The 57671-nt window shown below is 45.5% G+C and carries 54 protein-coding genes and 1 other RNA gene (2 of these 55 cut by a window edge); 43 read left to right on the plus strand and 12 right to left on the minus strand.

The annotated features are described in order from the left end of the window. Positions 1-65: the 3' end of an aerobic respiration two-component sensor histidine kinase ArcB gene (gene arcB, locus VNE01S_RS04765; RefSeq protein WP_053396660.1), read on the plus strand. 2278 nt of this gene lie to the left of the window's left edge; 65 of the gene's 2343 nt are visible here — the last part of the coding sequence; the start codon falls outside the window, past its left edge; its stop codon occupies positions 63-65. A gap of 4 nt (positions 66-69) precedes the next feature. Next, a complete protein-coding gene (locus tag VNE01S_RS04770; RefSeq protein WP_053396661.1) occupies positions 70-516 on the plus strand; it encodes a hypothetical protein in 447 nt (148 codons plus the stop codon). 76 nt (positions 517-592) lie between these two features. Here VNE01S_RS04770 and tolC read toward each other — a convergent pair whose 3' ends face one another. Further along, positions 593-1897, minus strand: a complete 1305-nt coding sequence (gene tolC, locus VNE01S_RS04775) for an outer membrane channel protein TolC (protein WP_053396662.1) — start codon at positions 1895-1897, stop codon at positions 593-595. Positions 1898-2129: 232 nt separating this feature from the next. Between tolC and nudF the strand changes: the two genes are divergently transcribed. The 6 genes from nudF (at position 2130) to parC (ending at position 8987) form a co-directional block, all read left to right on the plus strand. Beyond that, positions 2130-2759 carry an ADP-ribose diphosphatase gene (nudF, locus tag VNE01S_RS04780; RefSeq protein WP_053396663.1) on the plus strand — a complete coding sequence of 210 codons (630 nt, stop codon included), beginning with the start codon at positions 2130-2132 and terminating at the stop codon, positions 2757-2759. After that, a complete protein-coding gene (locus tag VNE01S_RS04785; protein ID WP_053396664.1) occupies positions 2747-3187 on the plus strand; it encodes a DUF1249 family protein in 441 nt (146 codons plus the stop codon). Before nudF ends, VNE01S_RS04785 begins: the two co-directional genes overlap by 13 nt. A gap of 10 nt (positions 3188-3197) precedes the next feature. After that, positions 3198-4016 (plus strand): 3',5'-cyclic-AMP phosphodiesterase, encoded by an 819-nt coding sequence (gene cpdA / locus VNE01S_RS04790; RefSeq protein WP_053396665.1) that lies wholly within the window; start codon positions 3198-3200, stop codon positions 4014-4016. 27 nt (positions 4017-4043) lie between these two features. Then, entirely contained in the window at positions 4044-4625 is a 582-nt protein-coding gene (gene yqiA / locus VNE01S_RS04795; protein WP_053396666.1) for an esterase YqiA, read from the plus strand. 207 nt (positions 4626-4832) lie between these two features. Beyond that, on the plus strand, positions 4833-6713 hold the full coding sequence (gene parE / locus VNE01S_RS04800) for a DNA topoisomerase IV subunit B (protein WP_053396667.1): 1881 nt from the start codon (positions 4833-4835) through the stop codon (positions 6711-6713). Between the two features lie 3 nt (positions 6714-6716). After that, positions 6717-8987: a DNA topoisomerase IV subunit A gene (gene parC / locus VNE01S_RS04805; protein WP_053396668.1), complete on the plus strand. Its 2271-nt coding sequence runs from the start codon at positions 6717-6719 to the stop codon at positions 8985-8987. Positions 8988-9063: 76 nt separating this feature from the next. Here parC and degS read toward each other — a convergent pair whose 3' ends face one another. The 3 genes from degS to zapG all read right to left on the minus strand — a co-directional run bounded on the left by degS (position 9064) and on the right by zapG (position 12201). Continuing rightward, positions 9064-10125, minus strand: a complete 1062-nt coding sequence (gene degS, locus VNE01S_RS04810) for an outer membrane-stress sensor serine endopeptidase DegS (protein ID WP_053396669.1) — start codon at positions 10123-10125, stop codon at positions 9064-9066. Between the two features lie 135 nt (positions 10126-10260). Further along, positions 10261-11628 carry a DegQ family serine endoprotease gene (locus VNE01S_RS04815; protein ID WP_053396670.1) on the minus strand — a complete coding sequence of 456 codons (1368 nt, stop codon included), beginning with the start codon at positions 11626-11628 and terminating at the stop codon, positions 10261-10263. Between the two features lie 126 nt (positions 11629-11754). Then, positions 11755-12201, minus strand: a complete 447-nt coding sequence (gene zapG / locus VNE01S_RS04820; RefSeq protein WP_053396671.1) for a Z-ring associated protein ZapG — start codon at positions 12199-12201, stop codon at positions 11755-11757. Positions 12202-12350: 149 nt separating this feature from the next. On the opposite strand from zapG, the gene zapE reads away from it, so the two are divergent. The 8 genes from zapE (at position 12351) to sspB (ending at position 18685) form a co-directional block, all read left to right on the plus strand. Further along, a complete protein-coding gene (gene zapE / locus VNE01S_RS04825) occupies positions 12351-13466 on the plus strand; it encodes a cell division protein ZapE (protein ID WP_053396672.1) in 1116 nt (371 codons plus the stop codon). Between the two features lie 242 nt (positions 13467-13708). After that, on the plus strand, positions 13709-14137 hold the full coding sequence (rplM, locus tag VNE01S_RS04830) for a 50S ribosomal protein L13 (RefSeq protein WP_005396465.1): 429 nt from the start codon (positions 13709-13711) through the stop codon (positions 14135-14137). 15 nt (positions 14138-14152) lie between these two features. Continuing rightward, on the plus strand, positions 14153-14545 hold the full coding sequence (rpsI, locus tag VNE01S_RS04835; protein WP_053396673.1) for a 30S ribosomal protein S9: 393 nt from the start codon (positions 14153-14155) through the stop codon (positions 14543-14545). A gap of 330 nt (positions 14546-14875) precedes the next feature. Further along, positions 14876-15469 (plus strand): ubiquinol-cytochrome c reductase iron-sulfur subunit, encoded by a 594-nt coding sequence (gene petA, locus VNE01S_RS04840; protein ID WP_053396674.1) that lies wholly within the window; start codon positions 14876-14878, stop codon positions 15467-15469. Further along, a complete protein-coding gene (locus VNE01S_RS04845; protein WP_053396675.1) occupies positions 15469-16734 on the plus strand; it encodes a cytochrome b in 1266 nt (421 codons plus the stop codon). The genes petA and VNE01S_RS04845 overlap by 1 nt, the downstream gene beginning before the upstream one ends. Next, on the plus strand, positions 16731-17468 hold the full coding sequence (locus tag VNE01S_RS04850) for a cytochrome c1 (RefSeq protein WP_053396676.1): 738 nt from the start codon (positions 16731-16733) through the stop codon (positions 17466-17468). The genes VNE01S_RS04845 and VNE01S_RS04850 overlap by 4 nt, the downstream gene beginning before the upstream one ends. A gap of 97 nt (positions 17469-17565) precedes the next feature. Further along, a complete protein-coding gene (gene sspA / locus VNE01S_RS04855; protein WP_053396677.1) occupies positions 17566-18201 on the plus strand; it encodes a stringent starvation protein SspA in 636 nt (211 codons plus the stop codon). Positions 18202-18211: 10 nt separating this feature from the next. After that, a complete protein-coding gene (gene sspB, locus VNE01S_RS04860) occupies positions 18212-18685 on the plus strand; it encodes a ClpXP protease specificity-enhancing factor (RefSeq protein WP_053396678.1) in 474 nt (157 codons plus the stop codon). A gap of 43 nt (positions 18686-18728) precedes the next feature. On the opposite strand, the gene VNE01S_RS04865 is transcribed toward sspB, so the two are convergent. From VNE01S_RS04865 to VNE01S_RS04880, 4 genes are read right to left on the minus strand one after another with little or no spacing between them, the layout of a single operon-like run. Further along, positions 18729-19298 (minus strand): BON domain-containing protein, encoded by a 570-nt coding sequence (locus tag VNE01S_RS04865; RefSeq protein ID WP_053396679.1) that lies wholly within the window; start codon positions 19296-19298, stop codon positions 18729-18731. A 3-nt stretch (positions 19299-19301) separates the two neighbouring features. Further along, positions 19302-19892 carry a phosphoheptose isomerase gene (locus VNE01S_RS04870; protein ID WP_053396680.1) on the minus strand — a complete coding sequence of 197 codons (591 nt, stop codon included), beginning with the start codon at positions 19890-19892 and terminating at the stop codon, positions 19302-19304. Between the two features lie 3 nt (positions 19893-19895). After that, positions 19896-20285: a YraN family protein gene (locus VNE01S_RS04875; protein ID WP_245649870.1), complete on the minus strand. Its 390-nt coding sequence runs from the start codon at positions 20283-20285 to the stop codon at positions 19896-19898. Then, the gene (locus tag VNE01S_RS04880; RefSeq protein ID WP_053396681.1) at positions 20248-22059 is read right to left on the minus strand and encodes a penicillin-binding protein activator; all 1812 of its coding nucleotides are present in this window, start codon (positions 22057-22059) and stop codon (positions 20248-20250) included. The genes VNE01S_RS04875 and VNE01S_RS04880 overlap by 38 nt, the downstream gene beginning before the upstream one ends. A gap of 63 nt (positions 22060-22122) precedes the next feature. On the opposite strand from VNE01S_RS04880, the gene rsmI reads away from it, so the two are divergent. The 16 genes from rsmI to lpxC all read left to right on the plus strand — a co-directional run bounded on the left by rsmI (position 22123) and on the right by lpxC (position 40170). Beyond that, positions 22123-22986, plus strand: coding sequence for a 16S rRNA (cytidine(1402)-2'-O)-methyltransferase (gene rsmI, locus VNE01S_RS04885; protein ID WP_053396682.1), 864 nt, complete (start codon positions 22123-22125; stop codon positions 22984-22986). Between the two features lie 116 nt (positions 22987-23102). Next, positions 23103-23483, plus strand: an RNA gene (gene rnpB / locus VNE01S_RS04890) — RNase P RNA component class A. A gap of 180 nt (positions 23484-23663) precedes the next feature. Further along, positions 23664-24614 (plus strand): 16S rRNA (cytosine(1402)-N(4))-methyltransferase RsmH, encoded by a 951-nt coding sequence (gene rsmH / locus VNE01S_RS04895; protein WP_053396683.1) that lies wholly within the window; start codon positions 23664-23666, stop codon positions 24612-24614. A 6-nt stretch (positions 24615-24620) separates the two neighbouring features. Then, the gene (gene ftsL / locus VNE01S_RS04900) at positions 24621-24938 is read left to right on the plus strand and encodes a cell division protein FtsL (protein ID WP_053396684.1); all 318 of its coding nucleotides are present in this window, start codon (positions 24621-24623) and stop codon (positions 24936-24938) included. After that, complete coding sequence (locus VNE01S_RS04905; protein ID WP_053396685.1) at positions 24935-26662, plus strand: penicillin-binding transpeptidase domain-containing protein; 1728 nt, start codon at positions 24935-24937, stop codon at positions 26660-26662. The genes ftsL and VNE01S_RS04905 overlap by 4 nt, the downstream gene beginning before the upstream one ends. Before the next feature lie 12 nt (positions 26663-26674). Continuing rightward, positions 26675-28159 (plus strand): UDP-N-acetylmuramoyl-L-alanyl-D-glutamate--2,6-diaminopimelate ligase, encoded by a 1485-nt coding sequence (murE, locus tag VNE01S_RS04910; protein WP_053396686.1) that lies wholly within the window; start codon positions 26675-26677, stop codon positions 28157-28159. Further along, entirely contained in the window at positions 28156-29514 is a 1359-nt protein-coding gene (gene murF, locus VNE01S_RS04915; RefSeq protein ID WP_053396687.1) for a UDP-N-acetylmuramoyl-tripeptide--D-alanyl-D-alanine ligase, read from the plus strand. The genes murE and murF overlap by 4 nt, the downstream gene beginning before the upstream one ends. Continuing rightward, positions 29511-30593: a phospho-N-acetylmuramoyl-pentapeptide-transferase gene (gene mraY, locus VNE01S_RS04920; RefSeq protein WP_053396688.1), complete on the plus strand. Its 1083-nt coding sequence runs from the start codon at positions 29511-29513 to the stop codon at positions 30591-30593. The genes murF and mraY overlap by 4 nt, the downstream gene beginning before the upstream one ends. Positions 30594-30614: 21 nt before the next feature. Next, positions 30615-31934, plus strand: coding sequence for a UDP-N-acetylmuramoyl-L-alanine--D-glutamate ligase (gene murD, locus VNE01S_RS04925; RefSeq protein WP_053396808.1), 1320 nt, complete (start codon positions 30615-30617; stop codon positions 31932-31934). 14 nt (positions 31935-31948) lie between these two features. Further along, a complete protein-coding gene (ftsW, locus tag VNE01S_RS04930) occupies positions 31949-33148 on the plus strand; it encodes a cell division protein FtsW (RefSeq protein WP_053396689.1) in 1200 nt (399 codons plus the stop codon). Next, positions 33135-34196 carry an undecaprenyldiphospho-muramoylpentapeptide beta-N-acetylglucosaminyltransferase gene (gene murG, locus VNE01S_RS04935; RefSeq protein ID WP_053396690.1) on the plus strand — a complete coding sequence of 354 codons (1062 nt, stop codon included), beginning with the start codon at positions 33135-33137 and terminating at the stop codon, positions 34194-34196. The genes ftsW and murG overlap by 14 nt, the downstream gene beginning before the upstream one ends. Positions 34197-34208: 12 nt before the next feature. Next, positions 34209-35669, plus strand: a complete 1461-nt coding sequence (gene murC, locus VNE01S_RS04940) for a UDP-N-acetylmuramate--L-alanine ligase (protein ID WP_053396691.1) — start codon at positions 34209-34211, stop codon at positions 35667-35669. A gap of 184 nt (positions 35670-35853) precedes the next feature. Beyond that, positions 35854-36636 (plus strand): cell division protein FtsQ/DivIB, encoded by a 783-nt coding sequence (locus VNE01S_RS04945; protein ID WP_053396692.1) that lies wholly within the window; start codon positions 35854-35856, stop codon positions 36634-36636. Next, positions 36629-37891, plus strand: coding sequence for a cell division protein FtsA (ftsA, locus tag VNE01S_RS04950; RefSeq protein WP_053396693.1), 1263 nt, complete (start codon positions 36629-36631; stop codon positions 37889-37891). The genes VNE01S_RS04945 and ftsA overlap by 8 nt, the downstream gene beginning before the upstream one ends. Before the next feature lie 29 nt (positions 37892-37920). After that, a complete protein-coding gene (gene ftsZ, locus VNE01S_RS04955; protein WP_053396694.1) occupies positions 37921-39153 on the plus strand; it encodes a cell division protein FtsZ in 1233 nt (410 codons plus the stop codon). Positions 39154-39252: 99 nt separating this feature from the next. After that, positions 39253-40170 (plus strand): UDP-3-O-acyl-N-acetylglucosamine deacetylase, encoded by a 918-nt coding sequence (gene lpxC, locus VNE01S_RS04960; RefSeq protein WP_053396695.1) that lies wholly within the window; start codon positions 39253-39255, stop codon positions 40168-40170. A 77-nt stretch (positions 40171-40247) separates the two neighbouring features. Here the strand turns inward: lpxC and VNE01S_RS04965 are convergent, their stop codons facing one another. Then, positions 40248-40700: a DUF721 domain-containing protein gene (locus tag VNE01S_RS04965; RefSeq protein ID WP_053396696.1), complete on the minus strand. Its 453-nt coding sequence runs from the start codon at positions 40698-40700 to the stop codon at positions 40248-40250. Between the two features lie 319 nt (positions 40701-41019). On the opposite strand from VNE01S_RS04965, the gene secA reads away from it, so the two are divergent. From secA to VNE01S_RS04995, 6 genes are all read left to right on the plus strand, one after another. Then, positions 41020-43746, plus strand: coding sequence for a preprotein translocase subunit SecA (gene secA / locus VNE01S_RS04970; protein WP_053396697.1), 2727 nt, complete (start codon positions 41020-41022; stop codon positions 43744-43746). Positions 43747-43834: 88 nt separating this feature from the next. Continuing rightward, positions 43835-44233 carry an 8-oxo-dGTP diphosphatase MutT gene (mutT, locus tag VNE01S_RS04975; RefSeq protein ID WP_053396698.1) on the plus strand — a complete coding sequence of 133 codons (399 nt, stop codon included), beginning with the start codon at positions 43835-43837 and terminating at the stop codon, positions 44231-44233. Positions 44234-44322: 89 nt separating this feature from the next. Next, the gene (gene dapB / locus VNE01S_RS04980; RefSeq protein ID WP_053396699.1) at positions 44323-45132 is read left to right on the plus strand and encodes a 4-hydroxy-tetrahydrodipicolinate reductase; all 810 of its coding nucleotides are present in this window, start codon (positions 44323-44325) and stop codon (positions 45130-45132) included. A gap of 491 nt (positions 45133-45623) precedes the next feature. Continuing rightward, positions 45624-46763 (plus strand): glutamine-hydrolyzing carbamoyl-phosphate synthase small subunit, encoded by a 1140-nt coding sequence (gene carA, locus VNE01S_RS04985; protein ID WP_053396700.1) that lies wholly within the window; start codon positions 45624-45626, stop codon positions 46761-46763. A 16-nt stretch (positions 46764-46779) separates the two neighbouring features. Beyond that, a complete protein-coding gene (carB, locus tag VNE01S_RS04990; protein ID WP_053396701.1) occupies positions 46780-50010 on the plus strand; it encodes a carbamoyl-phosphate synthase large subunit in 3231 nt (1076 codons plus the stop codon). Positions 50011-50226: 216 nt separating this feature from the next. Next, positions 50227-51006, plus strand: a complete 780-nt coding sequence (locus VNE01S_RS04995; RefSeq protein WP_053396702.1) for a TSUP family transporter — start codon at positions 50227-50229, stop codon at positions 51004-51006. Here VNE01S_RS04995 and VNE01S_RS05000 read toward each other — a convergent pair. Then, positions 50942-51802 (minus strand): LysR family transcriptional regulator, encoded by an 861-nt coding sequence (locus VNE01S_RS05000; RefSeq protein ID WP_053396703.1) that lies wholly within the window; start codon positions 51800-51802, stop codon positions 50942-50944. The genes VNE01S_RS04995 and VNE01S_RS05000 overlap by 65 nt on opposite strands. A 142-nt stretch (positions 51803-51944) precedes the next feature. Beyond that, complete coding sequence (gene grcA, locus VNE01S_RS05005; protein WP_053396704.1) at positions 51945-52322, minus strand: autonomous glycyl radical cofactor GrcA; 378 nt, start codon at positions 52320-52322, stop codon at positions 51945-51947. Between the two features lie 326 nt (positions 52323-52648). On the opposite strand from grcA, the gene nfo reads away from it, so the two are divergent. The 3 genes from nfo to VNE01S_RS05020 all read left to right on the plus strand — a co-directional run bounded on the left by nfo (position 52649) and on the right by VNE01S_RS05020 (position 55145). Then, positions 52649-53539: a deoxyribonuclease IV gene (gene nfo, locus VNE01S_RS05010; RefSeq protein WP_156309901.1), complete on the plus strand. Its 891-nt coding sequence runs from the start codon at positions 52649-52651 to the stop codon at positions 53537-53539. Positions 53540-53810: 271 nt separating this feature from the next. Then, complete coding sequence (gene ung / locus VNE01S_RS05015) at positions 53811-54500, plus strand: uracil-DNA glycosylase (protein WP_053396705.1); 690 nt, start codon at positions 53811-53813, stop codon at positions 54498-54500. Between the two features lie 93 nt (positions 54501-54593). Beyond that, entirely contained in the window at positions 54594-55145 is a 552-nt protein-coding gene (locus tag VNE01S_RS05020; RefSeq protein ID WP_053396706.1) for a hemerythrin domain-containing protein, read from the plus strand. A 44-nt stretch (positions 55146-55189) separates the two neighbouring features. Here the strand turns inward: VNE01S_RS05020 and VNE01S_RS05025 are convergent, their stop codons facing one another. After that, positions 55190-55372, minus strand: a complete 183-nt coding sequence (locus tag VNE01S_RS05025; protein WP_053396707.1) for a DUF3545 family protein — start codon at positions 55370-55372, stop codon at positions 55190-55192. 703 nt (positions 55373-56075) lie between these two features. Between VNE01S_RS05025 and VNE01S_RS05030 the strand changes: the two genes are divergently transcribed. Together VNE01S_RS05030 and yaaA are read left to right on the plus strand one after the other, a co-directional pair. Beyond that, entirely contained in the window at positions 56076-57509 is a 1434-nt protein-coding gene (locus VNE01S_RS05030; RefSeq protein WP_053396708.1) for an alanine/glycine:cation symporter family protein, read from the plus strand. A 98-nt stretch (positions 57510-57607) separates the two neighbouring features. Further along, positions 57608-57671 carry the beginning of a peroxide stress protein YaaA gene (yaaA, locus tag VNE01S_RS05035; protein ID WP_053396709.1) on the plus strand. Its footprint extends 710 nt past the window's final position, so 64 of the gene's 774 nt are visible here — the first part of the coding sequence; its start codon is at positions 57608-57610; its stop codon lies beyond the right edge, outside the window.

Below are 57671 nucleotides of genomic sequence, written 5' to 3' on the forward strand. Positions count from 1 at the left end.
AAGAGATGAGAAACGAATATCAGCATGATATTAAAGTATTGAAAGAGTGGTTAGCTCAAAGGTAGCGCGATGAATAAATGTGTGTTGTTAGGGTTAGCGGTCTTTGGCCTCAGTGCTTGTTCTAGTGATATGGTCACTGAAAAAGCTTCCCATCGAATGGTGATAGAGCAGGCGCAAGTCGCACTCAATAGCCACCTTTGGATCAATATGATGCCCACAATCGGTGAAGTGCAAGACCGAGCCTTACATGGGTCATTGTATTTGGAATCGGAACAAATATTACCAGTGGATATGGACGTCAAGCGTGTAATGATTCGACAAGGAGAGATGGATTGGACTATAGACGGTGAGCTACTTGAACTGCGTAACCATAACCAGAATAAGTGGGAAGTGGCATTTATATGGCAGTTTGAAATCAATCCAGACTACCCGGTTGATGTTTTCCTTGAGATAGAATCCAGTACACAAACTGCCACGCTCGCTGAGCGGGACGTGAAAGTACAGTTTGTCTATTAAGCCGCTGATCCATTGAAATAAAAAGGCTTGCCAATCGGCAAGCCTTTCTTTTATCTATTTTACTTAACCTATAAGGTTATTTCGCAGCTTTTAAACCAGCGTTGATATCTAGAATATCTTGCTCGCTTAACGTACCCACGGCTTGACGCAGTTGTAGAACGCTTAGGATGTAGTCATAGCGTGCGTTTGAGAGATTCTTATTGGCATCGTATAGACGACGAGTTGAGTCTAATACATCCACAATTGTACGAGTACCAACATCAAAGCCTGCTTCGGTTGCTTCCAATGCTGAGCGCGCAGAGACTACTGTTTGCTCATAAGCACGCAGAGCGCCAATCGATGCGCTGATGTTGTTATTGAAGGCACGAACATCTTTAACCACATTACGATAAGCCGCTTCTAGGTTCTGGCTTGCTGCTACGTAACTGTACTCGGCTTGTTTGGTTTGTGACGTAATGTTGCCGCCAGTGTACAAAGGTACCGCTAGGTTTAGGCCAACGCTAAAGTCAGACGCATCATATGGGCTGCTGTTGTCATTGCTTTCGTCTGTATAGTTGTAACCGCCATCCAAAGTCAGTGATGGCAGGTGGCCTGAACTTGCTAGGGAAATTTGATCTTTTGCTACGTCTTGCGCAATGCGTGCAGACAGTAGGTTAAGGTTTTTTTCCTGAGCATCTCCAATTAGTTGCTCTACCGGTGTTTTCGGTTTGCTAGCAGCGAAGCGTCGAGTATCTAACACATCAAGATTAGAGTGCTGTTGACCCGTAATCTCACGCAGGCCTTCGTAACTATTATTTAGTTCGTTACGCGCTAGGACTTCGTCTGCCAATACTGAATCGTATTGCGCTTGTGCGTCATGTACGTCAGTGATTGCGGATAACCCAACTTCAAAACGTTGTTTGGTTTGTTCCAGTTGGCGAGCAACCGCGGCTTTTTCCGCACGAACAAACACTAGGTTGTCTTTCGCGCGAAGGACTTCAAAGTAAGCTTGAGATACGCGTAAGATCAATGATTGTTGAGCAGCGGCATAAGCGGCATCTTGCTGACGAGCACTCTTTTCTGAAATATCAAGTGTGACCCAGCTTGAACGTTTGTACAGTTCTTGTGAGAAGTTAACCCCAGCGGTGAACTTGTCGCTGTCTCTTGGATCAATATCGCTACGGTTTAGGCTGTAACCTGCGTTTAATGAAATTTGAGGCAGCAAAGTAGCTCGGCTCGAGTTGACTGCTTCGAAGGCTGCATCACGTTGCGCGGCAGCACTTAAAAGCGTCGGGTCATTTTCTTTCGCTTGATTGTAAATGTCTGCCAGAGTATCCGCATAAGCTGCGCTGCTCATGCTACCTAGTGCAGCACTAATAAATAGTGGAAGCAGTTTCTTCATGGGTTCTTTTCCTGCCAATATATGAAAACGGTGACTGTTCACGAGTTTAACTCAAAGTGATGTTAATTCATGCAAAACTTTGCAAATTTTTACACTTAACTGACCGGTTGTGCAATAAAATAATCTGTTTATTTAACTCAGAATATAAAAATTATATAAAAAGTTGAGCCATGTCCTTGGAAGTAAAGGTTCTGTCTGAGTAAACTATATGATTCATTCAGTGAGGTGCCAAATGCAACTATCTGACAAAAGAGACAGCGAGTTTACCCCTCAGGATGTAGAAATTGTCTCGAAAGAAACATTATTTAAGGGTTTTTTCCGCATGGTGAAATACCGTTTCAAACACAGGTTGTTTGAAGGCGGTTGGAGCCAACCCATTGATCGAGAGATGTTTGACCGTGGCCATGCAGCGGCTCTACTGCCTTATGACCCGGTGACAGACCAGGTTGTGATTGTTGAGCAAATCCGTGTCGGGGCGCTTGAACATGCCCACCCTTGGCAGCTGGAAATTGTGGCCGGTATTATCGATGAAGGGGAGTCAGCAGAAGACGTCGTACGTCGTGAAGCCGTCGAAGAAGCGGGAATAAATGTAGCCGATCTTGAAAAAGTGACATCCTACTATCCGTCTTCGGGTGGTTGCTCGGAAAAACTCGATGTTTTTGTTGGTAAGGTAGATGCTTCCACCGCACATGGTGTTCATGGTTTAGACTATGAAGGTGAAGATATCCGGGTTCATGTCGTGAGCCGCGAACAAGCTTACCAATGGGTTGTCGACGGTACATTTGAAAACGGTGCTTCGATCATTGCTCTACAATGGTTGGAGTTAAACCACCAACGTTTAAGAAGCGAATGGCAAAAGTAGCAGAAAAAAAGCCGTATCATGTTGATTTAGCAGACTTGATGCGCACGTATGAAACGAACTATGCAAAACTGAACGCTCTCATTCCAGGTAATGCGAGCGTCGGTGATGTTCGCTGCTACCAAGCCGCTAGTATGACGTATCAAATTCAAGTGGGCGAAGTCACAAAGTACACAACTTTGGTCGATATCTGTCAAAGTGATGATATTCCGGTGTTTCCATTGCCCAGAATGTCTGTCAGGCTCTACCACGATGCTCGCGTTGCAGAAGTTTGTGCATGTGATCATTTAAAACGCGTCGATGCACGCTACGATTACCCAAATGACAAAATGGTTCAACAAGACGAAAAAGTACAACTGAACCGTTTTTTGGGCGATTGGTTAACTTTTTGTCTACGGCACGGTATTAGCCGGACACCGATCAATATTTAGGTTTGTAATTTTGAAAGTAACTTCCAGCTCATCAGATGGCAGTATAAAGCTGCTCCAAATTACAGATACTCATCTGTTTGAAGCAACAGATGGCAGCTTGTTGAGTGTAAATACATGCGATAGCTTTCAAGCTGTTGTTGATGCGATCATAAAACAAGCATGCTCATATGATGCTGTCTTAGCAACTGGTGACATTTCACAAGATCATAGTGAAGTGTCTTATCAGCGCTTTGAGAAAGGTATCATTCCACTGCAAAAGCCTTGCTTTTGGCTTCCTGGTAACCATGATTATAAGCCGAATATGTCGTCGGTAATGCCTTCACAGCAAATCCAACAAGTAGAACACGCTTTGTTGGGTGAACACTGGCAGATGATCATGCTAGACTCCCAAGTTGTGGGTGTCCCTCACGGACGATTAAGTGATCAGCAACTCGCTTTGTTGGAAGAAAAGTTAGCTGAGAATGCTGAGCGTCACACGCTAATACTGTTGCACCACCATCCTATTTTGGTCGGCAGCGCATGGTTGGATCAGCATACTCTGAAAGACTCGCATGACTTTTGGCAAGTGGTTGATAAATACGACAACGTTAATGCTGTGTTATGCGGGCATGTTCACCAAGATATGAACGTGACTCGTCACAAAGTGCGTGTAATGGCAACGCCGTCCACGTGCATTCAGTTCAAACCGGACTCAGATGATTTTGCTCTGGATACACTTGCTCCAGGCTGGCGTGAGTTAGAGCTCAAAGCAGATGGCAGTTTGAATACGACCGTTAAGCGTTTACCTCAGGGAAGTTTTCAGCCAGACTTCAATTCCGCGGGCTACTAAACGGCAACTGGTATTACTAGGATTACTATGAAACCATCACTACTTCTTTATATTCATGGCTTTAACAGTTCACCACTGTCACATAAAGCAAATGTGATGAGGGAGTATTGTGAACAGTATAGACCTGACATTAAAGTCGTGGTGCCAAAGCTTCCTTGTTTTCCTCAACTCGCTGCCCAGCATTTGGCTGAGATAGTTGAACAATATAAGCAAGATTACAAAATCGGCTTAGTGGGTAGCTCTTTAGGCGGTTACATGTCACTGTGGTTAAATCATCAATTTGGTTTTAAAGCCGTAGTGGTTAACCCAGCAGTGAAACCTTATGAACTACTCGTTGATTATCTTGGCGAGCAGGTGAACCCATACACAGATGAAACTTATCTTCTAGAGCATAAGCATATCGATGAGCTTATTGCGCTAGATACTTCTGAAATAAAGCAACCAATCGACTTTTGGTTATTGCAACAAGAAGACGACGAAGTACTCGATTATCGTCAAGCGGTAGAAAAATTCTCAGGCTCAAAGCAGACTGTTGAGAAAGGCGGTGACCACAGCTTTATTGAATTTGAACGATATCCATCGCAAATTATCGAATTCCTCGAACTCTAATCTTCGTTGAGGGAAAAGTCATAAATTTGCGGGTTACTTGCGTAACTCGCTTGACATCATTATGTCTCTTCCAGACTATGTTCCACTTAAACTTGAGCGGCTTTATCCGGTCATAAATTGATCGTTTCTGGCACTTGTAAATTATTAGTGAGCTTCATTAATAGCTGGTCAAGTACTCTTTTTATTCTTTATAACGATATCCGTATTATGACTGAACAATATAATGCGAAAGACCTCTCGGTTCTTGAAGGTCTCGACCCAGTACGACATCGTCCTGGCATGTATACCGAAACAGAGCGACCAAACCACTTAGCGCAAGAAGTTATTGATAACTCGGTGGATGAGGCTCTCGCAGGGCATGCTAAGAAGATCAAAGTCATTCTCCATGCCGACCAATCTCTAGAAGTTATCGATGATGGTCGAGGCATGCCAGTTGATATTCACCCTGAAAAAGGTATTTCAGGTGTCGAACTTATCATGACCAAGCTGCACGCTGGTGGTAAGTTCTCTAACGACAACTATAAGTTCTCAGGTGGTTTACACGGTGTTGGTATATCGGTAGTAAACGCGCTATCGAAACGTGTTGAAGTGACGGTCAAACGTGAAGGTCAGGTGCATGAAATTGCATTTGAAAATGGCGTTACCGTTACTGATCTAAAAGTGACAGGTACTTGTGGCCACCGCAATACAGGTACAGCAGTACATTTCTGGCCTGACAGTAAATACTTCGACAGCTTTAAATTTTCGTCCATTCGCTTAGTGAATAACTTACGTGCGAAAGCGGTGCTTTGTCCGGGGCTGGAAATTGTCTTCAGTGACAAAGTAAATAACGAAGAGCACAAGTGGTACTACGAAGACGGCCTAAAAGACTACCTCGCAGAAGGGGTGAAAGGTTACCCAGTATTGCCGGAGCAGCCATACATTGGTGAATTTGTTGCCGATATTGAAATGGCGAATTGGGCAGTGATCTGGCAGCCAGAAGGCGGCGAAATGATCACCGAAAGTTACGTTAACCTCGTACCAACTAAGCAAGGTGGTACGCACGTGAACGGACTACGGCAAGGCTTGCTGGATGCCATGCGAGAGTTTTGTGAATTCCGTAACCTGCTTCCTCGTGGTGTTAAGCTGACCGGGGACGATATTTTCGACCGTTGTTCTTATGTGCTATCGGTGAAAATGCAAGATCCGCAGTTTGCAGGGCAAACCAAAGAACGCCTTTCTTCGCGTCAAACGGCAGCGTTTGTGTCAGGTGTAGTGAAAGACGCATTCAGTTTATGGCTCAACGAGAAACCTCAGTTGGCCGAGCAACTAGCGGAAGTGTGCATTGCGAACGCTCATCGCCGTATGCGTGCGAGCAAAAAGGTCGTGCGTAAGAAGGTTGCCTCAGGTCCTGCATTGCCCGGTAAGCTGACAGATTGCTCGGTACAAGATTTAAACCGTACTGAAATTTTCTTCGTCGAGGGTGACTCGGCTGGCGGTTCTGCCAAGCAAGCACGTGACCGCGAATTCCAAGCAGTGATGCCACTGCGCGGTAAAATCCTGAACACGTGGGAAGTCTCGGCAGACCAAGTGCTGGCGTCACAAGAAGTGCATGATATTTCGGTTGCTCTGGGGATTGACCCAGACAGCGATAACTTAGACGGGCTCCGTTACGGCAAAATTTGTATCCTAGCCGATGCGGACTCGGATGGTCTGCACATCGCGACTCTATTGTGTGCACTGTTCACTCGTCATTTTAAAACCTTAGTTGAAGCAGGGCATATCTATGTTGCTATGCCTCCTTTGTATCGTATCGACTGTGGTAAAGAAGTGTTCTACGCACTGGACGATGATGAAAAAGAAGGCATTTTAGAGCGTCTTTCGAAGAAAAAAGCCAAAATCAACGTGCAGCGATTCAAAGGTCTGGGTGAGATGAACCCACTTCAGCTGCGTGAAACCACCATGGATCCGAATACTCGTCGCTTAGTTCAGCTGACTATTGATGATACTGAATCGACGATGGAAATGATGGATATGCTGCTAGGTAAGAAACGTGCGGATGACCGCCGAGCCTGGCTACAGAACAACGGTGATTTGGCAGAGGTTTAACGGATGTCCACAGAAATTACATACGATGGCGTTGAACAATTGCCGATGCGCAAGTTCACTGAAGACGCTTATCTAAATTACTCAATGTACGTCATCATGGACCGAGCATTGCCGTACATCGGCGACGGTTTAAAACCGGTTCAGCGACGTATCATTTACGCGATGTCGGAGCTTGGTCTGTCGGCAGCCGCGAAATATAAGAAATCAGCCCGTACGGTTGGTGACGTGTTAGGTAAATATCACCCCCACGGTGACTCGGCGTGTTACGAAGCCATGGTACTGATGGCTCAGCCGTTTTCTTACCGTTATCCGCTGGTGGATGGTCAGGGTAACTGGGGTGCTCCCGATGACCCGAAATCATTTGCGGCGATGCGTTATACCGAAGCAAAATTGTCTAAGTTTGCCGAAGTACTTCTCGGCGAGCTAGGTCAGGGCACAGTTGAATGGCAGCCTAATTTTGATGGCACGATGAAAGAGCCACAAATGTTGCCAGCACGTTTGCCACATATTCTGCTGAATGGTGTGACGGGTATTGCTGTTGGTATGGCGACCGATATTCCGCCGCACAACGTTCGTGAAGTGGCTGAGGCCGCGATTCATCTTATCGATAGCCCGAAAGCGGAACTGGCGGATGTAATGAACTTTGTTAAAGGTCCGGATTACCCGACCGAAGCTGAGATCATTTCGCCAAAAGCGGATTTGGAAAAAATCTACCGTACCGGCAGAGGCAGCATTAAAATGCGCGCGGTATGGCATAAAGAGGGCTCAGACCTAGTCATTACAGCTCTGCCACACCAAGTGTCTGGCGCGAAATTGCTTGAGCAGATCGCAAATCAAATGCGCGCGAAGAAACTGCCAATGGTCGATGATCTTCGCGATGAATCGGATCATGAAAACCCAACGCGCATTGTGATCGTACCGCGTTCAAACCGTGTCGATTGTGACCAGTTGATGAATCACTTGTTCGCATCCACGGATCTAGAAAAGAACTACCGCGTAAACTTGAACATGATTGGCCTTGATAACCGCCCTCAGGTTAAAGGCTTGGTACAGATCCTGTCTGAATGGATTGAGTTCCGCCGCGCTACTGTTCGTCGTCGTTTGCAGCACCGCTTAGACAAAGTTCTGGCGCGTCTGCATATCTTAGAAGGTTTATTAGTTGCTTACTTAAACCTAGACGAAGTGATTGAAATTATCCGTACTGAAGATGATCCTAAAGCGGTGCTGATGGCGCGTTTTGGCATCACGGATATTCAAGCTGATGCGATTCTGGATACCAAACTTCGTCACCTAGCGAAACTGGAAGAGATGAAGCTGCGCGGTGAGCAGGATGAGCTTGAAAAAGAACGTGAGAAACTTGAGCAATTGCTTGGATCTGAGCGCCGTCTTAACACACTACTGAAGAAAGAAATCAAAGCAGACGCAGAGAAGTATGGTGATGATCGCCGTTCACCACTTGTTGAACGTGCGGAAGCAAAAGCGCTCACCGAGCGAGATCTTATTCCTAGTGAGCCAATCACGGTTGTGCTGTCAGAGAAAGGTTGGATTCGTCACGCCAAAGGGCATGATGTTGATGCTCAAGGGCTTAACTACAAGTCTGGTGATGAATACCTTGCCCATGCTCGTGGTAAGAGTAACCAGCAGGCGGTGTTCCTCGGCAGTGATGGGCGTAGTTATTCGTTAGAATCACACTCATTGCCATCGGCACGAAGTCAAGGTGAGCCTATCACTGGTCGTCTCAATATTACGGCTGGTAGCAGCGTTCGCCAGGTCATTATGGGTGAAGATGAACAACTTTGGCTAGTTGGTTCTGACGCAGGTTACGGTTTCGTGTGTAAAGGTAGCGATTTGCTGTCTAAAAACCGCAGTGGTAAAGCTTTGGTCACCTTGCCTGCAAATGCGGAAGTGATGACGCCAGATGCGATTTCGGACATAGACTCCGATGAAATTGTGGCGATCACTAATCAAGGTAGAATGTTACTGTTCCCGATTAAAGATCTACCGCAGTTAGCGAAAGGGAAAGGGAATAAGATCATTAATATCCCTGCTGCCAAAGCCAAAGAGCGTGAAGAAGTGCTTTCACACCTTATTGCTGTTCCTAATGGTGCAACGTTGACACTTTACGCCGGTAAGAGGAAGCTCGGGTTGAAACCAAGTGACCTTGATAATTATCGCGGAGAGCGTGGACGCCGTGGTGGGTTACTGCCTCGTGGCTTGCAGAGAGTGACGAAAATTGAAATAGAAAGTGCGATGAACACTAGCACTGAAGAGTAAATGAAAAATCCCATGCACAGCATGGGATTTTTTTATGATGTGACGATCAAAACATATGCTTGTCTCGTTCGGTAAACTAGCGGGTATCCTCTGATACAGTGACATTCAGCGTTTTCTCTTGCCCTTGGCGTAGAATATCAATATCTACTGTAGTACCTGGGCGAAGGTCAGTAACGAGATCCATCACGCTCTGACGGCCGTTAATCTTCTTACCATCTATGGTTAGAATAATATCTTGGACTTGAAAGCCAGCGTCAGCAGCAGGGCCATTGGGATCAATACCGAGCACGATGATGCCGCCTGCATGCTCGCTGCCGAGTAGGCGAGAAGTCACAGACTTGATATCTTTACCATCAATGCCGATATAGCCACGTATGACACGCCCATCAGCAATAATTTTCCCCATGATCTTATTGGCTAACTGGTAGGGAATTGCAAATGAAATACCGTAGGTTTCCAGCTCAGTCGCTTGTTGGAATGAAGCGGTATTGATACCCACAAGCTCGCCGCGGGTGTTGACCAATGCGCCGCCAGAGTTGCCTTCATTGATGGCGGCATCGGTTTGGATAAACGCCTGGCGACCATCTAAGCTGATAGAAGAGCGACCAGTAGCTGAAATAATGCCAAATGTGGTGGTTTGGCCCAAGTTATATGGGTTACCAATCGCCAAAACAACGTCGCCAACGTTTGGTGTATAGTTTGGATTGAGCGGGATAACGGGCAGGTTAGAACCTTCTACACGTAAAACCGCAATATCCGTACGACGATCTTTGCCTACCAATTGTGCGGCAGCAACCCGACCATCTTGTAACGCGACAACAATCTGATCCGCTTGCGCGACAACGTGGTAGTTAGTAATGATGTAGCCTCTTTCACTGACAATCACTCCAGAACCTAGCCCTTGAACCTGCAGTTTTGAGCGATCATTCTCGGTGTATTTTCGGCTGTAAATATTCACGACAGCGGGCGCGGCATTACGCACCGCATAATTAAAAGAAATTTGTTGCGGGCCTCGGTTTTCCGTTTCCGAAGATGTGGAGGGAGGAAGAATATTGGTGCGTAGCGATGGGATAGCGAGCAGTAAAATGACAGCACTGATCAGCCCCAAAACTACAGAGCGCAACATGAATTGCAGCATACTTTCCTCATAAAAATAATAGATGTAAGTGACTGAAGAATATCACTAGATGGGATAATAATAAAAGGACAGCTGGTTCACCAGCTGTCCTTTAGGAAGGATATTGTGTTTTTTCACTAATGAATCACTAGCGGATTAGCGTATCACCAGGTAGAGCGTGCGCTCGCCACGTTGGATGTTTAACGCCAGCACTCTAGTCTGCTTTTCCACGACTTTACGGAATTGCGCCAAGTTTTTAATCCTTTTGCGGTTAACGCCAATAATGATGTCACCTTCTTCCAGTTGGTAGGCTTCTGCGTTAGAACCTTTTTCTACAGAGGCAACTTTGACCCCTTGAACCGCGTCTTTTGAGGTCGTATTGGTCAAAGTGGCACCAGATAAACCTTCATGCAGTTTCTCTGCCGGTGCCTTGACACTTTGTTGCTCTCCTAGGGTGACATCGAAAGTTTTGGACTTGCCGTCACGTACAATGCCGAGCGTAATTTCTTTGCCCGCTCCAAGAGTTGCTACTTTCGCACGTAATTCGCTGAATGAGTGAATGTCTTTGCCGTTGACAGAGACAATGACATCGCCAGCTTCAAGGCCAGCTTTATCGGCTGCGCTGTCTGGCACGACTTGGCTGACGAATGCGCCTTTACTTGACTCATAGCCTAATGCTTCTGCCAGTTCAGAGGTAATCTCGCCACCTTGAACACCCAGCATACCGCGTTTTACTTCACCAAATTCTAAGATCTGGTGAGTGAGGTTTGTCATCATGTTGGATGGGATAGCGAATCCAATACCGACGTTACCCCCATTAGGCCCTAAGATTGCGGTGTTGATACCGATAAGTTCGCCGTTGAGGTTGACTAGTGCACCACCAGAGTTACCGCTGTTAATCGCCGCATCAGTTTGGATAAAGTTTTCGAAATTTTCTATGTTCAGTCCACTACGTCCAAGGGCAGAAACGATTCCTGAGGTAACCGTTTGTCCAAGCCCGAAAGGATTGCCAATCGCGACAGCAAAGTCACCGACACGTAATTTGTCTGAGTCGGCGATTTTTATCTCAGTCAGATTTCTCGCTTTATCTAACTTAAGTAATGCCACATCCGACATTTGGTCACCACCAACCAGTTCTGCATCATGCTCGCGGCCATCATGAAGTTTGACGCGAATTTTTTCTGCGCCATTAATCACATGGTAGTTTGTCACGATGTAGCCTTTTTTGGCATCGACAATAACGCCGGAACCAAGACCTCTGAAGGGGCGTTCCTGTAATTGCTCGGTTGGGAAATCAGGACCGAAGAAAAAACGAAATTGATCGGGGATTTGGTGTCTAGAGACCTGAGTGCCTTCAACAGAAATGCTGACGACGGCTGGGGTTACTTTCTCAAGCATTGGAGCAAGGCTTGGAAGCTGCTCTCCACCAACAGATAAAGGTAAGGCTGCCGTTGCCGGCAATGGGGTGATGATTGAACTTAAGCTTAGTGATAGGACAGTTAATGCAAGCAAAGGTTTTTTCATCTGATAACTCCTATTCGGTTAAGATCTTGGATTTAATATTTGTACAAAAAATAAGAAATCAAGAGATGCCAATGAGAGTTATGACTCAAAAACCTTTGTAAAGTTCATCTAAACACGGGAAGAGATTTAAGAGGCCTTCGCTGTGACCACTTGGTCAGACTCAAGAATTTCTTTTTTCTCTTCTTTCAAAAGGCCAGTTGCGCCCGAAGCATAATCTTTGGGTGCTTCGTCCAAAGATTGATCCAATTCGCTTTGCTCTGAGTGTGTTTGCTCGACGACTTTTTTATTAAATGGGTTATCTTGCGCAGGGATATTTGGTAATAGATCTGACGACGTTTTCGTCATGTGTTGGTACAGCTTGGTATATTCTTTACCAAGAGAGTCCAGCATCTCTGCTGTCTGCGCAAAGTGATCGGCTAAATCTTGTTTTTGTTGTTCTAACTCAAACTTAGCAGTATCCAGTTCTTTCTGGATGTTCTTTTGCTTTTTATATTCAGGCGTCGTTAGGCGAGAAATGATGACACCCAAAACGGCACCAACAACTAAACCAACGAGGGCATAAATCCACGGCATAATCGCTCCTTATTGTTGTTCTTTAACATGTTTTTTACTGCTTGGTTACACATGTTCAAATGACATGGTACTATGAGAACTTCAGCCAATAAAGCGAAATGCATGTGCTCTACATAGCAGTTTCAACTCTTCTTTAGGTACGTGAAACGATGACGCCGTTAGAAATCTATCAGAAAGACATCAAAGAGCATGGATTCCAGCAAGATGAAGCCCAACTTCACGCGGTAAAAGCTCTTGATAATTTATACCACCAATTCATTCAGTATGTACAAACGCCCAGAGTGGAAGAACCAACCAAAGGGTGGAAAAGTTGGTTCGGCAAAAAAACGCAAGCACCGCTGCCTGCAGCGCCCAAAGGGCTTTATTTCTGGGGAGGAGTAGGGCGAGGCAAAACTTATCTGATGGATACATTTTTTGACGCTTTGCCATCTGATAAGAAGATGCGTGTTCACTTTCACCGTTTCATGTACCGCGTTCACGACGAGCTAAATGCGCTAGGTGATGTCAATGATCCTTTAGAACTGGTGGCAGACAAGTTTAAATCTGAGGCGGAGATCATCTGTTTTGATGAGTTCTTCGTTTCAGATATCACAGATGCGATGATTCTGGGGACACTTTTCCAAGCGTTGTTTAAACGCGGTGTAGTACTGGTTGCTACTTCGAATATCCCCCCGGAAGACTTGTACCGCAATGGTTTACAACGAGTGCGTTTTTTACCTGCGATAGAATTAATCCAGAGTAACTGCCTTATTCTCAACGTGGATAGTGGTATTGACTACCGCTTAAGAACCTTAGAGCAGGCCGAGATTTATCATTACCCACTCGACGAGCAAGCCCACAGCAATCTTCATCACTATTTCGAACAATTGATCGGAGAAGGTAAACGCGGTGAAAGAGTCATCGAGATTAACCATCGTCAGATAGACGTTATCGAAACTTCAGAGGGCGTGTTGCATGCCAGCTTTGCCCAGTTGTGCCAGTCTGCGCGGAGCCAGAATGACTATATTGAATTGTCGAGAATTTATCACACCGTGTTACTAGCCGATGTTAAACAAATGGGCAAAACAATTGATGATGCGGCTCGCCGATTTATTGCATTAGTCGATGAATTCTACGAGCGTAATGTTAAGTTGATTATCTCTGCAGAGGTGGCCTTAGAAGCGCTTTATACGACAGGACAATTAGAATTTGAGTTTAAACGCTGTCAATCTCGTTTAATCGAAATGCAAAGCCATGATTACCTCGCTAAAGAACATTTAGCTTAAAGGTTTTGCATTAAAATAGAGCATTGAAAAAAAATTGAATTTTTTACCGGAAAAAAGGTGATTTTTTCAACTGACTTCTCTATAATCCTGCGACCCACCGTTACTGCAGACCTTGATTATCGAAGGTATTTCGACATAACGGGTCGAGAGTGCCAACCACTCGAAGGGGTGATGACTGGACTCTTAGTCAGTGGGAGCAATGCTCCTTAAGTGTAAATTTAAATAAACGGGTTATTATTAGCATGAAAACTTTCGTTGCTAAACCAGAAACTGTAAAACGCGACTGGTACGTTGTAGACGCTGAAGGTAAAACTCTTGGCCGTCTAGCAAGTGAAATTGCATCTCGCCTACGTGGCAAACATAAAGCTGAATACACTCCTCACGTTGACGCTGGTGACTACATCATCGTTATCAATGCTGAGAAAGTTGCTGTAACTGGTAACAAAGCTAAAGACAAAGTGTACTACCGTCACTCTGAATTCCCAGGTGGTCTAAAATCTATCACTTTTGAAAAGCTGATCGATCGTAAACCTGAGATGGTTCTTGAGCTTGCAGTTAAAGGCATGCTTCCACGTGGTCCTCTAGGCCGTGCTATGTACCGTAAGCTTAAAGTTTACGCAGGCGCTGAGCACAACCATGTTGCTCAACAACCACAAGTACTAGACATCTAATTGGGGATTTCGGAAATGGCAGAGAATCAATACTACGGCACTGGCCGTCGCAAAAGCTCAGCTGCACGTGTTTTTATTAAACCAGGCAGCGGCAACATTGTAGTAAACAAGCGTAACCTTGACGAATACTTCGGTCGTCCAACAGCTTGCATGGTTGTACAACAACCTCTAGAGCTAGTTGAACTAACTGAGAAGCTAGACCTTTACGTAACAGTAAAAGGCGGCGGTATTTCTGGTCAAGCTGGTGCTATCCGTCACGGTATCACTCGCGCGCTTATGGAATACGATGAATCTCTACGTCCTGCGCTACGTGCAGCTGGCTACGTTACTCGTGACGCTCGTTGCGTTGAACGTAAGAAAGTTGGTCTACGTAAAGCACGTCGTCGTCCACAGTTCTCTAAGCGTTAATTTCCAGTTTTTGGAAATTCCGCTCTTCCAGTTTTTACTGGAAATTGTGGTTCAAAGCTCGGCTTCATGCCGGGCTTTTTGTTTTTCTACGCAAAATAAATCCTTCCCATCTCTCGTTTTCTCGAACTTTTCCCTTACTTATGCCCCTTTTGTGACCTCATAGGCGATTTACCTCACAAATGTTACAAAAAGGTAGCTTTATCTTGTCAAAAAGTAGGGTTTTATTTATCATTTGCCATCAAATAAATACAACTAAATTCGTATTTTGTTAGCCATGCTCTTTAAGCGGAATAACAAAAATCCAAAAGGAGCAAATGGGAGAATGTTTGGATGAGCAATGCGCCTTTAAATAACGGTCGCAGACGTTTCTTAACTGCTACAACAGCTGTTGTAGGTGGTCTTGGAGCTGCTGCTGTCGCCGTGCCTTTTATTAAATCTTGGAACCCAAGTGAGAAAGCAAAAGCTGCAGGTGCCCCTGTTGAAGTTGATATCAGTAAACTTGAAGAAGGGCAGATGGTTCGTGTCGAGTGGCGTGGTAAGCCTGTATGGGTTGTCCGTCGTGCACAATCAGTTGTGGAGACACTAAAAGAAATTGACGGTCAGCTACGTGACCCAGCTTCTGGTGAAGCCCAACAGCCAGCCTACGCTACGAATGCCTACCGTTCAATTAAGCCAGAGTACTTTGTTGCGGTTGGTATCTGTACTCACCTTGGTTGTTCACCGACCTATTTACCTGACAGTTTTAGTGAGCAAGTTCAGGGTGTTAAATCAGGTTTCTTCTGCCCTTGTCACGGCTCTAAGTTCGATATGGCTGGCCGTGTATTCCAGGGTGTACCAGCTCCATTAAACTTAGTCGTTCCAAAGCACATGTATCTGAGTGATACCAAGATCATCGTTGGTATTGACGAAGAAGGGGAGGCATAATGCAAGGTCTACTAGATTGGGTAGAAAAGCGCATACCCGCAATGAATGCGTACAAAAAGCACCTTTCTGAGTACCCGATGCCAAAGAACTTTAACTTCTGGTATCTGTTTGGCTCTCTAGCGATGCTTGTGTTGGTTAACCAAATCCTAACGGGTATTTGGCTAACCATGAACTACGTGCCGTCTGGCGATGGCGCATTCGCTTCAGTTGAATACATCATGCGTGATGTTGAGTATGGTTGGCTACTTCGCTATATGCACTCAACTGGGGCATCGGCGTTCTTCGTTGTGGTTTATCTGCACATGTTCCGTGGCCTTATCTACGGCTCGTACCAAAAGCCTCGTGAATTGCTGTGGCTGTTCGGTATGTTGATCTTCTTGGTGCTAATGGCTGAAGCCTTCATGGGCTACCTACTACCATGGGGACAGATGTCATACTGGGGGGCGCAGGTAATCATTTCTCTATTTGGTGCTATTCCAGTTATCGGTGATGACCTGACACTGTGGATTCGTGGTGACTACGTAATCTCTGGCGCGACTCTGAACCGCTTCTTCGCACTACACGTAATTGCATTGCCGATCGTTCTACTGCTTCTTATTGTGCTACACGTTTTAGCACTGCACGAAGTGGGCTCAAACAACCCAGACGGTATCGAAACCAAACTGCCAAAAGGCAAAATGGGCGATGATTACAAGTCTCAGTTTAAGTTCCATGACTACTACACGAAGAAATACGACATTATTGACTCTATTCCTTTCCACCCATACGGTACTGTAAAGGATATGGTCGGTGTAGCAGGGTTCTTGTTCCTGTTCTGTTACGTGTTGTTCTTTAACCCTGAGATGGGCGGTTACTTCCTTGAGCCACCTAACTTTGAAGCGGCGAACCCTCTGAAAACACCTGAGCATATCGCTCCTGTATGGTATTTCACTCCGTTCTACGCGATTCTACGTGCAGTCCCAGATAAGCTGCTAGGTGTTATTGCTATGGGCGCGTCGATTGTGGTTCTGTTTGTACTGCCTTGGCTAGACCGCTGTAAGGTGCGTTCTTACCGTTACCGCAGTAAGTTCCATTTGTTTAATATCATCCAATTTACGATCAGTTTTATTGCGCTAGGTATCTTAGGTGCGCTTCCAGCGACGCCAACTTACACGCTATTAGCTCAGATCTTTAGCTTAGCCTACTTCATGTTCTTCGTACTGCTGTTCTTCTACAGTAAGAACGAAGCGACTAAGCCACTACCAGAAAGGGTGACATTCAAATGAAAAAATGGATTGTAATTTTATTTGCAATGCTGCCTTCTCTGGCGATGGCAGCAGGTGCTAACGTACCACTTGATAAGGCAAACAATGACTTATCGGATCAGGCGTCTCTTCAGAACGGTGCAAAACTGTTCATGAACTACTGTTTCGGTTGTCACTCTGCTCAATACCAGCGTTACGAGCGTGTAGCTCGTGACATTGGTATCCCAACTGAGCTGATGAAAGAAAACCTGATATTCGACCCAGAAGCAAAAGTGGGTGATTTGATGGAAAATGCGATTCCTGAGAACTCAGCAGCGAAATGGTTTGGTGCTCCACCTCCAGATCTAACGTTGGTTGCTCGTGTTCGTGGTGCAGATTGGCTATACACTTACCTTCGTTCGTTTTATGAAGACCCGTCTCGTCCATTTGGCGTAAACAACATTGTATTCCCAAGTGTTGGTATGCCTCATGTACTTGAAGAGTTGCAAGGTATTCCTAAGCCGGTTTACGAAACGAAAATGGTTAATGGTGAAGAGCATCGTGTTGTCGTGGGCGTTAAGTCAGACGGCACAGGTGAGCTAAATGGCGAAGAGTACGATGATGCTGTTCGTGATTTGGTTAACTTCCTAGAATACTCTGGTGACCCAGTTAAGCTTGAGCGTCACGCTCTAGGCTGGTGGGTAATGGGCTTCTTAGTTATCTTTACTATCGTCGTAGTATTGCTGAAGAAAGAGTATTGGCGTGATGTGCATTAATTGTGCTATAATGCCGTGCTAATTCCCAATTATTAATCTAAACAATGGAGGCTAAGCCTCCATTGTTTTTATCGTTGTAAGTGTGCTGGAGGGCTCCATGGCTGTAGCTGCCAATAAACGTTCTGTGATGACTCTATTTTCAAGTGCATCTGATATGTATAGCCATCAGGTACGTATTGTTCTAGCTGAGAAAGGTGTAAGCGTTGAAGTTGAACTTGTGGATGACGCGAATCTACCTGCTGAGCTGATTGAACTAAACCCATATAAAACAGTACCAACTCTAGTTGATCGTGAGCTAGCGCTTTATGACTCTAAGATCATCATGGAGTACCTAGATGAGCGATTCCCTCATCCGCCGTTGATGCCTGTTTACCCTGTTGCTCGTGGTAATAGTCGTCTAATGATCTACCGTATCGAGAAAAACTGGTACACACTGGCTGAGAAAGTTGTAAAAGGCAGTGCAGAAGAAGCAGAGTCAGCGCGTAATAAGCTGCGTAATGACTTGCTGACGTTGGCGCCAGTTTTTGCTGAATACGAATACTTCATGAGTGAAGAGTTTAGCTTGATTGACTGCTACCTAGCTCCTCTACTTTGGCGTTTGCCTCAGTTAGGTATTGAGCTAGTTGGCCCTGGTTCTAAAGAGCTAAAAGTGTACATGAACCGCGTATTTGAGCGTGATTCATTCCTAGCTTCTTTAACTGAAGCTGAACGTGAAATGCGTTTAACTCGCTAATCGTTCTAAGATGGATATTTCTAAAATGACACCACGCCGACCATACATGCTACGCGCATTTTATGATTGGCTGGTGGACAATGACCTTACTCCTCACCTAGTTGTTTCGGCTACGTTGCCAGGTGTTAGGGTGCCGGAAGAGTTTATTCAGGATGGTCAAATAATTCTGAATGTAGCGCCTAGAGCGGTGGGTAATTTAGAGTTAGGCAACGAAGCGGTTACGTTTAATGCTCGTTTCGGTGGCCGCCCGCACTCAGTGATTGTCCCTTTATATGCTGTAGAGGCTATTTATGCTCGCGAAAACGGTGCTGGTACAATGTTTGAACCTGAAGAGGCGTATTTCAGTGAATCAGAAGAAGAGCTGATTGAGGAAGAGGAATTTTCTCTATCCGTTGCCACTGCTGAGGAGTTGGATGAGGCTCCAGAAGAAGCAGAGGAAGCGCCAAGGCCGAAAGGTAGGCCGAGTCTTCGAGTGGTTAAATAATAAAAAAGCAGCGGCAATGTCGCTGCTTTTTTGTATCACACCGCTATTCACCATATTGAAATGCGCGAATCACTTGTTTTACGCCAGAGATATTTCGGGTAATGTCCGTTGCAATATCGGCATGATGGCGTGATACATAGCCAAGCAAGTAGACTTCTTTATCTTCTGTAATGACTTTGACTTTTATGTCACTGAGCTCGGAGTTGGCAAGTAACGCAGACTTTACCTTGGTCGTTATCCAGCTATCGTGGCTTATCTCACTCATCGAAAGGGGCTGTTTGACTTTGAGCTGATTGTGAACCGTATGAACCCCTTTTACTTGTCGGGCTTGAACTTCAAAGTCATGTCGTAATTGCTCTGTCGTCATTTGACCAATCAGAACGACGGTCCCGTTGTAAGAGCTAGCCGTCACACGTGAGCTACCTCGGAATGGAGGTTTATTCGCTAACCCCGTCATCTCGAATTCGATATTGTTATCGTGCCAGATCTCTTTGGCTGTTCGCGGGTCGGTAACCATATTCACGGTTGTTGCCGCACCCGCCACAAACAAACCTGCACAACCAGTAGTAGATAACGCGAAAATAGCCAGAACTAAAGCGCTAAATAGTCTCATAAGTTAATCTTCGTGTGTTGGGAAAAGTACCTGGTCAATAAGATCGCACAAGCAATGGAGTGTCACCATATGTACTTCGTGAATTCTTGCCGTTCTGTGAGATGGGATGCGAATTTCGACATCATTTTCACCAAGAAGCCCCGCCATTTCGCCGCCGTCTTTACCTGTTAAAGCTATGATAGTCATGTCACGAGTCACCGCCGCTTCCATTGCTTTAATGACGTTTTTGCTGTTACCGCTGGTAGATATCGCTAGCAAAATGTCGCCAGCTTGACCAAATGCTCTGACTTGCTTGGAAAAGATTTCTTCATAGTGATAGTCGTTAGCAACAGCGGTTAGCGTAGTATTGTCTGCAGTTAATGCCATCGCAGGTAAGCTAGGGCGTTCCGTTTCGAATCGGTTGAGTAAGCACGAAACAAACTGTTGGGCGTTGGACGAGGATCCACCATTACCACAACAAAGAATTTTATTGCCATTGAGTAAGCTTGCGACCATCGCCTGCGCTGCATGAGTAATGGCATCAGGCAAAGCCTCCGCTGCGGCAATTTGAATCTGAATACTTTCTGTAAAGCTATCTTTAATGCTGTCTAGCATTGATTATCCTTGAGTTATTGCATTTTTTATCCACTCTATTTGTTGCCCTTGCTGATGGATCGCAACGACATCAAAGCGGAAATCAGTTGAATAGATGGACATGCCTTGCTTCATCAACCAAACATTGGCTGCTTTTTGCAATTTTTGCATTTTACGGTAAGTGACGGTTTCGGCCGCATGACCAAAAGCTTGGCTACTGCGATAGCGAACTTCGACAAATACGATCGCTGTACCGTCGCGCATAACTAGATCAATCTCACCGCTTTTGGTCAGGAAGTTTCTCTCAATTAGCTCTAAGCCGCAAGCAGAGAGATGCCTCTCTGCTGCAGCTTCGTAATACTGACCTTTGCTACGCTTATTGCGCAGCTTCGAACTCAGTCCAGCTAAGTTCACGTTGTACAACGCAGTTTTGGTCGATACTTAAAATGCCAGTGTGGCCTTGGACGGTATATCCTTGGATAACTTTCATTTGTGGCAGTTCATCAATCAGACGATAAGCGTCCATTCCTAGCGCTTGCAGTCTCTTTTCTGCGAAAGAGCCTTTTGGCCATAACTGATCCATCTGGGCTTTTAGTTGTTCATCAGGATTAACCAATAAAGGGATATCACCATAAGTCACATCAGACAGGTCTTCATATAGGCGACGCCCATTATTACTATAAGAGTTGGCAAACAACTTTGGTGGGACGGTGTCTGGGTTTATTGCCACTTCAATAAACGGTTTAATCAAGGTCAGTTCACCGCTACTCGCTACAATGTAGACAGCATCAATATCGCGTCGGCTGCGAGGTTGTGTTTCCAGTGAACGTCTTAGTACGGATCGCATTTGAGAAATATTTTGCTGGCTTTCCTGCAAACCGAACACTTGGTTGATATGGCGTTGAAGTTGGCGTTTTTCACCGAATAATTCCACCGCGACTTTATTAGGGCTGTGTTTTTGCCACTCTTCTTTGAACGCTTTAACGGCACGATTGCCGACCCTGCCTTCGGGCGCGAGAATAAGCGGGAACTGATAGCCTTCTTGTGCCAAATATCTCGCACCTTCTGCAAATTCTTGGTCTGGAGACAGTGCAAGGTAGCAGGTATGAGTGCTTGGTTTAATATCTTCAGGAATATTTAACGCAAGCATTGGTACTGGCGTTTCAAACTTCGCTTCCGCTTGCTGAAGTTTTTCGATGTTCTCTTTGATCAGCGGTCCAACGATAAAGTCAATGTTGTTTTGGATAAGTTCCGCTTCTAGTTGAGCCACAGAAATATTATCGGTATCAATAACCGTCAATGTCTCGTTTTTACCGCGTGCTTTATCGTTCATCATTTCCAGCATGAAGCCATCACGGACCAGCTGAGATTGTTTAGAGAATTTCCCGGTAAGAGGGAGCAAAAGCGCAGTATTGACTGGCTGTTTAATTTCCAGCTTCAGCAGCTCCGATATGGCTTTTGGCGTGTATATGGCGGCTGGGTGACGAGCGTTCGCCGCAAACCATTTTTCAAAAGCAGACTGTAGATTGCCAAGAGACTTCGCCATTGATTTGTTGAAGCTAGCCAGTTCAACCCAACCCGCTAGGGTAGGACTTAGCGGTTTGGAGGTTAAAGACTGTAATTGCTCTGCCGAGTATTGGTTGAGGTTGTTCCAAATGCCGTCAGAGATAAATTGCTGATCTGAGCGTTCAGAAAATTGTCTTTCGTGGATCAGCTCTTGAGCGGCACTGACAAAATCACCTTTCTTCGTAAACAGTGATGCGCGTACCTGGTGATATTCTTTCCACTGCTGATATTGCAGTTGCCACTCTGGTCGGAAGTTAAGTGATGCTAATGCTTTCTCATGCATGTTTTGTTTGATGAGAAGATCTGCTCTGGCCAGGTACCATTCTGCTTGTTGCATGTCTGACAGGGACTGTCGTGCTAGACGTTTGATCAGCAGTTCTGCTTGAGTAAAATCCCCGTCTTCGACTGACGCTTTCAGAGCCATAACCAACCAGTCGTTCTGTTGAGAGCCTGAACTGCTATCAGCACGCATCAAATAATTCTGCGCCGGCTGATTTGGGTCTAGGGAAATATCAACGCGAGTGGATGAAGGTGAGGTTGTACACGCAGACAACGCAACGGCGAGGGCTACAGGAGTGAGTAAGCGTGTTACACTGAGTCGCTTATGGTTTTTCATGGCCATGAGTTCTTAATTAATTCCGTATAAAATTATGTCTATATTAATCGTTGAAGTGATGGTAAACAAATGACAGATAACAAAACCTTACCAGCAGAGGTCCCAACTCTCTACATTGTGCCTACTCCAATTGGCAATTTAGGCGATATCACTCAACGTGCGCTAGACGTACTTTCTAATGTTGACATGATCGCTGCAGAAGATACACGCCACACAGGAAAGTTATTGTCTCATTTTGGGGTTCATACTAAAACATTTGCATTACATGATCATAATGAGCAGCAAAAAGCGCAAGTATTGGTTGAAAAACTTTTAGCTGGTCACTCAATTGCGTTGGTTTCGGATGCCGGAACACCATTAATTAGTGACCCAGGGTACCATCTAGTGACTCAATGTCGTCAGGCAGGCGTTAAAGTTGTCCCTCTGCCGGGTGCGTGTGCTGTTGTGACTGCATTAAGTGCCTCTGGTTTGCCGTCAGATCGCTTTAGCTTTGAAGGTTTTTTACCAGCGAAAAGTAAAGGTCGAAAAGATAAGTTTCTTGAGATCGCGAAAGTGGAGCGCACGTGTGTTTTCTATGAATCTCCGCATCGTATCGTGGATTCACTGGAGGATATGCTCGAAATTCTTGGTCCAGACCGTGAAGTGGTACTGGCGCGTGAATTGACGAAAACATTTGAGACAATTCAAGGGATGCCATTAGGTGAGCTTGTTGAATGGGTCAAGTCAGATGAAAACCAGAGAAAAGGTGAAATGGCACTTCTCATCCACGGTTTCCGTTCTTCAGCTGAAGAAACGTTGCCTGAAGAAGCGACCAGAACGGTAGCCATTTTGACGAAAGAGTTACCACTAAAGAAGGCCGCAGCTTTAGCCGCAGAAATCTACAATTTGAAGAAAAATGCTCTGTATAAGTGGGGGCTTGAGAATTTAGATTAACCAAACCGTGGTGGTTGTCTTAGTTTTGGTGGAAATGTAAGCGAACAGACGACCCCGTTCATTGAATTTGTGATCTAGCTAGACAGTCACCATCAATCTCTATACAATTCGCCCTCGGAGCTGACTGGGTAGTCGCTGCTTTGTTGATGTCCTTCGGGAGACTGACAAAGGGGAGGAAAGTCCGGGCTTCATAGAGCAAGGTGCCAGGTAACGCCTGGGGGGCGCAAGCCCACGACAAGTGCAGCAGAGAGAAGACCGCCGATGGCCCCTAGGGTACAGGTAAGGGTGAAAGGGTGCGGTAAGAGCGCACCGGACGACTAGCAATAGTTCGTAGCAGGGTAAACTCCACCTGAAGCAAGACCAAATAGGCCTCCACATTGCGTTGCTCGCGTAAGGAGGCGGGTAGGTTGCTCGAGCCAGTGAGCGATTGCTGGCCTAGACGAATGGCTACCGCCGCGCAAGCGGAACAGAACCCGGCTTATGTGTCGGCTCCACCTATTCGAAACCCATCGTAACTTCACTGTTATGATGGGTTTTTTGCTTTATATTGACCTAATTTATTTTGTAAGCATTAAACTTAGCGCAAAATCACGTGTTCGTACTGCATTGAGGTGGCGATAGCCTCTTAAATCAGTACACTGAAGACCCCAGCACCGTGAAGCTGAAACGAGAGTACTATGACCGAAGCCTTTAAACACATTTCTGTATTACTTCATGAATCAATCGATGGGTTAGCGATTAAGCCGAATGGCACGTACATCGATGGTACTTTCGGCCGAGGTGGCCACAGCCGCCAGATCTTGTCGAAGTTGGGTGAGAATGGCCGCTTGTTCAGTATTGATCGCGACCCTCAAGCTATTGCAGAAGCAAAAACCATTGATGACCCACGCTTTACCATTATTCATGGACCTTTTTCAGGGATGGCTCAGTATGCTCAAGAATACGATTTGGTAGGCCAAGTCGATGGCGTGCTACTTGACCTTGGTGTGTCTTCGCCCCAGCTAGATGATGCCGAACGTGGTTTTAGCTTTATGAAAGATGGTCCGTTGGATATGCGTATGGATCCAACATCCGGTATCCCTGTTTCTCAGTGGCTCATGGAAGCCGATCTTGACGACATCACTTGGGTTATTCGTGAATTTGGTGAAGACAAACATGCTCGTCGTATTGCCAAGGCCATTATTGCGTACCGTGAGAACGAAGAAAATGAGCCGTTAACCCGTACAGGTCAGTTGGCAAAGTTAATTTCAGATGCTGCACCTAAGAGCTTCAAAGAGAAAAAACATCCTGCAACTCGCGCTTTCCAAGCTTTCAGAATTTATATCAACAGCGAGCTTGAAGAAATTGATATCGCCTTGAAAGGTGCGGCAAGCATTCTCGCTCCTGAAGGACGATTGTCTGTCATCAGCTTCCACTCACTTGAAGACCGTATGGTTAAGCGTTTTATTCGTAAAGAGAGTAAAGGACCAGAAGTACCGCATGGAATTCCTCTAACGGAAGATCAGATTAAGGCACTTGGTAGCGCAAACCTCAAACCTGTTGGTAAAGCGATTAAGCCTTCGAAAGAAGAGATCGACGTTAATACTCGATCGCGTAGCTCCGTATTACGTATTGCCGAAAAACTTTAATTGCGAATGAGTAAGCCGAACCATAATCTAGCGAAAGTTATAGCACTTGACCTCTTGACTGTTGGTCGAGTGCCTCTGGTTTTACTTGTACTGATCTTTTCTAGCGCAATGGGTGTGGTATTTACTACTCATCACACCCGACAAGCTGTAACAGAAAAAGATCAAGCATTAGTAGAGCGTGAAAGGTTAGATAATGAATGGCGTAATTTACTTCTCGAAGAAACCGCGCTGGCTGAACATAGCCGAGTGCAGGCGGTAGCTAAACAGGACCTTGAAATGAAACGTCCTGAGTCCGACAAAGAAGTCATAATTCATCTCCCATGAGCTCAAAAAAAGTTACTCCGGTTAAAAAAACAGAGAGCGAACAGCCTCAAACATTGATTCGTTGGCGCTTTTACTTGGTGCTATTTTTCGTCTTTGTGGCATTTGCGGCACTGGTCGGTCGTATTGCTTATATCCAAATTGTTGAGCCAGATAACCTGATCAAACAAGGCGATTTGCGTTCAGTCCGAGCAAAAACGCTGCACTCTGCCCGAGGGATCATTTCAGATCGCAATGGTGAGCCTCTCGCTGTCAGTGTGCCAGTGGAAGCTGTGTGGGCCGATCCTGTCACTATCTTCAAGCAAGGTGGACTGAAAGATATCGATCGTTGGCATGCATTAGCTGACGTCTTAGGGTTAAAACGCGATGAGTTGATCGACAAAATTAACTCCAATAAGTTGCGTCGCTTTATTTATCTTCAGCGCCAAGTAAGTCCCGCGATGGCACATTACATCCGTGAGCTAAAGCTTGCGGGGGTGGGGCTAAAAGCCGAATCTCGTCGCTACTACCCAGCGGGTGAAGTTAGTGCCCACTTAGTAGGTGTGACAGGTATTGATGGCCATGGCCTTGAAGGTGTTGAGAGAAGCTATGACAAGTGGCTAACTGGTGAAGCGGGTAAACGTATTATCCGTAAAGATCGATATGGTCGCGTGGTCGAGAATATTTCTCTGGAAGAAAGAGAAGAAGGTAAGCCACTGGAATTGACGGTAGACCAACGAATCCAAGCCATTGCCTACAGAGCCATTAAGCAAGCGGTCGCCGACTACCGCGCGACATCTGGGTCTGCGGTCGTTCTGGATGTGAAAACCGGGGCAGTACTCGCGATGGTCAACGCGCCTTCTTACAACCCAAACAATCGTTCTGATTTACAGTCGGCCAAAATGCGTAACCGAGTAATAACGGATGCCTTTGAACCCGGCTCGACTATCAAGCCTTTTGTGGTGTTGGCTGCGTTAGAAAACGGTGTCGCCGACGATCATACTATCATCGATACGGGGCGCGGCATCATGCGAATTGGTGGTAGCCGAGTACGAGATACGTCTAAGGTGGGCAAAGCCGATTTAACAACCATTCTTAAAAAGTCGAGTAACATTGGTGTGGCTAAACTCGCGCTAGACATGCCTCTAGAGGCTTTACTAGGCATGTACAGCTCAGTTGGCTTTGGTGAGGTTTCAGGACTTAACCTAGTCGGTGAAACGCAGGGTATTTTCCCCAACCGACGTCGTTGGTCAAAATTTGAAATTGCGACGTTATCTTTCGGTTATGGTCTGACTATCACTCCGCTTCAATTAGCTCACGCTTACGCAACACTGGGTAACTTAGGTAAATACCAGCCTATTCATATCATTGAAAATAACGATCAAGACTTCTCAAAACAGGTGTTAGGTCGTGAAAACGCTCGTAAAGTATTGGCAATGTTAGAAACCGTGACACAGCCAGGCGGTACTGCCACCAGAGCGGCTGTTCCTGGTTATCGAATAGCAGCCAAAACAGGTACATCACGTAAAGCGATCGCTGGTGGTTATGGAGACGAGTACTTTGCGTATACCGCTGGGGTCGCGCCTGCAAGTGACCCGCGTGTGGCGCTGGTTGTGGTTGTCAATGAGCCGCAGGGCGATAACTATTACGGCGGCTCTGTCGCAGCCCCTGTGTTTGCTGAAATTTTAAAAGGGACGCTACAAATTATGAATGTCGCCCCTGATGAGAACCGTTTTAAAGATAAATAATTGAGACACTCTATGTCTAAACATATCACACTGTCGACATTACTCGCGCCATGGGCAGACTTAACCGCTAGTGACTCTGCTGACCTTGCTATCTCTCATTTGGAGCTGGATAGCCGAAAAGTCACTAAAGGTGTTACGTTTGTAGCAATTAAAGGTCACGCTGTTGATGGCCGTAATTACATTGCTTCTGCGATTGAGCTTGGAGCAAACGCTGTTATTGCTCAAGCTGACGAGACACATCCTCACGCTTCTATCGATATTATCAATGGCGCTCCGGTTGTCTATATTGAACATTTGAATCTAGAACTTTCTGCGTTAGCCAGTCAGCTATACCCACTGAATGATATGCAGTTGATTGGTGTCACTGGCACGAATGGGAAAACGACTATTACCCAATTGATAGCCCAGTGGCTTGGGCTTGTGGAACAACGAGCTGCTGTGATGGGTACGACAGGTAATGGTTTCCTCGACGGGTTAAAACCCGCTGTGAACACCACTGGTAGTGCGATTGAAATCCAGCATACACTTTCTGACTTGGAATGCTTGGGTGCTAAATACACCGCAATGGAAATCTCATCTCATGGTTTGGTCCAAGGAAGAGTCAAAACTCTGCCATTCCACGTGGGGGTTTTCACTAATTTGAGTCGTGATCACCTCGATTATCATGGCTCCATGGAAGAGTACGAGCGCGCCAAATTCTCTTTGTTTACGGAACACGAATGTCAAACTGCGGTGATTAATGTTGATGATAGTGTGGGCGCTAAATGGGCTGCTCAGCTTAACAACGCAATATCGGTCTCACTGAAGCCGCTCAACAGTGAACCGGCAGTTTTCGCTACACAGGTAGAGTACTCGGAACAAGGAATCTCCCTTTCGTTCTCTGGTCACTTCGGTGACGGAACGCTGACAGTACCGTTGATTGGTGAGTTTAACGCCAATAATGTTCTAGTGGCCTTTACCACGCTCCTCGCTTTAGGGTTAGATAAAGAGAGCCTGGTAAACAGTGCTCATCTGTTAAAGCCTGTATTAGGCCGAATGGAACTGTTTCAATCTGAAGGGAAAGCGAAAGTGGTGGTTGACTATGCCCATACTCCTGACGCGTTGGAAAAGGCGTTAAAGGCCCTGCGTGTTCACTGTAAAGGCAAGCTTTGGGCAATTTTCGGTTGTGGCGGTGACCGCGATGCAGGGAAACGCCCAATGATGGCAGAAATTGGTGAGAGGCTAGCTGATAAGGTCATTCTTACGGATGACAATCCGCGTAGTGAATCTCCACAAGCGATAGTAAAAGATATGCTAGCAGGTATGAACTACCCGAATCTGGCTGTGGTTGAACACGAGCGATACAAAGCACTGCAATATGCTTTATCACAGGGTGACGAAAGCGACATAATCCTTCTTGCTGGCAAAGGTCACGAAGATTATCAAGTACTTGCAACAGAAACGGTTCATTACTCTGATCGAGAATCCGCGCAGCAGTTACTGGAGGCCAACCTATGATCACTCTAATGCTTTCTCAGCTTGCTGAGGTATTGGACGCACAACTCGTTGGTAGTGACGTTGCGATCGACAAAGTTTCAACTGACACTCGAACGATTGATTCTGGCTCATTATTTGTGGCATTGGTTGGAGAGCGGTTTGACGCTCACGACTTTGCAGATAAGGCAATTGAAGCGGGTGCTAGTGCGTTATTGGTTAGTAAATCCATCAATACTGATACGCCTCAATTGCTTGTTAAAGATACCAAGGCTGCGCTTGGACAATTAGGGCAATTTGTTCATCAACTATGCCAAACTCCAACCGTCGCGATCACTGGCAGCTGTGGTAAAACCACCGTGAAAGAGATGGTCGCGAGCATTATGGCGCAAAAAGGTCAGGTGCTGTTTACTGCGGGTAATTTCAACAATGATATTGGCGTGCCGCTGACGCTGTTACGCTCAACACCGGAAGACGATTTCGCTGTGATAGAGCTCGGTGCGAACCATCTCGGTGAGATAGCTTACACAACACAGCTCGTTCAGCCAGATGTGGCGCTTGTTAACAATGTGGCCGCTGCGCATTTAGAAGGTTTTGGCTCTATTGAGGGCGTTAAGCAAGCCAAAGGTGAGATTTACCAAGGGTTACAGCCAGGCTCAGTCGCAATTGTTAACCTAGATAGTAATGGTGGTCATTATTGGGATGAGGTGTTGGCAGACAAAACCATCAAGACATTCTCTGTACACAATGATCAAGCCGACTTCTTTGCTCGCAACGTCGAGGTTAATGGCAATGGTGAGGCTTCTTTCATTCTCGTGACACCTCAGACAGAGTGTCAGGTTACGCTGAATATTATGGGCCAGCATAATGTTGCCAATGCGTTGGCAGCGACAGCGTTATCACTAGAATTAGGTGCAACGATAGAGATGGTTCAGCTGGGCCTTGCAAGGTTAGGCAAAGTGAAGGGTCGAGTGGAAGCGGTAAGCCTTTCAGAAAATATTAAATTGATTGATGACAGCTACAACGCCAGTGTGCCTGCGATGAAAGCAGCAGCCGATCTGTTAACTGGCTTTGCTGGCGTTCGTTGGTTAATTTTGGGCAATATGGCGGAGTTAGGCGACGAAAGTCTTGCACTTCACCGTCAAGTCGGGGAATATGCTGCCCCATTCAAATTTGAACACGTGCTGACTTATGGCACTGATGCAAAAGTAATCAGTGATGTTTGCCAAGGTACGCACTTTGATACTCATGAAAGTATGATTGAGTTTATTAAGCATCAGCTAGCTCTGCACCAAGAGCCTCAGACATTATTAGTCAAAGGGGCGAATAGTGCGGGAATGAGTAAGATAGCTGGCGCTTTAAAGGAGATGTATTCATGATCATTTGGCTTGCCGAGCTGCTACAGCCATATTTTTCATTCTTCCGCTTATTCGAATATCTGTCATTTCGAGCTATTGTCAGTGTACTTACTGCGTTAGGTATCTCCCTGTGGATGGGGCCTCGCATGATTCGTCGCTTACAAATGCTTCAGATTGGCCAGGTTGTTCGTAACGAAGGTCCAGAATCGCACTTTAGTAAACGTGGTACCCCAACAATGGGCGGTATCATGATCTTAACGGCGATCGTGACCACGGTATTATTGTGGACTGATTTGTCTAATCCATACGTTTGGGCAGTGCTCGCAGTGCTTGTGGGTTATGGAATTGTCGGCTTTGTGGATGACTACCGTAAGGTGGTGCGTAAAAATACCGATGGCCTTATTGCACGCTGGAAGTACTTTTGGCAGTCAGCGATTGCACTAGTGGTTGCTTTTGCGCTTTACGCGCATGGTAAAGATACGGCAGCAACACAGCTGGTGGTGCCTTTCTTTAAAGACATCATGCCGCAACTGGGTTTGATGTACATTGTGCTGACTTATTTCGTGATTGTGGGTACCAGTAACGCAGTTAACTTGACCGATGGCTTAGACGGATTGGCAATTATGCCAACTGTGTTGGTATCGGCGGGCTTTGCTGCGATTGCATGGGCAACGGGTAACGTGAATTTTGCCAACTACCTACATATTCCCTACGTTCCTGAAGCGTCAGAACTGGTGGTAGTGTGTACTGCCATTGTCGGGGCAGGGTTGGGCTTCTTGTGGTTTAACACCTACCCAGCACAAGTGTTTATGGGTGATGTAGGCTCACTTGCTTTAGGCGGTGCGCTGGGTACGATCGCCGTACTAGTCCGTCAAGAGTTCGTTCTTGTCATCATGGGTGGTGTTTTTGTTATGGAAACATTGTCGGTTATTTTACAGGTAGGATCGTACAAACTGCGGGGCCAACGCATCTTCCGTATGGCACCAATTCACCATCACTACGAACTGAAAGGTTGGCCGGAACCACGAGTTATCGTCCGTTTTTGGATAATTTCTATCGTTCTTGTTTTGGTCGGTTTGGCGACACTCAAAGTACGTTAAAGGTAAAAGTAATCTATGACCATGGATCGTTGGCAAAATATTCATAGTGTCGTTGTTGTAGGGCTCGGTATTACCGGGCTCTCTGTCGTTAAATACCTGGCAAAATTGCCTAGTGAATTAACGATTAAAGTTATCGATACGCGAAAGAACCCACCTGGTAAGGAATCGTTGCCTGAAGGTGTAGAGCTGCATTCTGGTGGTTGGCATCAAGAGTGGTTACTCGCCGCTGATTTAGTGGTGATAAACCCCGGCATAGCCTTAGCAACGCCTGAAATTCAGAAAGTCTTGGCAGCAGGTATTCCTGTCGTGGGAGATATCGAGCTGTTTGCTTGGAACGTAGATAAACCTGTCATCGCTATTACTGGCTCTAATGGGAAAAGCACGGTTACCGACCTTACAGGCGTTGTAGCGAAAGCTAGCGGCCTTAAAGTGGGAGTGGGTGGCAACATCGGTGTTCCCGCGTTAGAGCTGTTGAATGAAGAGGCTGATCTCTACGTTCTTGAGTTATCCAGTTTTCAGCTAGAGACGACTTCGTCTCTGAAACTTAAAGCGGCAGCCTTCCTTAACCTTTCAGAAGACCACATGGATCGTTATGAAGGAATGGCGGACTATCGCCAAGCCAAACTGCGTATTTTTGATCATGCCGAGTCTTGCATTGTTAATGGCGATGATTGTGCGACCTATCCTGATGCGTCCAACAAGAATCTGGTTGAATTTAGCCTAACAAAATCCACTCAGTTTGGTGTGGCATTTATCGGCGGTCGAGAGTACATCTGTCGCCAAGGTAAAGCGCTATTGGCCACAGACGAACTGACTTTGGTCGGTCGACACAATGTAGCTAATGTATTGGTGGTTTTGGCTCTTCTTAGCGAAGCAGGGGTCAATCTAGAGCTTGGGATGAATGCACTTAAGTCTTACAACGGTCTGACACACCGATGCCAGGTTGTTGCGGATAATCAAGGCGTTAAGTGGGTCAATGACTCTAAAGCGACCAATGTTGCCAGCACTCTGGCGGCGCTGTCTGGGTTGGCTCTAAAAGGCAGGCTGTACCTGCTTGTTGGCGGTGTAGGCAAGGGCGCTGATTTCTCAGAGCTGTCACCTATTTTTGCTAACCTTAATTTGCAATTGTGTTGTTTTGGCGAGGATGGTGAGCAATTTATGCCACTTCATTCAAGTGCAAAGTGTTTTGACACTATGGCACAAGTCGTCGAGTGGTTGTCACCGAAGTTAGTTGAAGGTGATATGGTATTACTTTCCCCTGCTTGCGCCAGCTTTGATCAGTTCAACAATTTTATGGCTCGTGGTGATGCGTTCACCAAACTTGCGCAGACTTACGCCTAAGCTTATCGGAAACTATGCATATAAAGAACCTTATTGGTCGCGTGAAAAGCTGGATAACAACCGCCTCTCCGGAAGCGCTGTTTGACAGACAGCTTGTTTGGATCTCTCTCGGGCTTATGTTAACAGGCCTAGTGATGGTGACGTCTGCATCGTTCCCGATCAGCTCTCGTCTCACAGACCAGCCGTTTCACTTTATGTTCCGCCATGCGATATTTCTGCTGTTGGCTCTAGGTGTGTCGGCTGTTGTGGTACAGGTGCCGTTGAAAAAGTGGTTCCAGTACAGTATGTGGCTGCTGCTGATTTCTGTTGCTCTGCTGTTTATTGTTCTGGTTGCTGGTAAATCCGTGAATGGTGCATCGCGTTGGATACCGTTAGGACTTTTTAACTTGCAGCCAGCAGAGGTGGCAAAGCTCTCACTGTTTATCTTTATGTCTGGTTATTTGGTGAGAAAGAGTGAAGAGGTGAGGTCGAGTTTTTTTGGCGGCTTCATCAAACCGATCATAGTATTCGCGACGTTAGCGGTGCTGCTGCTTCTCCAGCCTGACTTGGGTACGGTCGTGGTAATGCTGGTGACGTTATTCGGTATGCTGTTTATTGCCGGGGCAAAGTTAACTCAGTTTCTGGCATTAATGGTTGTTGGCCTTATGTCAGTTGCAGCATTGATCTATTTTGAACCATACCGCTGGCGCCGGGTAACATCGTTTTTAGACCCATGGGAAGATCCATTTGGTAGCGGTTATCAGTTAACCCAGTCGCTCATGGCTTTTGGTCGAGGAGAGTGGTTTGGTCAAGGGCTTGGTAACTCAATACAAAAATTAGAATACTTACCAGAAGCTCATACCGACTTCGTTTTTGCTGTTCTAGCAGAAGAGCTCGGATTTGTTGGCGTTGTTCTTGCCTTGGTTCTCATATTCAGTTTGGTTATCAAAGCGATTCTTATTGGTCGCAAAGCATTTGAAAGCGGAGAGCTTTTTGGTGGCTACTTATCTTTTGGGATTGGAATTTGGTTCGCGTTTCAGACGTTGATCAATGTCGGTGCAGCCGCAGGTATGGTGCCAACCAAAGGTTTAACACTACCGCTGATTAGTTACGGTGGTTCAAGTTTAATTATTATGTCTGTCGCGGTGTCGATTTTATTGCGAATAGATCATGAATGCCGACTTCTGTCTGAAGAGGTCGAGCTAGAAAAGAAAGATACAGATGAAAAAAAATAAAAGACTGATGGTAATGGCTGGTGGTACCGGAGGACACGTTTTTCCTGGTTTGGCTGTTGCAAAAAAACTGCAAGAACAAGGCTGGGAAATTCGTTGGCTAGGCACCGCAGACAGAATGGAAGCTGATCTAGTTCCCAAACACGGTATCGACATCGATTTTATTCAAGTCAAAGGTCTTCGAGGTCAAGGTCTGGGACGTCTGATTAAGGCACCATTTCAGATCATCAACGCTATCTTGCAAGCAAAAGCGCACATGAAACGTTGGAAACCAGATGCTGTACTTGGCATGGGCGGTTACGTTAGTGGCCCTGGCGGGATTGCTGCCTGGCTGTTAGGGATCCCTGTTGTTTTACATGAACAAAATGCGGTAGCAGGATTGACCAATCAGTGGCTATCAAAAATTGCTAAAAGAGTCTTTCAGGCCTTTCCAGGAGCATTTCCTAATGCGCCTGTAGTCGGGAATCCAGTGCGTGAGGATGTTGTTGCCCTCCCAGCACCCGAAGCAAGATTATCCAAACGAGATGGAAAAATTCGTATTTTGGTCATGGGAGGAAGCCAAGGGGCACAGATCTTGAATAGAACTTTGCCTGCGGCAATGGCAAAACTGGGTGACGGCTATGAGATTCGTCACCAAGCTGGCAAAAATAACCAGCAAGAAGTAGAAAAATCCTATTTGGAAAAGAACGTCGATCAGGCAGACACGGTAGAATTTATTGATGATGTTTCAGAAGCATATCAATGGGCGGATCTGTTAGTTTGTCGCTCTGGGGCCTTGACTGTTTCTGAAGTGTCAGCAGCAGGTGTGGGCGCCGTTTTTATTCCTTTTATGCACAAAGACAGACAGCAAGCGTTAAATGCTGATCACCTTGTAGAGTGTGGTGCAGCGAAAATGATAGAGCAACCAGAGCTGACAGTAGACAAGCTCGTCGATGAAATTCGAGCTTTGGATCGTCCAGCGCTTGTTGCTATGGCAAGTAAAGCAAGAGCTGTGGCTAAACTCGACGCCGACCAAGTGGTTGCGGACGCTATCATTGCGCTAACAAAATAACGAGAAACACGAATGACGGTTCAACATACACAAAATTTGGCTCAAATTAGAGCAATGGTGCCAGAAATGCGCCGCGTTAAATGCATTCACTTTATTGGTATCGGTGGAGCGGGAATGAGTGGCATTGCCGAAGTCCTGCTCAATGAAGGTTATCAAATCTCTGGTTCGGATATTGCTGAAAATGCAGTAACTCAGCGTTTGGCAGAAAAAGGGGCGACTATTTTTATAGGTCACGCTGAGCAGAACGTTGCGAAAGCAAGCGTAGTAGTCGTGTCTACGGCGATTAATGAAAATAACCCAGAAATTAAAGCGGCACGCGCGGCTCGTATTCCAGTGGTTCGTCGTGCAGAAATGCTGGCGGAGCTGATGCGTTTTCGTCATGGCATAGCAGTTGCCGGTACGCATGGCAAAACCACCACCACGGCATTGGTGACACAGATTTATTCAGAAGAAGGGTTAGACCCTACTTTTGTTAATGGTGGTCTGGTTAAAAGCGCGGGAACTAATGCACGCCTTGGCTCAAGCCGCATTCTTATTGCCGAAGCAGATGAAAGCGATGCCTCGTTCCTACATCTACAGCCAATGGTCAGTATTGTTACGAACATCGAAGCGGACCACATGGATACATACGGTGGTGACTTCGAAACTCTCAAGCAGACCTTCATCGACTTTTTGCACAACCTACCGTTTTATGGTCAGGCTATCATGTGTATTGATGATGAAGTCGTACGAGAGTTAGTGCCAAAGATTAGCCGTCAGGTTATCACTTATGGTTTCTCTGAAGATGCTGACGTGAGAATTGCTAACTACCATCAAGAAGGTCAGCAAGGTAAGTTTACTGTGATTCGTAAAGGTAAAGCTGATCTTGATATTACCTTGAATATTCCAGGTCGACACAACGCTTTGAATGCGTCTGCTGCGATTGCGGTTGCCACTGAAGACGATATTTCAGATGAAGCGATTTTACGAGCAATGGCTGGAACTCAAGGTACAGGGCGTAGATTCGACCACCTGGGCGAATTTGAAACTGGCAACGGTCAAGTTATGCTGGTGGATGATTATGGTCATCATCCAACCGAAGTGGATGTAACCATCCAAGCGGCGCGAAATGGCTGGGCTGAGAAACGACTTGTTATGATTTTTCAGCCGCACCGTTATAGCCGAACGCGAGATCTCTACGACGATTTTGCGAACGTATTAGATCAGGTTGATGTGCTGGTCATGCTTGATGTGTATCCTGCCGGTGAGAAGCCGATTCCAGGCGCTGACGGACGAGCTCTATGCAGAACCATTCGTGGGCGTGGCAAGCTAGATCCGATTTTTGTCCCTGATAGCAAGGGGTTACCGTCGGTTCTTGCCAACGTTTTACAGGATGGCGATCTGGTGCTAACACAAGGTGCTGGTGATGTTGGTAAAGTGGCGAAGCAATTAGCGGCTTTGGAACTAAACATCGACCAGATGAGAAATGCCTAATCGCAAAGTTGCGATTTTGGTAAATTCGCACACTTATTGTATTTAAAGTGGATATTTCTCAATTTCAATGTTTGATACTTTTGGTCTCACCAGTATAATCCGGAGGTTAAAGTAAGTGCTTTTGCCTCTATTACCAATTGAGATTAGGAATAGAATAACGAGCTAACGGCAAGGACTATGGACTTTGATTAAAAGTGCTTTTAATGAAGGCCCTCGTTTAACTTTTAACCTAAAAGTAAGAGAACATGCGTATGGTGGTGTTTTTTTATTAGCGGTTTTAGTGTTAATTGGCTCACTCCTATACTCTACAGTCTCTTGGATGTGGGATGACCAACGTCTTCCCCTGTCTAAAATAGCGCTCCAAGGGGAGTTGCGTTACGTCTCGGCAAATGATGTACAAAAAGCATTTGCGCGCTTAGACCACGTCGGTACTTTTATGTCTCAGGATGTAAGTGTCTTGCAAGAGGTAGCTGAATCTATCCCTTGGGTGTCACATGCCTCAATACGTAAGCAGTGGCCAGACACTGTCAAAGTATTTTTAACTGAGCATGAAGCGCAAGCAATTTGGAATGGTAACGCTTTATTGAACAGTTCGGGTGAATTGTTTGATGGCGATATCGGTGAGCTCGAAGTTGAACGAGTCAAACTTTATGGCCCTCAGGGTAGTAACCATGAGGTGTTATCGGTCTGGCGTGATCTCGAGCCCAATTTTGAAGGGTTAGACTTATCGATTACCTCCTTAGTGCTCAATGATAGACGTGCCTGGCAGATCATTCTGGATAATGGGATTCGCCTTGAATTAGGCAAAGAGTCTTTAGAAGAGCGAATCGAGCGCTTTTTTACATTGTATAAGAATTTAGGTAGCTCAACTGAAAGGGTGAGTTATATAGACCTCAGGTATGATACGGGAGCCTCTATCGGATGGTTCCCTGAACAAGAGTTAGAACAAGAGAACACAGATGACTAAGACCGCTGATGACAACATTATTGTTGGTCTTGATATAGGCACTGCGACCGTATCGGCTCTAGTAGGCGAGGTATTGCCTGATGGTCAAATCAATATTATTGGTGCCGGTAGTAGCCCATCCCGCGGGATGGATAAAGGTGGTGTAAATGACCTAGAATCGGTTGTAAAGTCGGTTCAAAGAGCGGTAGACCAAGCAGAGCTAATGGCTGAATGCCAGATTAGCAATGTCTATATTTCAATTTCTGGACGCCATATTGCGAGTAGAATTGAAAAAGGCATGGGAACTATTTCTGACGAAGAAGTTTCTCAAGAAGATATGGATCGAGCAATCCATACTGCCAAGTCGATAAAAATTGGTGACGAGCAACGCATTTTGCACGTTATCCCGCAGGAATTTACCATTGATTACCAAGAAGGTATCAAAAATCCACTAGGTTTATCAGGTGTGCGCATGGAAGTTAGTGTTCACCTGATTTCTTGCCACAATGATATGGCAAGAAACATTATTAAAGCGGTTGAGCGCTGTGGGCTTAAGGTGGAACACTTAGTTTATTCAGGCTTGGCGGCGAGTAATGCCGTAATCACTGAAGATGAACGTGAGCTAGGCGTATGCGTTGTTGATATTGGTGCGGGCACAATGGACGTATCAATTTGGACAGGCGGTGCGCTGCGCCACACTGAAGTTTTTTCTTATGCGGGTAATGCTGTAACGAGTGATATCGCATTTGCATTCGGTACCCCCGTTAGTGATGCAGAAGAGATAAAAGTTAAATATGGCTGTGCTCTTAGTGAGTTAGTCAGCAAGGACGATACGGTTAACGTTCCTAGCGTAGGTGGGCGACCTTCAAGAAGCTTACAAAGGCAGACTCTGTCTGAGGTCATTGAGCCTCGTTACACTGAGCTTATGGGACTGGTTAATCAAACTATCGATACTGTTCAAGATAAACTGCGTGCAGAAGGGATCAAGCATCACCTAGCTGCAGGAGTCGTACTCACAGGCGGTGCGGCTCAAATTGAAGGTGTGATAGAGTGTGCGGAGCGTGTGTTCCGCAACCAAGTTAGAGTCGGCAAACCATTAGAGGTGAGCGGCCTAACGGATTATGTAAAAGAGCCGTATCATTCTACGGCAGTTGGTTTACTTCATTATGCAAAAGACAGCCAAGTTAATGACGATACTGAATACAACGAGCCTGCTCGCTCTTCAGTGACGGGGTTGATTGGTCGGTTGCGTAATTGGATACAAAAAGAATTTTAACCTGAGCAGCAGGAAAACGGAGATAACACATGTTTGAACCGATGATGGAAATGTCTGACGACGCGGTAATCAAAGTCGTTGGTGTTGGTGGCGGCGGTGGTAACGCTGTTGAACACATGGTGCGTGAATCCATCGAAGGCGTGGAATTCATCAGCATCAACACGGATGCGCAAGCGCTGCGTAAAACTAGCGTAAACAGCGTTATTCAGATTGGTGGTGACATCACAAAAGGCCTAGGTGCTGGTGCAAATCCTCAAGTAGGACGTGACGCTGCTCTCGAAAACCGCGATCAAATTAAAGATGAGCTAACTGGCGCCGATATGGTATTTATCGCAGCTGGTATGGGCGGTGGTACAGGTACAGGTGCGGCTCCTGTGATTGCAGAAGTGGCAAAAGAGCTAGGTATTCTAACCGTTGCTGTAGTAACTAAGCCATTTAGCTTCGAAGGTAAAAAGCGTTTAGCCTTTGCTGAGCAGGGTATTGAAGAGCTATCTAAGCAAGTTGACTCTTTAATTACGATTCCTAACGAGAAGTTGCTAAAAGTACTTGGTCGCGGCATCACTTTGTTAGAAGCTTTTGCAAGCGCGAATGATGTACTTAAGAATGCGGTACAAGGTATTGCTGAACTTATTACTCGCCCAGGCATGATCAACGTCGACTTTGCAGACGTAAGAACTGTGATGTCTGAAATGGGTCACGCAATGATGGGTAGCGGTGTAGCAAAAGGCGAAGACCGCGCAGAAGAAGCAGCAGAAATGGCAATTTCTAGCCCACTTCTGGAAGATATCGATCTCGCTGGTGCTCGTGGTGTGCTTGTCAACATCACTGCTGGTTTAGATATGCGTTTGGATGAGTTTGAGACCGTAGGTAATACTGTTAAAGCATTTGCATCAGATAACGCAACTGTAGTTATCGGTACATCTCTAGACCCAGATATGGCTGACGAAATTCGTGTGACAGTTGTTGCAACGGGTATTGGTAACGAGAAAAAGCCTGACATTACTTTGGTAGCAGGTGGCAAAGCGAAAGTAGCGCCAGTTGCACAGCCTCAAACTCAACCACAGACGGCGCCAGCACCTCAAGCGAGCGCGAGTAAAGTGGAAGAAAAACCGGCACCAAACTTGCAGGAAAAACCACAAGTAACGCAACAGCCTACGACTACACCGACAAGCTCGGGTGCAAGTCAAAGTGCAGCACCTAAAGCGGATAAAGAAAGTGGTTATCTAGATATTCCTGCATTCTTACGTCGTCAGGCTGATTAAGACATTTATCGTAATTTGACACTGTTCAAAATTATGGTAGGATACGCGGTCGGTATAGTATACTGGCCGTGATTTGTAGCATTTTATGAGGCTTAGCAGATGATCAGACAACGTACTCTGAAAGAAATCGTGACAACAATCGGTGTGGGTCTCCACTCTGGTCGTAAAGTCACACTTACTCTTCGCCCAGCTGCTGCAAATACTGGTATTGTTTACCGTCGTACCGATGTTAACCCACCAGTAGACTTTCCTGCAGATGCTTCTTCAGTCCGTGACACTATGCTGTGTACAGCATTAGTGAACGACGAAGGTATTCGTATTTCAACGGTTGAACACCTAAACGCGGCACTAGCTGGTATGGGTATCGACAACATTATTGTTGAAGTTGATGCGCCAGAAATTCCTATTATGGACGGCAGTGCTAGCCCGTTTGTTTTCTTGCTACAACAAGCTGGTATCGAAGAGCAGAATGCACTTAAACGCTTTATCCGCATTAAAAAGCCAGTGCGTTTTGAAGATGGTGATAAGTGGGCTGAACTACTGCCATACAACGGTTTCCGTATGGATTTCGAGATAGAGTTTAACCACCCAGCAATTGAGTCTGACGAGCAGCACCTCGTATTTGATTTTTCATCACAAGGTTTTGTGAAAGAAATCTCTCGTGCTCGTACCTTTGGCTTCATGCGTGATATTGAATACTTGCAATCACAAAACCTAGTTTTAGGTGGCAGCTTCGATAATGCAATCGTGCTGGATGATTACCGTATCTTAAACGAAGAAGGTCTCCGCTTTGATAATGAGTTTGTAACTCACAAGGTACTCGATGCGATTGGCGATCTTTACATGTGTGGTCATCCAATTGTTGGTGAGTTCCGAGCATTCAAGTCAGGGCATGGCCTAAACAACCAGCTTCTTCGCTCAGTATTAGCAGATCAAGAAGCGTGGGAATGGGTAACATTCGAAGAAGACGCAGCTTCACCAGTTGCATTCGCAGAGCCAAATATGGTTATTGCCTAAAATTGAATATGTGAAAAAGCCAGACGAAAGTCTGGCTTTTTTGTATCTATTTCAGCCGTAGTACCAATAGATAAATTCTACTTTTTGGACAACTTGGCAAGGCTTTCTAACCTTGCTTTGACTTTAGGTGACGCTCCGTCAGCAACCATTTGAAGATATTGCGCGGCATTTTCTGATATAGGCTCACGAGCTTTACTTTCCTTTTCTTCCTTGAGAGCTTTAGTTTTGTAAAGTTCAGGGTTAATTTGCACGCTCACGGCCATAAGTCGAGCGAATCCTCTTGACCTTAGTTGATTGAGGATGGAAAGACGCTCATAGTCAATTTTCATTTTTATCCCAGCACTCGCGACTTCAATGATGAGTTGTCCATCGCGAATATTTGCCACACGGCAATGATCTTCCGCCCCTCGTGGCAAGATCGTTTTGAGTTCTTTATTGATCATCATGATCTCTTGAGCATGCTTTTGTAATTGTGACAACCTTGAGTCAGCGATTATCTCGTCTCCGAGGGTAGGGCGGTGGTCTCTCATGGCGATTCTCAAATGGATTAGACTTCTCTATTTTAGACAATGGAATGAAACGAAGATAGAGCGCGACGCGAATAAACTTACAGCACATTAGGCTTAAAAATAAAGAGTGCTTCAAACAAATGACCTTGTCATTGGTTGTTAGTGGTAAAATTTCATAAACTAGCCCCATCAAAATTGGTATAAGCCTTGAAATCTATAGTTATCATCACAATATCTGAGGAAAGTGATTTATCTCAGTATTCTTAGTTAAAAACTGTTAGAGACTGATGGCATTTAAAGTAGATCGGGCCCGATCTGAGTAAAGAGAGATTCATAGCAAATGATAGCTAAGCTACTGACAAAAGTAATTGGCAGTCGCAATGACAGAACACTGCGCCGCCTAAGAAAAATTGTAAAAGAGATTAATAATTACGAACCCGCCTTCGAAGCACTCTCAGACGAAGAGTTAAAAGCGAAAACCGTTGAATTCCGAGAACGCCTAGAACAAGGCGAGAGTCTTGATAAACTACTTCCAGAAGCTTTTGCTACGGTTCGTGAAGCATCGAAACGAGTTTACGGTATGCGTCACTTCGACGTTCAGCTTATTGGTGGTATGGTTCTAAACGCAGGTCAAATAGCAGAAATGCGTACGGGTGAAGGTAAAACCCTGACAGCGACACTGCCAGCATATTTAAATGCCCTGCCAGGAAAAGGCGTTCATATCGTAACGGTGAACGACTACTTGGCAAAACGTGATGCGGAAACTAACCGCCCACTATTCGAATTCTTAGGGATGACCGTTGGTGTTAACGTACCAAACATGCCCCCACAAGAGAAAAAAGAAGCGTACCAAGCCGATATTCTATACGGAACAAACAACGAGTTTGGTTTCGATTATCTGCGTGACAATATGGCGTTCCGTGCGGAAGACCGCGTACAGCGCGCACGCTTCTTTGCTGTAGTCGATGAAGTGGACTCAATTCTTATCGATGAGGCTCGTACGCCACTTATTATTTCTGGCCCAGCAGAAGATAGTTCAGACCTTTATACCCGCATCAACACTCTAATTCCTCATTTGAAGCAGCAAGATAAGGAAGATTCAGAAGAGTATCGCGGTGATGGCCACTACACCATTGATGAGAAGTCGAAACAAGTATACATGACGGAAACTGGTCAGGAATTTGTTGAAGAGTTAATGGTGAAAAATGGTTTGATGGAAGAAGGGGATACCCTTTACTCTCCAACGAACATAAGTCTCCTTCACCATGTCAATGCAGCACTTCGAGCTCACGTCCTATTTGAGAAAAACGTTGATTACATTGTGACGGAAGACGGTGAAGTCGTCATCGTTGATGAGCACACTGGTCGTACTATGCCAGGTCGTCGTTGGTCTGAAGGTTTACACCAAGCTGTAGAAGCGAAAGAGGGTGTGAAGATTCAGAATGAAAACCAAACGTTGGCATCGATTACGTTCCAAAACTACTTCCGTCTGTATGACAAACTGTCTGGTATGACGGGTACAGCGGATACCGAAGCGTTTGAATTCCAGTCTATTTATGGGTTAGAAACAGTTGTTGTTCCAACCAATAAACCGATGATTCGTGACGATATGCCTGATGTTGTTTATCGTACTGAAGTTGAAAAATTCAATGCAATTATCGAAGACATCAAAGAGCGCGTGGCCAAAGGTCAGCCGACGTTGGTTGGTACGGTATCTATCGAGAAGTCAGAGTTGCTTTCGAATGCGCTTAAACAAGCGAAGATCAAGCACAACGTATTGAATGCCAAATTCCACGAAAAAGAAGCAGAAATTGTCGCTGAAGCGGGTATGCCGGGGGCGGTAACTATTGCAACTAACATGGCTGGTCGTGGTACCGATATCGTGTTAGGTGGTAGTTGGCAGTCTAAAGTTGAAGCGCTGGAAAACCCAACCCAAGAGCAAATTGATAAAATTAAAGCGGAGTGGAAAGTTGTCCACGATGCAGTACTTGAAGCGGGCGGTCTACACATTATCGGTACTGAGCGCCACGAGTCTCGTCGTATCGATAACCAGTTACGTGGCCGTTCTGGTCGTCAGGGTGATGCGGGTTCATCTCGTTTCTACCTCTCGATGGAAGATTCTCTATTACGCATCTTTACTTCCGACCGCATGGCCAGCCTTATCCAGAGTGGTATGGAAGAAGGTGAAGCGATCGAATCGAAGATGTTGTCTCGCTCAATTGAGAAAGCGCAACGCAAAGTGGAAGGCCGTAACTTTGATATTCGTAAGCAGCTACTTGAGTACGATGATGTTGCTAACGATCAGCGTAAAGTGGTCTACGAATTGCGTGACGAGTTAATGGTTGTTGACGATATCAGCGAGATGATCGAGCAAAACCGCGATGACGTATTAAATGCTGTGATCGATGAGTACATTCCACCACAATCTCTCGAAGATATGTGGGATATTGAAGGCCTTGAAGATCGCCTGAAGAAAGACTTCGATCTTGAAGCTCCTGTGAAGCAGTGGCTTGAAGAGGATGATAAGCTGTATGAAGAAGCCCTGCGCGAGAAGATTGTGGCTACATCGGTTGCTGTTTATAAAGAGAAAGAAACCGTTGTTGGTGAGCAAGTGCTTCGAAACTTTGAAAAGTCAGTAATGCTTCAAACCTTAGACACTCTTTGGAAAGAGCATTTAGCAGCAATGGATCACCTGCGTCAGGGCATTCATTTACGCGGCTATGCGCAAAAGAACCCGAAACAAGAGTACAAGCGTGAATCGTTTGAGCTGTTTGAAGGTTTACTTGAAGCATTGAAATCTGATGTGATTACCATTCTTTCTAAAGTACGCGTTCAGCAGCAAGAAGAAGTGGAAAAAATGGAAGCGCAGCGTGTTGCACAGGCAGAAGAAGCGGCACGCAGAGCACAAGCTCAACATGCTTCAGCAGAAACGCCACTTTCTGAAGGTGACGAGGCTGCAACCTCTCATCAGCCAGAGGTTCGTGACGAGCGTAAAGTGGGTCGAAATGAGCCTTGTCCGTGTGGTAGCGGTAAAAAGTATAAGCAGTGTCACGGCAAAATTGCCTAAGATTCAAAAGAAACTTAAATTAGTATGAAAAATTAAAGAGTCGCTTCGGCGGCTCTTTTTTTAAGCCGAAATTGATTAAGGAAGTAAGATGAAACGTATACATATTGTAGCGGCGATTATTTTTAACCAAGACAAGTCGGAAATTTTCATCACCAAACGACCGGATGATAAACATAAAGGTGGCTTCTGGGAATTTCCGGGCGGAAAAGTTGAGTCTGGCGAAACCACAGAGCAAGCTATGATTCGTGAGCTCGAAGAAGAGATAGGAATCACAGCCACAGACCAACACTTGTTTGAACATCTAGAATATGATTATCCAGACAAGTCTCTCAAGTTCGATTTTATCTGCGTAACAAAGTTTGAAAATGAACCTTTCGGCAAAGAAGGCCAGCAAGGCAAATGGGTTCCAATTGACAACCTTTCGGAGTACGCGTTCCCTGAAGCTAACGTCCCTATTCTAGAAAGAGTCATGAAAGAGTTTTCTTGAGGCTAGCCACAACGGTATATTGCTGTTAGTTTAATTCAACTGGATATAGGGCCAAGTCCCAAATAATTCGAAGAATGGAGATAAATGCAATGGTACGTATTGCAATTGCAGGAGCAGCGGGCCGTATGGGTCGCAACTTAGTAAAAGCAACTTATCATAACCCGAATGCACACGTAGGTGCTGGCTCAGAAAGGCCTGAGTCATCTTTAGTCGGCGTTGATATTGGTGAACTTTGTGGTGAAGGTAAGTTTTCAGTCGCTCTGACAGATGATCTTGCGAAAGAAATCGATAGTTTTGACGTGATAATCGACTTTACCGCTCCAGCAAGTACGCTTGCAAACCTAGAACTGTGTAAACGACACGGTAAAAGTATTGTGATTGGGACTACTGGGTTTTCTGAGCAAGAGCGCGTTCAAATTGATGAGTTTGCGGAAGAAGTTCCTGTTGTGATGGCACCGAATTATTCGGTTGGCGTCAATTTAGTCTTCAAGCTTTTGGAAAAAGCCGCCAAGGTGATGGGAGACTACTGCGATGTCGAAATTGTAGAAGCTCATCATCGTCATAAAGTTGATGCACCGTCAGGTACAGCGATCGGCATGGGAGAAGCAATTGCTGGTGCTATGGGTAATAAACTCAGTGATGTTGCGGTGTATGCACGAGAAGGCATTACAGGTGAGCGAACCAAAGATGAAATTGGTTTTGCGACGATCCGTGCCGGAGATATTGTCGGCGAGCATACTGCTATGTTTGCAGATATTGGTGAAAGAGTGGAGATCACCCATAAAGCGACAGATAGAATGACCTTTGCCAATGGCGCGGTAAAAGCTGCAGTATGGCTTAAGGAAAAAGCACCGGGCTTTTACACCATGACTGATGTGTTAGGGTTGAATGATTTATAAATACATAATTATGCGCTGGGATTTCCCGGCGTTTTTTTTATTCTGACACCAGAGCTATAACCTTCCATTCGCACTTTATTATTTTAGCATCGGAAACTCATTATTTTTGGTGTTGTTTTTATTGGTTAGTGGTTGTTTTTTGTCTTAATGGCTCAAAAGTAAGTGTAAACTTTTTTGGTTTATCGTTTGCTTGTGTCTTGGATGTTTTTGTGTGATTTGTGTCACTTGTTTTTGTTTGTTGTTTCATTGTTTTTTCATTAATCGTGAGTGTCGGCCATAGTAAACTTGTGTTTTTAGTCATCTAGAGGTGTTTTTATAGTTAATGGCTTTAAATGACTGATTTATTTTTACGGTTCTGTTGACACAGGTCACAGCCATCTTTAGAATACCGCCAATTTGTCGAAAATGCCTATTTCGCTTATTTATAGCGCTAAGGAAGGCAAATTTGCAGTTTAATTTATTATTTTTGCATCTTTATTCTGGAGGTTGTCTTGAGTAAATCAGCACTGTTAGTCCTAGAAGATGGGACAGTGTTCCACGGTGTTTCCATTGGAGCAGATGGCACATCCGTTGGTGAAGTCGTTTTTAATACCTCGATGACGGGGTACCAAGAAATCCTCACTGATCCTTCCTATTCCCAACAGATTGTCACTCTTACTTATCCCCACATTGGTAATACCGGAACCAATTCCGAAGACGAAGAATCCTCTTCCATTCATGCACAAGGCCTTGTGATCCGCGATCTTCCTCTTATCGCTTCTAACTTCCGTAACGAACAATCCCTCTCTGATTATCTTAAGTCTCAAAACATTGTCGGCATCGCTGATATCGATACTCGTAAGCTCACTCGAATCCTTCGTGAAAAGGGTGCGCAAAACGGTTGTATCGTGGCAGGTGATAACCTTGACGAAGCTTTGGCACTAGCGAAAGCAAAAGATTTTCCAGGCTTGAAAGGAATGGACCTTGCGAAAGAAGTTACAACAAAAGAAGCGTATCAATGGAAACAAGGTTCGTGGACGCTTGAAGGTGGACTTCCAGAGGCGAAAGACGACAGCGAGCTGCCGTACCACGTTGTTGCATACGACTTCGGTGCGAAACGCAACATCTTACGAATGTTGGTTGACCGCGGCTGCCGCCTGACTGTTGTACCTGCTGAAACGTCAGCAGAAGAAGTACTGGCCCTGAACCCAGATGGCGTTTTCTTATCAAACGGCCCTGGTGACCCGGAACCATGTACTTATGCAATTGAAGCGACCAAAGTGTTCCTAGAAAAAGGTCTACCTATCTTTGGTATCTGTCTAGGTCACCAAATCCTAGCGTTAGCATCTGGCGCACAAACAGTGAAGATGAAGTTTGGTCATCACGGCGCAAACCATCCGGTTAAAGACTTAGACCGCGATGTTGTGATGATTACCTCTCAGAACCACGGTTTTGCAGCGGATGAGGAAACGTTACCAGAGAACTTACGTGCCACTCACGTATCGCTATTTGATGGTTCTTTGCAAGGAATTCACCGCACAGATAAGCCAGCATTTAGCTTCCAAGGTCACCCTGAAGCGAGCCCAGGTCCACACGACGCGGCACCGCTATTTGACCACTTTATCGAACTAATCAAAAAACACAGCGCTTAATTCGGAGTAGTAGATAATGCCAAAACGTACTGACATTCAAAGTATTCTAATTCTTGGTGCTGGTCCGATTGTTATCGGTCAGGCATGTGAGTTTGACTACTCTGGCGCACAAGCGTGTAAAGCTCTTCGCGAAGAAGGCTACCGAGTTATCCTGGTTAACTCTAACCCAGCAACGATTATGACTGACCCAGAAATGGCAGATGCGACTTACATCGAGCCGATTCAGTGGGAAGTTGTACGCAAGATCATCGAAAAAGAACGTCCTGACGCAGTTCTGCCAACCATGGGTGGTCAGACGGCACTTAACTGTGCGCTAGATCTAGAGAAACACGGCGTTCTTGAAGAGTTCGGCGTAGAAATGATTGGTGCAACGGCTGACGCGATTGATAAAGCGGAAGACCGTTCTCGCTTTGATAAAGCGATGAAGTCTATCGGCCTTGAGTGTCCTCGCGCAGACACAGCGAAGAGCATGGAAGAAGCTTACCAAGTTTTAGACATGGTTGGCTTCCCTTGTATCATCCGTCCATCTTTCACCATGGGTGGTACGGGTGGCGGTATCGCGTACAACAAAGAAGAGTTCGAAGAAATCTGTCGTCGTGGTCTGGATCTTTCTCCGACCAACGAACTGCTTATCGATGAATCTTTGATCGGTTGGAAAGAGTACGAAATGGAAGTGGTTCGCGACAAAGCGGACAACTGTATCATCGTATGTTCAATTGAGAACTTCGACCCAATGGGCATCCACACTGGTGACTCAATCACAGTAGCACCAGCGCAAACACTGACTGACAAAGAATACCAGCTAATGCGTAACGCATCGCTAGCGGTTCTGCGTGAAATCGGTGTTGAGACAGGTGGTTCAAACGTACAGTTTGGTATCAACCCGAAAGATGGCCGTATGGTTATCATCGAGATGAACCCACGTGTATCTCGTTCTTCTGCTCTAGCGTCAAAAGCAACAGGTTTCCCAATCGCTAAGATTGCAGCGAAACTGGCGGTTGGCTTTACTCTAGACGAGCTACAAAATGACATCACTGGTGGTGCAACGCCAGCGTCATTCGAACCAACAATCGACTACGTAGTAACTAAGATTCCTCGCTTTAACTTCGAGAAATTTGCGGGCGCAAACGACCGTCTGACAACACAGATGAAGTCAGTTGGTGAGGTTATGGCAATTGGTCGTAACCAACAAGAATCTCTTCACAAAGCACTGCGTGGTCTAGAAGTTGGCGCAAATGGCTTTGACGAAATGGTTGACCTAGAAGCACCTGATGCTCTAACAACGATTCGCCACGAGCTAAAAGAAGCGGGTGCCGAGCGTATTTGGTACATCGCAGATGCATTCCGTGCAGGCATGTCAGTAGACGGTGTGTTTAACCTAACGCAAATCGACCGTTGGTTCCTAGTTCAAATCGAAGAGATTGTGAAACTAGAAGCGGAGATTAAAGCGGGTGGTTACGCAGGTCTGACGAAAGATGTGCTTCGCCAGATGAAGCGCAAAGGTTTCTCTGATGCTCGTCTATCTAAGCTACTGGGTGTTGCGGAAAGCGAGATTCGTCGTGCGCGTGAGCAATTCGATATTCACCCGGTGTACAAGCGAGTGGATACCTGTGCGGCAGAGTTCTCATCTGATACCGCTTATATGTACTCATCTTACGATGATGAATGTGAAGCGCAGCCGACCGATAAAGACAAGATCATGGTTCTGGGCGGTGGTCCTAACCGTATCGGTCAAGGTATTGAGTTCGACTACTGTTGTGTTCATGCATCACTAGCACTGCGCGAAGATGGTTACGAAACCATCATGGTCAACTGTAACCCAGAAACGGTTTCAACCGACTACGATACGTCTGACCGTCTGTACTTTGAACCAGTGACACTTGAAGATGTATTGGCTATCGCGCGCGTTGAAAAACCAAAAGGTGTGATTGTTCAGTACGGTGGTCAAACACCATTGAAACTGGCTCGCGCACTTGAAGCCGCTGGTGTACCAATCATTGGTACTAGCCCAGATGCGATTGACCGCGCGGAAGACCGCGAACGTTTCCAAGCGGCAGTAGAGCGTCTTGACCTACTACAGCCAGAAAACGCAACTGTAACGACAATGGAACAAGCGGTTGAGAAATCGAAAGAAATTGGTTTCCCATTGGTGGTTCGCCCGTCTTATGTACTTGGTGGTCGTGCGATGGAAATTGTTTACGATGAGCAAGACCTGCGTCGCTACTTCAATGAAGCCGTCAGCGTGTCAAACGAATCACCAGTCCTGCTGGATCGCTTCCTAGATGACGCAACTGAAGTCGATATCGACGCTATCTGTGACGGTGAGCGTGTGGTTATCGGCGGTATCATGGAGCACATCGAACAAGCGGGCGTTCACTCTGGTGACTCAGCATGTTCACTTCCTGCTTACACGCTAAGCCAGGAAATCCAAGACAAGATGCGTGAGCAAGTTGAGAAGCTGGCGTTCGAATTGGGTGTTCGCGGTCTGATGAATACGCAGTTTGCTGTGAAAGGCGACGACGTTTACCTAATCGAAGTAAACCCTCGTGCTGCCCGTACGGTTCCGTTTGTCTCGAAAGCGACAGGCGCACCACTGGCGAAAATTGCTGCGCGTGTAATGGCAGGCCAATCTCTAGAGTCACAAGGCTTTACCAAAGAGATTATTCCACCTTACTACTCAGTGAAAGAAGTGGTACTGCCGTTCAACAAGTTCCCAGGTGTTGACCCGCTATTAGGTCCAGAAATGCGCTCAACAGGTGAAGTGATGGGTGTCGGTGCAACATTCGCTGAAGCTTATGCGAAAGCGGAACTAGGCTGTGGCAAGGTTTACCCTGAAGGTGGTCGTGCACTACTGTCTGTTCGTGAAGGCGATAAACAGCGCGTAGTTGACCTAGCGTCTAAGCTAACAAAGCTTGGTTACCAGCTAGATGCAACACACGGCACGGCGGTTATCCTGGGTGAAGCGGGCATTAACCCTCGTCTAGTCAACAAGGTACATGAAGGTCGTCCTCATATCCTTGACCGCATCAAGAACAATGAGTACACCTACATTGTCAACACGGCTGCTGGTCGTCAAGCAATCGAAGACTCAAAAGTTCTTCGTCGCGGTGCGCTAGCAGAGAAAGTGAACTACACAACGACACTTAACGCTGCGTTTGCGACATGTATGGCGCATACGGCTGACGCTTGTGCATCAGTAACTTCTGTTCAAGAGCTACACGCTAAAATTGCAGATAAAGAAGCGTAATTAATAAAAATCAGTAAGCTCATAAGAGTTTACAGACAACCTCATTGCCCGCTCAGTAGAGCGGGCTTTTTTTGTGCTTTAATGAGGGGGGGCTCCTTCAACAAGATAACTATTGATGAAAAATAGGAATTGGTTGTAATCGAACCTTTCGCTTACGTGAAGCGTGACCTGATGGTAACTTTGTTCATCTAAGTCATAATAACTAATTGAAACGCAATGGAACTTTCTTTAGACATTCTTGCTCTCTTATTTTTTGTTGCCATGCTTGCGGGGTTTATTGATGCTATGGCTGGGGGCGGTGGTTTAATCACGCTACCAGCACTACTTGCTGTGGGGATTCCACCTACACAAGCATTGGCAACCAACAAATTACAGAGTTCATTTGGAAGCTTTTCTGCTACTTGGTATTTCGTTCGCAACGGTATCGTCAGCCTCAGACAGATGCGCTTTGCTATTGTCTGTACCTTTATTGGTTCTGCTATTGGTGCCGAGGCCGTTCAGTATATCGATGCTGGGGTTCTTACCAGTCTAATTCCTATGTTACTTGTCGCCATTTCTGTCTATTTTTTGCTAATGCCCAAAACGAAAGAGCAGAAAGGAAAGGCAAAGCTATCTGAAATGATGTTCGCTTTTACTGTGGGGGGCGGTGTTGGTTTCTATGATGGTTTCTTTGGCCCCGGAACAGGGTCTATTTTTACGGTCTGTTTTGTTGCATTAGCGCATTTCTCGTTAGTTGAGGCGACCGCTCGTACGAAAGTGCTCAACTTTACCTCAAACATTGCGGCTCTGTTATTTTTCGTTATCGCAGGACTCCCTATTTGGGAGGTGGGGTTAGTGATGGCGGCTGGTGGCTTTATCGGGGCAAGGTCGGGTGCAAAAATTGTGGTGACTAAAGGGCAAAAGTGGATTCGCCCACTGGTGATCACTATGTCTATGTTAATGGCGCTGAAGCTACTATGGGAACAGCATCAGCAATCGATTCTATCAGTGTTTTAATTCTTTCGTTCCGTAGCGAAGAAGGACGAGTACAGATATGAATCGGGCGATAGAGAGGTTTAAGCTGTTCAAAATGATGACAGTAACACGCATCGATATTTAGCGTCTTTATCACTGATAAGGGGACCAAAGCAGGGGCGATCCCCGACAACGCAAGCTGAGCAGCGGCACTGTAGGAGTCCATCTGCATGATCGGCTGGATGTTTAGTCGATTTAAGATGGCGAGTTGGTAGGTATTTGCGGTGTTATTGAGATCATTGGTGATAATGACTTCGGGAAGTGTGGCTAGGTTTTGCGAGTAGACGATGTTAAATGGTTCATCAAGCAGGTGAAAGGTCGTTAAATTGTGATGGGTTGGCAGGTGGCCAGCACACACGCCAATATGCGCTTTGCCGGACTGTACATGCTCGATAATTCGCGGCGTATGGTTGGTAGACAATCGGATGTAAGGATCATGTTTGAACCATTGGCCCAGTACCTCAGATAAGTACCCGGCCACTAAAGTCTCAGAGCAATCCAACTTAATAAGGCTATTTTCTTCCACTGCCTGTTGTTCGTAAATTAAACCGCGGAGTTCATTAAATGTCGGTCCAATGCTGTCGATCAAGTTGATAGCATCTGGTGTGAGCTTCACATTGCGCCCTTCGGGTGCGATCAGCTTTTTCCCCAGTTTCTTTTCTAGGTTAGCGATCCGTTTACTTACGGCTGACTGACTGATGTATAGCAAGCTACCTGCTCTGCTCATGGTTTTCGCTTTACTTAAAACCAAAAGCGTTTCAATGCCTTCCAATAGCATAATTAATGAGTATTAGGAATAGATGCTTCAATCTACCTGATTTCGTCGACTAATGCATCAGATATGGATTTTGGGTGCTACATTGAGATACAAAAAAGCGGCGCTCATAGAGCACCGCTTTTGATAACATTATGACTGAGTTTTATAGAGACTCAGTGAAAGTACGTGCGATAACGTCTCGTTGTTGCTCAGTTGTCAGTGAGTTAAAACGTACAGCGTAGCCAGATACACGGATAGTCAACTGAGGGTACTTCTCAGGGTTTGCCACCGCATCTTCCAACGTTTCGCGTTTTAGGACGTTAACGTTTAGGTGCTGGCCACCCTCAATCTTTGGTGCTGTCTCAATTGCTACTTCACGTGATTCATATTCACCAAGCTCGCTGATAGCGACAACTTGATCGGCTTCATAGCCTGCTGTAGCGGCAACACAACGAGCCTCATTTTTTTCGCTATCTAATAGCCAAATAGAGTTTAGTAGGTTGTCGTTTGCTGCTTGAGTGATTTGAATGCCTTGGATCATAACTTTCTCCTGGTCCACAAATGTGGCTTGATTGGTGTTAATTTTCGAATTTTGTCGAGCTGAGTTATATATACCTAAAAAATGGCTGGTTAATTTTGATTTAGGTCAAATAACCACCAAAAACATTACATATATAGTGGTTATTTAGTTGAGTTAAATCAACTAACCATTAGAAAACAGAGTTTTGAGGTTTTTATCAAGGTTCTGTATTAAGAGTTAAATTTCATTTTGTTGTAAATTTACAACAAAATGTAGCAACAGAGAGTGACTAGAAACGCAAAAATCAAGGCTCTTTGTTGTCTAAACTGAAAGTGCAAAGTGAATAAATGACAATGTTAAAAAAGACTGACGGAAACAAATATATTGGGGCGCATGTCTCTGCGGCAGGCGGTGTTGATCAGGCTCCAATCAGAGCAAGAGAAATTGGTGCGAATGCATTTGCGCTGTTTACGAAAAACCAGCGCCAATGGGCTGCTAAACCACTGGAAGCGAAAACCATCAGTGCTTTTAAAGCGAACTGTCGCATGCTGGGATTTACTAGTGAGCACATTCTTCCGCATGATTCTTATCTCATTAACCTTGGTGCGCCAGAGGAAGAAAAGCTGAATAAGTCACGTGCCGCGTTTATTGACGAAATGGAGCGTTGCCAGCAGCTCGGGTTAACGCTGTTGAACTTTCATCCCGGTAGTCATTTGAAGAAAATTTCAGAGCAAGAATGTTTAACTAAGATTGCTGAATCCATCAACTTAGCGCATCAGGCAGTTCCTGACGTTATCGCTGTGATTGAAAATACAGCCGGTCAAGGCACGAACCTTGGGTGGCGATTTGAGCATCTTGCTGAAATTATTGACCAAGTCGAAGATAAGGCGCGTGTCGGTGTTTGTCTTGACACCTGCCACACATTTGCTGCGGGTTATGATTTGGGATCATTTGAAGCATGTGAATCCACATTTGCCGAGTTTGATCGTGTAGTTGGAATGCACTATTTAAGAGCAATGCACATAAATGACTCGAAATCTGCACTTGGCAGTAAGGTAGATAGACACCATGCTTTAGGTAAAGGAGAGATCGGTTGGGATTGTTTTGAATACATTGCTAAAGATTCGAGATTTGATGGTATCCCATTGATCTTAGAGACGATAGAGCCTGAGATTTGGAAAGATGAAATTGCTCAATTGCGCCGTTTTCATCTAGAAGCAATAAAAGAAAGCGTCTAGTAATAAAAGTGGCATCAATTTTTCATCGCAGATAGCGGGTTTAATAATTAGAGGGTGTCACTATGTCTATTTCATCACAGCAGATTTTCGTAAGCAGTACATCGGTAAAATCAGTGCGTCGGCCAGTGCCTAATCGACATGTTACTGGTCAAGGTCATCACAGAACGCCGCAAAAACATTAGTTCAATACGTCTGATCACCGCAGTGCTTTGTTCCTTCATTACTTTTTGAGACAATCGTTTGAAATGACGAATAGTAGAAGGAACAAAGTATGGACTCATCACTGACTTGGCATGATGTGATTGGTGCGGAGAAAGAACAAGATTACTTTCAGCAGACATTAGCTTTTGTGGACGCGGAGCGTAATGCGGGGAAAGTGATTTTCCCACCAGCACAAGATGTATTCAATGCTTTCCGTGCTACTGAGTTCGGTGACGTTAAAGTGGTTATATTGGGCCAAGATCCTTACCACGGCCCAAACCAGGCACATGGTCTCTGCTTTTCTGTCTTACCTGGCGTGAAAACGCCGCCTTCACTGGTGAATATGTACAAAGAGCTCGCACAAGATATAGACGGTTTTGATATACCACAACACGGTTATTTACAGCATTGGGCCGAGCAGGGGGTTTTACTGCTTAATACCGTTTTAACCGTAGAGCAAGGTAAAGCGCATTCCCATGCTAAAACGGGCTGGGAAACATTTACTGATAAAGTCATAGAGGCCATCAACCAACATCAGTCTGGTGTCGTGTTTCTTTTATGGGGAGCTCACGCACAGAAGAAAGGCCGATTCATCGATCGCAATAAACACCATGTTTTAACGGCGCCACACCCATCGCCATTGTCTGCTCACCGCGGCTTTTTAGGCTGTAAGCACTTTTCTCAGGCCAACGAACTTTTAGTTAACCAAGGAGTGTCGCCGATCGACTGGTGTTTACCCGCGACGATCTTAGAACGTTGATTTTGAACATTTGTTTAAAATTTGAGCGGGCCCAAGGCTAAGCGAGATATTCTCATATACACTTATAAAACATGAGTGTTAAGGAGAAACGCTATGATGATTGAGAGGATAAGACGCGAACACGGTTATATGGTTCGACTGTTGGCCGTGTTGAAACAGAAGATTGCTTTACTAGAGCAAGAGGAGCCAATTAATTACTCGTTACTTCGTGAAATAGTCACCTATCTTGTGGATCATTCAGAGCGGGTTCACCATCCGAAAGAAGACATACTGTATCAGTACTATTTGGATCATTTTGGCGAGCAGCAAGAAATCATCAACCTTGAAAATGAGCATAAAGTCCTGTCAGAGCAAACGCATGCTTTCTTAGATACCGTCGATATGATTCTTAATGATGCGGTAGTGCCACAAGATATCTTTCTCACTCAGCTCAAAGAGTTCGTTAACTCGCAGAAGAGCCACCTAGAGTTAGAAGAGCGAGCGGTATTACCACTCATTGCCAAAGTTTTTACCGTCAAAGATTGGCAGGCGGTTGAGGATCAATGGACTGAAAACGAAGAAGATCCTGTCTTTGGTGAAACCATCGCTGAAAAGTATCAGCAATTGGCTCAGCGAGTCAGGCAGAACGAGCAAGAGTGCATTTAGTTCGTTCGACAGAAACAAAAAAGAGGCTAAGCGCCTCTTTTTTATTAGAAATCTATATTTTCAATATCTTCAAACGCGATGCCCATTTCTTTTAGTTCACGCTGAAGACGTTGTCGGTCTTTTATCGCCTCAATTTCTCGCCACTTGCGTTTCACAGGTTTTGAGCGTACACCACGAGTTTTTGGTAGTTCCATTTCCATAATGTCTTCAAAGTTTAAGCTGTCCATAAGCTACCTCTGTTAATAGTTACTCTTTGAAGGGGTATTGTTTAAATACCATTCTCAATGCAGCGTAACTTTGATTCGTTTCTCATTTGTTACGATTCCATGAAGGTTTTCTGGAAATTTTACTAGTAACTCACACTAATCTTTATCCGTTTTGCTGGTTTTTTGTTCGGGTGTTTGCACGGTAACGATTAAATTGTCGGAAATTGATTGTTAATCGACTGTTTATAAGATCACCAATAAGTGCTGTTATGCAATAAGTTTTCATCTTCAGCAGCGGCAGAGCTTAGAAATGTTTTTTTGTTTTGGTGCTAGCATCCCGCCAAGCCTTGGATAACAAGGCTTGGAGTCAATTTTTCCGTGATAGGAGTGTTGAGAAGGGTAATACTCGATATTGTTGTATAAATTTGGTGATCTTGTTCTGTGTTTGTGGTCGTTTTGTTCAGCTTTGTGTTAATTTAAGGTGACTTTATAGTAAAAAATAACCTTCAAATAAAACATGGTGCATATTGATTTTTGCTTGTCTTCGCTGCATTATCCGCCCGTCAAAAATCAGCTGGTACGTAAAATGGAAGCATGAGGCGCGTTTTACAAATCTTGGTTGCACGAAAATTAAACTATAAATGCTAAGTTCATTGACTCTTAGCTTGCAATCAAGTGGATGGCTTGGAAGCAGAGGCCAGCGAAAACTCAATATGAGGTTCTTATGACAGATATAATCAATTTAATGAACGACCTGCTTTGGGGTTCGATTCTTGTTTACTTGTTGGTGGGTGTTGGGATTTACTTCACCGTAAGACTGGGTTTTATCCAGTTCCGCCACTTTGGCCACATGTTCTCAGTTCTTAAAAATAGCCGTAAAACAGACAGCGCTGGTATTTCTTCTTTTCAAGCTCTTTGTACTAGTCTAGCTGCGCGTGTAGGTACTGGTAACATGGCGGGTGTCGCTGTTGCATTAACTGCGGGTGGCCCTGGCGCGATCTTCTGGATGTGGCTAATCGCGATGTTGGGTATGGCAACCTCATTTGCAGAGAGCACACTAGCACAGTTATACAAAACCAAAGATGATGACGGTAACTACCGTGGCGGCCCTGCATACTACATGGAGAAAGGCCTAGGTATGCGCTGGATGGGGGTTCTGTTCTCTGTCTTCCTAATCATCGCTTTTGGTTTGGTATTTAATGCCGTTCAGGCTAACTCGATTGCAGGCGCAATGAACACCGCTTTTGGTTGGAATGAAACCTATGTTGGCGTTGGTGTTGTGATTCTTTCTTCGGTAGTCATCTTCGGTGGTATCAAGCGTATCGCACGTGTTGCTGAGATGATTGTACCGGCAATGGCGCTCGCTTACTTGATCCTAGCTCTGTTCGTTATGTTCGTGAACATTGAAAAACTGCCTGCAGTTCTGGAGCTGATCTTTAAGAGTGCGTTTGGCCTACAAGAAGCCGCAGCGGGTGGTCTAGGTTACGCAATTGCACAAGCGATGATCAACGGTATCAAACGCGGTCTGTTCTCGAATGAAGCTGGTATGGGTTCTGCACCTAACGCAGCAGCATCTGCAACGCCATACCCGCCACACCCGGCGTCACAAGGTTATGTGCAAATGCTAGGTGTCTTCATGGATACGATTGTGATCTGTTCTGCAACAGTGGCTATCATCCTAATGTCGGGTGAATACGTACCACACGGTGAAGTGACGGGTATTGAGCTAACTCAGAACGCACTGAGCTCTCAGGTTGGTGAATGGGGTGGCGTATTCGTTGCCGTAGCGATCTTCTTCTTCGCTTTCACATCCATCATTGCAAACTATTCGTACGCAGAGACAAACCTTATCTTCTTGGAGCATAACCACAAAGCGGGTCTAAGCATCTTCCGAGTAGTGGTTCTTGGTATGGTGATGTTTGGTGCGGTGGCGTCTCTACCAATCGTTTGGGCTCTGGCTGATGTTTCTATGGGTTTGATGGCGATTGTGAACTTGGTAGCGATTATCCTACTATCAGGTATCGTGATTAAGCTGGCGAAAGACTACAACCGTCAGTTAGACGCAGGTAAAGTACCGACTTTCGATGCTAACGATTACCCAGAGCTGAAATCTCAGCTTGAAGAAGGTATCTGGTATACAGACAAGAAAGACTCATAGCATTTCACTATCAGTTTGATTCAAAAAGCCGTGCAGACATTGCACGGCTTTTTTTGTATCCTAGAGTCAAATAAAAATAGAATCAGTAGAGTAAAGTTATGCTAATCGTAGTGTCTCCAGCGAAAACATTGGATTATGAATCGCCTCTTGCGACAGAGAAGT

The sequence above is a fragment of the Vibrio nereis NBRC 15637 genome, from assembly GCF_001591105.1.
In the GTDB taxonomy this organism is placed as follows: Bacteria; Pseudomonadota; Gammaproteobacteria; order Enterobacterales; family Vibrionaceae; genus Vibrio; species Vibrio nereis.

Coding starts and splice junctions, on each gene's coding strand:
- VNE01S_RS04770 (WP_053396661.1), top strand. CDS start 70: ATGAATAAATGTGTGTTGTTAGGGTTAGCGGTCTTTGGCCTCAGTGCT.
- tolC (WP_053396662.1), bottom strand. CDS start 1,897: ATGAAGAAACTGCTTCCACTATTTATTAGTGCTGCACTAGGTAGCATG.
- nudF (WP_053396663.1), top strand. CDS start 2,130: ATGCAACTATCTGACAAAAGAGACAGCGAGTTTACCCCTCAGGATGTA.
- VNE01S_RS04785 (WP_053396664.1), top strand. CDS start 2,747: ATGGCAAAAGTAGCAGAAAAAAAGCCGTATCATGTTGATTTAGCAGAC.
- yqiA (WP_053396666.1), top strand. CDS start 4,044: ATGAAACCATCACTACTTCTTTATATTCATGGCTTTAACAGTTCACCA.
- parE (WP_053396667.1), top strand. CDS start 4,833: ATGACTGAACAATATAATGCGAAAGACCTCTCGGTTCTTGAAGGTCTC.
- parC (WP_053396668.1), top strand. CDS start 6,717: ATGTCCACAGAAATTACATACGATGGCGTTGAACAATTGCCGATGCGC.
- degS (WP_053396669.1), bottom strand. CDS start 10,125: ATGCTGCAATTCATGTTGCGCTCTGTAGTTTTGGGGCTGATCAGTGCT.
- VNE01S_RS04815 (WP_053396670.1), bottom strand. CDS start 11,628: ATGAAAAAACCTTTGCTTGCATTAACTGTCCTATCACTAAGCTTAAGT.
- zapG (WP_053396671.1), bottom strand. CDS start 12,201: ATGCCGTGGATTTATGCCCTCGTTGGTTTAGTTGTTGGTGCCGTTTTG.
- zapE (WP_053396672.1), top strand. CDS start 12,351: ATGACGCCGTTAGAAATCTATCAGAAAGACATCAAAGAGCATGGATTC.
- rplM (WP_005396465.1), top strand. CDS start 13,709: ATGAAAACTTTCGTTGCTAAACCAGAAACTGTAAAACGCGACTGGTAC.
- rpsI (WP_053396673.1), top strand. CDS start 14,153: ATGGCAGAGAATCAATACTACGGCACTGGCCGTCGCAAAAGCTCAGCT.
- petA (WP_053396674.1), top strand. CDS start 14,876: ATGAGCAATGCGCCTTTAAATAACGGTCGCAGACGTTTCTTAACTGCT.
- VNE01S_RS04845 (WP_053396675.1), top strand. CDS start 15,469: ATGCAAGGTCTACTAGATTGGGTAGAAAAGCGCATACCCGCAATGAAT.
- VNE01S_RS04850 (WP_053396676.1), top strand. CDS start 16,731: ATGAAAAAATGGATTGTAATTTTATTTGCAATGCTGCCTTCTCTGGCG.
- sspA (WP_053396677.1), top strand. CDS start 17,566: ATGGCTGTAGCTGCCAATAAACGTTCTGTGATGACTCTATTTTCAAGT.
- sspB (WP_053396678.1), top strand. CDS start 18,212: ATGGATATTTCTAAAATGACACCACGCCGACCATACATGCTACGCGCA.
- VNE01S_RS04865 (WP_053396679.1), bottom strand. CDS start 19,298: ATGAGACTATTTAGCGCTTTAGTTCTGGCTATTTTCGCGTTATCTACT.
- VNE01S_RS04870 (WP_053396680.1), bottom strand. CDS start 19,892: ATGCTAGACAGCATTAAAGATAGCTTTACAGAAAGTATTCAGATTCAA.
- VNE01S_RS04880 (WP_053396681.1), bottom strand. CDS start 22,059: ATGGCCATGAAAAACCATAAGCGACTCAGTGTAACACGCTTACTCACT.
- rsmI (WP_053396682.1), top strand. CDS start 22,123: ATGACAGATAACAAAACCTTACCAGCAGAGGTCCCAACTCTCTACATT.
- rsmH (WP_053396683.1), top strand. CDS start 23,664: ATGACCGAAGCCTTTAAACACATTTCTGTATTACTTCATGAATCAATC.
- ftsL (WP_053396684.1), top strand. CDS start 24,621: ATGAGTAAGCCGAACCATAATCTAGCGAAAGTTATAGCACTTGACCTC.
- VNE01S_RS04905 (WP_053396685.1), top strand. CDS start 24,935: ATGAGCTCAAAAAAAGTTACTCCGGTTAAAAAAACAGAGAGCGAACAG.
- murE (WP_053396686.1), top strand. CDS start 26,675: ATGTCTAAACATATCACACTGTCGACATTACTCGCGCCATGGGCAGAC.
- murF (WP_053396687.1), top strand. CDS start 28,156: ATGATCACTCTAATGCTTTCTCAGCTTGCTGAGGTATTGGACGCACAA.
- mraY (WP_053396688.1), top strand. CDS start 29,511: ATGATCATTTGGCTTGCCGAGCTGCTACAGCCATATTTTTCATTCTTC.
- murD (WP_053396808.1), top strand. CDS start 30,615: ATGGATCGTTGGCAAAATATTCATAGTGTCGTTGTTGTAGGGCTCGGT.
- ftsW (WP_053396689.1), top strand. CDS start 31,949: ATGCATATAAAGAACCTTATTGGTCGCGTGAAAAGCTGGATAACAACC.
- murG (WP_053396690.1), top strand. CDS start 33,135: ATGAAAAAAAATAAAAGACTGATGGTAATGGCTGGTGGTACCGGAGGA.
- murC (WP_053396691.1), top strand. CDS start 34,209: ATGACGGTTCAACATACACAAAATTTGGCTCAAATTAGAGCAATGGTG.
- ftsA (WP_053396693.1), top strand. CDS start 36,629: ATGACTAAGACCGCTGATGACAACATTATTGTTGGTCTTGATATAGGC.
- ftsZ (WP_053396694.1), top strand. CDS start 37,921: ATGTTTGAACCGATGATGGAAATGTCTGACGACGCGGTAATCAAAGTC.
- lpxC (WP_053396695.1), top strand. CDS start 39,253: ATGATCAGACAACGTACTCTGAAAGAAATCGTGACAACAATCGGTGTG.
- VNE01S_RS04965 (WP_053396696.1), bottom strand. CDS start 40,700: ATGAGAGACCACCGCCCTACCCTCGGAGACGAGATAATCGCTGACTCA.
- secA (WP_053396697.1), top strand. CDS start 41,020: ATGATAGCTAAGCTACTGACAAAAGTAATTGGCAGTCGCAATGACAGA.
- mutT (WP_053396698.1), top strand. CDS start 43,835: ATGAAACGTATACATATTGTAGCGGCGATTATTTTTAACCAAGACAAG.
- dapB (WP_053396699.1), top strand. CDS start 44,323: ATGGTACGTATTGCAATTGCAGGAGCAGCGGGCCGTATGGGTCGCAAC.
- carB (WP_053396701.1), top strand. CDS start 46,780: ATGCCAAAACGTACTGACATTCAAAGTATTCTAATTCTTGGTGCTGGT.
- VNE01S_RS04995 (WP_053396702.1), top strand. CDS start 50,227: ATGGAACTTTCTTTAGACATTCTTGCTCTCTTATTTTTTGTTGCCATG.
- VNE01S_RS05000 (WP_053396703.1), bottom strand. CDS start 51,802: ATGCTATTGGAAGGCATTGAAACGCTTTTGGTTTTAAGTAAAGCGAAA.
- grcA (WP_053396704.1), bottom strand. CDS start 52,322: ATGATCCAAGGCATTCAAATCACTCAAGCAGCAAACGACAACCTACTA.
- nfo (WP_156309901.1), top strand. CDS start 52,649: ATGACAATGTTAAAAAAGACTGACGGAAACAAATATATTGGGGCGCAT.
- ung (WP_053396705.1), top strand. CDS start 53,811: ATGGACTCATCACTGACTTGGCATGATGTGATTGGTGCGGAGAAAGAA.
- VNE01S_RS05020 (WP_053396706.1), top strand. CDS start 54,594: ATGATGATTGAGAGGATAAGACGCGAACACGGTTATATGGTTCGACTG.
- VNE01S_RS05025 (WP_053396707.1), bottom strand. CDS start 55,372: ATGGACAGCTTAAACTTTGAAGACATTATGGAAATGGAACTACCAAAA.
- VNE01S_RS05030 (WP_053396708.1), top strand. CDS start 56,076: ATGACAGATATAATCAATTTAATGAACGACCTGCTTTGGGGTTCGATT.